General features: G+C 74.5%; 50 protein-coding genes and 1 tRNA gene (2 of these 51 running past the window's edge). 11 read left to right on the top strand and 40 right to left on the bottom strand.

What is annotated here, in order from left to right:
* Positions 1-634, bottom strand: partial view of a 6-phosphofructokinase gene (locus ACTJIY_RS00735; protein ID WP_253049693.1) — the 5' portion only. Its footprint begins 392 nt before the window's first position; the window shows 634 of its 1,026 coding nt (coding positions 1-634); its start codon is at positions 632-634; its stop codon lies off the left edge, out of view.
* Between the two features lie 228 nt (positions 635-862).
* On the opposite strand from ACTJIY_RS00735, the gene ACTJIY_RS00730 reads away from it, so the two are divergent.
* Entirely contained in the window at positions 863-1,723 is an 861-nt protein-coding gene (locus tag ACTJIY_RS00730) for a class I SAM-dependent methyltransferase (RefSeq protein WP_440673119.1), read from the top strand.
* A 10-nt stretch (positions 1,724-1,733) separates the two neighbouring features.
* Here ACTJIY_RS00730 and polA read toward each other — a convergent pair whose 3' ends face one another.
* On the bottom strand, positions 1,734-4,439 hold the full coding sequence (gene polA, locus ACTJIY_RS00725; RefSeq protein ID WP_440673120.1) for a DNA polymerase I: 2,706 nt from the start codon (positions 4,437-4,439) through the stop codon (positions 1,734-1,736).
* Positions 4,440-4,536: 97 nt separating this feature from the next.
* On the opposite strand from polA, the gene ACTJIY_RS00720 reads away from it, so the two are divergent.
* The gene (locus ACTJIY_RS00720) at positions 4,537-4,920 is read left to right on the top strand and encodes a hotdog fold thioesterase (protein ID WP_440673211.1); all 384 of its coding nucleotides are present in this window, start codon (positions 4,537-4,539) and stop codon (positions 4,918-4,920) included.
* Between the two features lie 57 nt (positions 4,921-4,977).
* Here the strand turns inward: ACTJIY_RS00720 and ACTJIY_RS00715 are convergent, their stop codons facing one another.
* Entirely contained in the window at positions 4,978-5,643 is a 666-nt protein-coding gene (locus ACTJIY_RS00715; protein ID WP_253049697.1) for a GNAT family N-acetyltransferase, read from the bottom strand.
* 236 nt (positions 5,644-5,879) lie between these two features.
* Complete coding sequence (locus tag ACTJIY_RS00710) at positions 5,880-6,500, bottom strand: ANTAR domain-containing response regulator (RefSeq protein ID WP_053370758.1); 621 nt, start codon at positions 6,498-6,500, stop codon at positions 5,880-5,882.
* A gap of 191 nt (positions 6,501-6,691) precedes the next feature.
* Between ACTJIY_RS00710 and ACTJIY_RS00705 the strand changes: the two genes are divergently transcribed.
* A tRNA-Leu gene (locus ACTJIY_RS00705) sits at positions 6,692-6,765 on the top strand.
* Between the two features lie 9 nt (positions 6,766-6,774).
* On the opposite strand, the gene ACTJIY_RS00700 is transcribed toward ACTJIY_RS00705, so the two are convergent.
* The 26 genes from ACTJIY_RS00700 to ACTJIY_RS00575 all read right to left on the bottom strand — a co-directional run bounded on the left by ACTJIY_RS00700 (position 6,775) and on the right by ACTJIY_RS00575 (position 39,333).
* Positions 6,775-7,632 carry a nucleotidyltransferase domain-containing protein gene (locus ACTJIY_RS00700; protein ID WP_440673121.1) on the bottom strand — a complete coding sequence of 286 codons (858 nt, stop codon included), beginning with the start codon at positions 7,630-7,632 and terminating at the stop codon, positions 6,775-6,777.
* A gap of 300 nt (positions 7,633-7,932) precedes the next feature.
* On the bottom strand, positions 7,933-9,363 hold the full coding sequence (gene pyk / locus ACTJIY_RS00695) for a pyruvate kinase (protein WP_253049701.1): 1,431 nt from the start codon (positions 9,361-9,363) through the stop codon (positions 7,933-7,935).
* Between the two features lie 112 nt (positions 9,364-9,475).
* Complete coding sequence (locus tag ACTJIY_RS00690) at positions 9,476-10,942, bottom strand: glutamate synthase subunit beta (RefSeq protein WP_253049703.1); 1,467 nt, start codon at positions 10,940-10,942, stop codon at positions 9,476-9,478.
* Positions 10,935-15,518: a glutamate synthase large subunit gene (gene gltB, locus ACTJIY_RS00685; protein ID WP_353709194.1), complete on the bottom strand. Its 4,584-nt coding sequence runs from the start codon at positions 15,516-15,518 to the stop codon at positions 10,935-10,937. The genes ACTJIY_RS00690 and gltB overlap by 8 nt, the downstream gene beginning before the upstream one ends.
* A 139-nt stretch (positions 15,519-15,657) precedes the next feature.
* A complete protein-coding gene (lgt, locus tag ACTJIY_RS00680) occupies positions 15,658-16,671 on the bottom strand; it encodes a prolipoprotein diacylglyceryl transferase (protein ID WP_253049707.1) in 1,014 nt (337 codons plus the stop codon).
* Positions 16,668-17,579: a tryptophan synthase subunit alpha gene (gene trpA / locus ACTJIY_RS00675; protein ID WP_439157641.1), complete on the bottom strand. Its 912-nt coding sequence runs from the start codon at positions 17,577-17,579 to the stop codon at positions 16,668-16,670. The genes lgt and trpA overlap by 4 nt, the downstream gene beginning before the upstream one ends.
* A complete protein-coding gene (trpB, locus tag ACTJIY_RS00670) occupies positions 17,576-18,844 on the bottom strand; it encodes a tryptophan synthase subunit beta (RefSeq protein ID WP_253049709.1) in 1,269 nt (422 codons plus the stop codon). The genes trpA and trpB overlap by 4 nt, the downstream gene beginning before the upstream one ends.
* A gap of 127 nt (positions 18,845-18,971) precedes the next feature.
* The gene (gene trpC / locus ACTJIY_RS00665) at positions 18,972-19,784 is read right to left on the bottom strand and encodes an indole-3-glycerol phosphate synthase TrpC (RefSeq protein ID WP_353709192.1); all 813 of its coding nucleotides are present in this window, start codon (positions 19,782-19,784) and stop codon (positions 18,972-18,974) included.
* Between the two features lie 176 nt (positions 19,785-19,960).
* The gene (locus ACTJIY_RS00660) at positions 19,961-20,377 is read right to left on the bottom strand and encodes a DUF2752 domain-containing protein (RefSeq protein WP_440673122.1); all 417 of its coding nucleotides are present in this window, start codon (positions 20,375-20,377) and stop codon (positions 19,961-19,963) included.
* Between the two features lie 26 nt (positions 20,378-20,403).
* Positions 20,404-20,916: a DUF4190 domain-containing protein gene (locus ACTJIY_RS00655; protein ID WP_440673123.1), complete on the bottom strand. Its 513-nt coding sequence runs from the start codon at positions 20,914-20,916 to the stop codon at positions 20,404-20,406.
* A complete protein-coding gene (locus tag ACTJIY_RS00650; protein WP_440673124.1) occupies positions 20,913-21,185 on the bottom strand; it encodes an HGxxPAAW family protein in 273 nt (90 codons plus the stop codon). The genes ACTJIY_RS00655 and ACTJIY_RS00650 overlap by 4 nt, the downstream gene beginning before the upstream one ends.
* Positions 21,186-21,272: 87 nt before the next feature.
* The gene (locus tag ACTJIY_RS00645) at positions 21,273-21,929 is read right to left on the bottom strand and encodes a Trp biosynthesis-associated membrane protein (RefSeq protein WP_440673125.1); all 657 of its coding nucleotides are present in this window, start codon (positions 21,927-21,929) and stop codon (positions 21,273-21,275) included.
* A complete protein-coding gene (locus tag ACTJIY_RS00640) occupies positions 21,926-23,503 on the bottom strand; it encodes an anthranilate synthase component I (RefSeq protein WP_253049720.1) in 1,578 nt (525 codons plus the stop codon). The genes ACTJIY_RS00645 and ACTJIY_RS00640 overlap by 4 nt, the downstream gene beginning before the upstream one ends.
* Positions 23,500-23,961, bottom strand: coding sequence for a phosphoribosyl-AMP cyclohydrolase (hisI, locus tag ACTJIY_RS00635; RefSeq protein WP_253049722.1), 462 nt, complete (start codon positions 23,959-23,961; stop codon positions 23,500-23,502). The genes ACTJIY_RS00640 and hisI overlap by 4 nt, the downstream gene beginning before the upstream one ends.
* An 86-nt stretch (positions 23,962-24,047) precedes the next feature.
* Complete coding sequence (locus ACTJIY_RS00630) at positions 24,048-25,928, bottom strand: ABC transporter ATP-binding protein (RefSeq protein ID WP_440673126.1); 1,881 nt, start codon at positions 25,926-25,928, stop codon at positions 24,048-24,050.
* Complete coding sequence (locus tag ACTJIY_RS00625; RefSeq protein WP_440673212.1) at positions 25,925-27,823, bottom strand: ABC transporter ATP-binding protein; 1,899 nt, start codon at positions 27,821-27,823, stop codon at positions 25,925-25,927. The genes ACTJIY_RS00630 and ACTJIY_RS00625 overlap by 4 nt, the downstream gene beginning before the upstream one ends.
* Before the next feature lie 293 nt (positions 27,824-28,116).
* Positions 28,117-28,887 carry an imidazole glycerol phosphate synthase subunit HisF gene (hisF, locus tag ACTJIY_RS00620; RefSeq protein WP_253049726.1) on the bottom strand — a complete coding sequence of 257 codons (771 nt, stop codon included), beginning with the start codon at positions 28,885-28,887 and terminating at the stop codon, positions 28,117-28,119.
* Positions 28,884-29,885: an FKBP-type peptidyl-prolyl cis-trans isomerase gene (locus ACTJIY_RS00615; protein WP_440673127.1), complete on the bottom strand. Its 1,002-nt coding sequence runs from the start codon at positions 29,883-29,885 to the stop codon at positions 28,884-28,886. The genes hisF and ACTJIY_RS00615 overlap by 4 nt, the downstream gene beginning before the upstream one ends.
* 46 nt (positions 29,886-29,931) lie before the next feature.
* Complete coding sequence (gene pafA / locus ACTJIY_RS00610) at positions 29,932-31,293, bottom strand: Pup--protein ligase (RefSeq protein ID WP_253049730.1); 1,362 nt, start codon at positions 31,291-31,293, stop codon at positions 29,932-29,934.
* A gap of 6 nt (positions 31,294-31,299) precedes the next feature.
* Positions 31,300-32,031, bottom strand: coding sequence for a proteasome subunit alpha (prcA, locus tag ACTJIY_RS00605; RefSeq protein WP_253049732.1), 732 nt, complete (start codon positions 32,029-32,031; stop codon positions 31,300-31,302).
* Positions 32,028-32,963 (bottom strand): proteasome subunit beta, encoded by a 936-nt coding sequence (gene prcB / locus ACTJIY_RS00600; protein ID WP_440673128.1) that lies wholly within the window; start codon positions 32,961-32,963, stop codon positions 32,028-32,030. Before prcB ends, prcA begins: the two co-directional genes overlap by 4 nt.
* 19 nt (positions 32,964-32,982) lie before the next feature.
* The gene (locus ACTJIY_RS00595; protein WP_047232853.1) at positions 32,983-33,183 is read right to left on the bottom strand and encodes a ubiquitin-like protein Pup; all 201 of its coding nucleotides are present in this window, start codon (positions 33,181-33,183) and stop codon (positions 32,983-32,985) included.
* Between the two features lie 152 nt (positions 33,184-33,335).
* Positions 33,336-34,973: a depupylase/deamidase Dop gene (dop, locus tag ACTJIY_RS00590; protein WP_440673213.1), complete on the bottom strand. Its 1,638-nt coding sequence runs from the start codon at positions 34,971-34,973 to the stop codon at positions 33,336-33,338.
* A gap of 169 nt (positions 34,974-35,142) precedes the next feature.
* Positions 35,143-36,801, bottom strand: a complete 1,659-nt coding sequence (gene arc / locus ACTJIY_RS00585; protein ID WP_253049738.1) for a proteasome ATPase — start codon at positions 36,799-36,801, stop codon at positions 35,143-35,145.
* Positions 36,802-36,983: 182 nt separating this feature from the next.
* Positions 36,984-38,126, bottom strand: coding sequence for a tRNA (adenine-N1)-methyltransferase (locus tag ACTJIY_RS00580; RefSeq protein ID WP_374613921.1), 1,143 nt, complete (start codon positions 38,124-38,126; stop codon positions 36,984-36,986).
* A 28-nt stretch (positions 38,127-38,154) separates the two neighbouring features.
* Positions 38,155-39,333, bottom strand: a complete 1,179-nt coding sequence (locus tag ACTJIY_RS00575; RefSeq protein ID WP_253049740.1) for a site-2 protease family protein — start codon at positions 39,331-39,333, stop codon at positions 38,155-38,157.
* A gap of 68 nt (positions 39,334-39,401) precedes the next feature.
* Here ACTJIY_RS00575 and ACTJIY_RS00570 point away from each other — a divergent pair, with 68 nt between their 5' ends.
* Entirely contained in the window at positions 39,402-40,148 is a 747-nt protein-coding gene (locus tag ACTJIY_RS00570; protein ID WP_440673129.1) for a phosphotransferase, read from the top strand.
* Here ACTJIY_RS00570 and ACTJIY_RS00565 read toward each other — a convergent pair.
* Positions 40,145-40,858, bottom strand: coding sequence for an HAD family hydrolase (locus ACTJIY_RS00565; protein ID WP_308202245.1), 714 nt, complete (start codon positions 40,856-40,858; stop codon positions 40,145-40,147). The two genes, ACTJIY_RS00570 and ACTJIY_RS00565, sit on opposite strands and share 4 nt — an antisense overlap.
* 137 nt (positions 40,859-40,995) lie before the next feature.
* Between ACTJIY_RS00565 and ACTJIY_RS00560 the strand changes: the two genes are divergently transcribed.
* Entirely contained in the window at positions 40,996-41,862 is an 867-nt protein-coding gene (locus ACTJIY_RS00560; protein WP_253049744.1) for a PAC2 family protein, read from the top strand.
* A gap of 34 nt (positions 41,863-41,896) precedes the next feature.
* Here ACTJIY_RS00560 and mshC read toward each other — a convergent pair whose 3' ends face one another.
* On the bottom strand, positions 41,897-43,171 hold the full coding sequence (mshC, locus tag ACTJIY_RS00555; protein ID WP_440673130.1) for a cysteine--1-D-myo-inosityl 2-amino-2-deoxy-alpha-D-glucopyranoside ligase: 1,275 nt from the start codon (positions 43,169-43,171) through the stop codon (positions 41,897-41,899).
* A 152-nt stretch (positions 43,172-43,323) separates the two neighbouring features.
* Here mshC and ACTJIY_RS00550 point away from each other — a divergent pair, with 152 nt between their 5' ends.
* Entirely contained in the window at positions 43,324-44,421 is a 1,098-nt protein-coding gene (locus tag ACTJIY_RS00550) for a magnesium and cobalt transport protein CorA (RefSeq protein WP_440673131.1), read from the top strand.
* 7 nt (positions 44,422-44,428) lie between these two features.
* On the opposite strand, the gene ACTJIY_RS00545 is transcribed toward ACTJIY_RS00550, so the two are convergent.
* Positions 44,429-45,304 carry an undecaprenyl-diphosphate phosphatase gene (locus tag ACTJIY_RS00545; protein WP_253049750.1) on the bottom strand — a complete coding sequence of 292 codons (876 nt, stop codon included), beginning with the start codon at positions 45,302-45,304 and terminating at the stop codon, positions 44,429-44,431.
* Positions 45,305-45,513: 209 nt separating this feature from the next.
* Between ACTJIY_RS00545 and ACTJIY_RS00540 the strand changes: the two genes are divergently transcribed.
* Positions 45,514-46,482 (top strand): aldo/keto reductase, encoded by a 969-nt coding sequence (locus ACTJIY_RS00540; RefSeq protein ID WP_253049752.1) that lies wholly within the window; start codon positions 45,514-45,516, stop codon positions 46,480-46,482.
* A gap of 10 nt (positions 46,483-46,492) precedes the next feature.
* Here ACTJIY_RS00540 and ACTJIY_RS00535 read toward each other — a convergent pair whose 3' ends face one another.
* The gene (locus tag ACTJIY_RS00535; protein WP_253049754.1) at positions 46,493-46,813 is read right to left on the bottom strand and encodes a primosomal protein; all 321 of its coding nucleotides are present in this window, start codon (positions 46,811-46,813) and stop codon (positions 46,493-46,495) included.
* Positions 46,814-46,915: 102 nt separating this feature from the next.
* Between ACTJIY_RS00535 and ACTJIY_RS00530 the strand changes: the two genes are divergently transcribed.
* Together ACTJIY_RS00530 and ACTJIY_RS00525 are read left to right on the top strand one after the other, a co-directional pair.
* Positions 46,916-47,149, top strand: coding sequence for a DUF5703 family protein (locus ACTJIY_RS00530; protein ID WP_009861400.1), 234 nt, complete (start codon positions 46,916-46,918; stop codon positions 47,147-47,149).
* A 10-nt stretch (positions 47,150-47,159) separates the two neighbouring features.
* On the top strand, positions 47,160-48,011 hold the full coding sequence (locus ACTJIY_RS00525) for a fructosamine kinase family protein (RefSeq protein WP_440673132.1): 852 nt from the start codon (positions 47,160-47,162) through the stop codon (positions 48,009-48,011).
* A gap of 19 nt (positions 48,012-48,030) precedes the next feature.
* Here the strand turns inward: ACTJIY_RS00525 and ACTJIY_RS00520 are convergent, their stop codons facing one another.
* From ACTJIY_RS00520 to ACTJIY_RS00510, 3 genes are all read right to left on the bottom strand, one after another.
* Positions 48,031-49,410, bottom strand: a complete 1,380-nt coding sequence (locus ACTJIY_RS00520) for a M20/M25/M40 family metallo-hydrolase (RefSeq protein ID WP_439157626.1) — start codon at positions 49,408-49,410, stop codon at positions 48,031-48,033.
* Positions 49,411-49,592: 182 nt separating this feature from the next.
* Positions 49,593-51,299: a multicopper oxidase family protein gene (locus tag ACTJIY_RS00515; protein ID WP_440673133.1), complete on the bottom strand. Its 1,707-nt coding sequence runs from the start codon at positions 51,297-51,299 to the stop codon at positions 49,593-49,595.
* Positions 51,300-51,542: 243 nt separating this feature from the next.
* On the bottom strand, positions 51,543-52,076 hold the full coding sequence (locus tag ACTJIY_RS00510) for a hypothetical protein (RefSeq protein ID WP_440673134.1): 534 nt from the start codon (positions 52,074-52,076) through the stop codon (positions 51,543-51,545).
* Positions 52,077-52,242: 166 nt separating this feature from the next.
* On the opposite strand from ACTJIY_RS00510, the gene ACTJIY_RS00505 reads away from it, so the two are divergent.
* Both ACTJIY_RS00505 and ACTJIY_RS00500 read left to right on the top strand, forming a co-directional pair.
* Positions 52,243-53,568, top strand: a complete 1,326-nt coding sequence (locus tag ACTJIY_RS00505; RefSeq protein WP_440673135.1) for a sensor histidine kinase — start codon at positions 52,243-52,245, stop codon at positions 53,566-53,568.
* A complete protein-coding gene (locus ACTJIY_RS00500; RefSeq protein WP_440673136.1) occupies positions 53,565-54,284 on the top strand; it encodes a response regulator in 720 nt (239 codons plus the stop codon). Before ACTJIY_RS00505 ends, ACTJIY_RS00500 begins: the two co-directional genes overlap by 4 nt.
* Positions 54,285-54,353: 69 nt before the next feature.
* Here the strand turns inward: ACTJIY_RS00500 and ACTJIY_RS00495 are convergent, their stop codons facing one another.
* The 3 genes from ACTJIY_RS00495 to ald all read right to left on the bottom strand — a co-directional run.
* Positions 54,354-56,516: a M3 family metallopeptidase gene (locus ACTJIY_RS00495; protein WP_440673137.1), complete on the bottom strand. Its 2,163-nt coding sequence runs from the start codon at positions 56,514-56,516 to the stop codon at positions 54,354-54,356.
* A 68-nt stretch (positions 56,517-56,584) separates the two neighbouring features.
* Positions 56,585-57,220, bottom strand: coding sequence for a GNAT family N-acetyltransferase (locus ACTJIY_RS00490; RefSeq protein ID WP_253049770.1), 636 nt, complete (start codon positions 57,218-57,220; stop codon positions 56,585-56,587).
* Between the two features lie 100 nt (positions 57,221-57,320).
* Positions 57,321-57,671 carry the final stretch of an alanine dehydrogenase gene (ald, locus tag ACTJIY_RS00485; protein WP_253049772.1) on the bottom strand. The gene runs 765 nt beyond the window's last position, so 351 of the gene's 1,116 nt are visible here — the last part of the coding sequence; its start codon lies off the right edge, out of view; its stop codon occupies positions 57,321-57,323.

Below are 57,671 nucleotides of genomic sequence, written 5' to 3'. Positions count from 1 at the left end.
GCGCCCGGTGCCGGTGCCGCAGGAACTTCACGAGCTGGTCGATGTCGAAGGGCTCCTCGGGGGCGAGGACGACCTCGGCACCGCCCGCGATGCCCGCGTTGACCGCGATCCAGCCGGCGTGGCGGCCCATGACCTCGACGACCATGACGCGGTTGTGGCTCTCCGCCGTCGTGTGCACCCGGTCGAGGGCCTCGGTCGCGATGTTCACCGCCGTGTGGAAGCCGATCGACAGGTCCGTCCCCTCGACGTCGTTGTCGATCGTCTTGGGGATCGCGACGATCTTGACGCCCGCCTCCGCGACGCGGCTCGCCGCGTGCAGCGTGCCGTCGCCGCCGATGCAGATCAGGGCGTCGAGGTGCTCGGCCTCGACCGTCGCGAGCACGGCGTCCATGCTGCCGTCCTCCTCGCGCGGGTGGAACCGCGCGGTGCCCAGCAGCGTCCCGCCGACCGGCAGCACGTTGCGGATGTCCTGGCGCCCCAGCGGGTGCACGTCGCCGTCGACCACACCGCGCCATCCGTTGCGGAAGCCGATGATGGTGTGCCCGTACTCCCCCGTCCCCTGCTTGACCACGGCCCGGATCGCCGCGTTCAGGCCGGGGCAGTCGCCTCCGCCGGTGAGAAGTCCGATGCGCACCTGTTCCTCCGTCTCGTCGTCCCGTCGCGCGTCCTCGCGCGCGTGCCCGGCGTCGACGGAGGTGCCGACCTCCGCGGCACCGCGTCACGCTCAACCCTAGTCAACCCCGCGGCCCGGGTCACGGCCCGTCCCGGTCCTCGGGCACGCCGACGACCAAGGTCCCGCGCGTCCGGGCCGTGCGGCGCCCTGCGGTGCCCGGGGCCGGTGGTGCCCGGGACAATGGGCCGCATGAGCCAGACCCCCGCCCCCGTGCCGCCGCAGGTCCCGGTCCCGGACGTCGCCCCGCCCGGCCCGACGGCGGACGCCGGCTACCGGGACGTGCCCGCCGCCGAGGGTGGCCGCGCCGGGCGCGGGTGGTGGGACGCGAACGCCGCCGAGTATCTCGACGAGCACGGGGCGTTCCTCGGCGCGGCGGACTTCTGCTGGTGCCCGGAGGGACTGCGGGAGCGCGACGCGCGCCTGCTCGGCGAGGTGACCGGTCTCCGCGTCCTCGAGGTCGGGGCCGGCGCGGCACAGTGCTCGCGCTGGCTCGTCGCCCAGGGCGCGCAGGCGGTCGCCACGGACGTCTCCCGGGGCATGCTCGCCGCGGGTGCGGCGCTCGACCGGGCGACGGGGATCCGCGTGCCCGCCGTCCAGGCCGACGCGCGCCGCCTGCCGTTCGCCGACGGGAGCTTCGACGCCGCGTTCACGTCGTTCGGCGCGATCCCGTTCGTCCCCGACGCCGACGCGATCCACCGCGAGGTCGCCCGGGTGCTCCGACCGGGCGGCACCTGGACGTTCTCCGTCACGCACCCCTCCCGCTGGGCGTTCCCCGACGACCCGAGCGCGCACGGGCTGACCGCGAACCGCTCGTACTTCGACCGCCGTCCCTACGTCGAGACGGACGCCGCCGGCCGTGTCGTCTACGCCGAGTACCACCGCACGCTGGGCGACCACGTGCGCGAGGTGGTCGCCGCCGGGCTGGAGCTGCGCGACGTCGTCGAGCCCGAGTGGCCCGCCGACAACACCGAGGTGTGGGGCGGCTGGGGACCGGTGCGCGGTGCCTACCTGCCCGGGACGGCGATCTTCCGCACGCGCCTCCCGGGCTGACCCGGCCGGGTCAGTGACCCGCCTCGTGCCACGTCGCGCCGACACCGACCGAGACGTCGAGCGGCACGTCGAGGTCCGCCGCCGCGCCCATCTGCGTGCGCAGCAGCTCCTCGACGGCGTCGCGCTCGCCCGGGGCGACCTCGACCACGAGCTCGTCGTGCACCTGCAGGAGCAGCCGTGAGCGCAGCCCGCGCTCGTCGATCGCGCGCTGGACGCCCAGCATCGCGACCTTGATGATGTCGGCCGCGCTCCCCTGGATGGGCGCGTTGAGGGCCATGCGCTCCGCCATCTGGCGCCGCTGCCGGTTGTCGCTCGTGAGGTCGGGCAGGTACCGACGGCGCCCGAGGATGGTCGCCGTGTACCCCGTCGCGCGCGCCTCGTCGACGACGCCCGTGAGGTAGTCGCGCACGCCGCCGAAGCGCTCGAAGTAGTCGTCCATGAGCTTCTGCGCCTCGCCCACCTCGATGGTGAGCTGCTGCGACAGCCCGAACGCCGACAGCCCGTACGCCAGGCCGTAGGACATCGCCTTGATCTTCGAGCGCATCGCGGGCGTGACCTCGGCCGCCGGGACCTCGAACACGCGCGACCCGACGTAGGAGTGCAGGTCCTCGCCGGACCGGAACGCCTCGATGAGCCCCTCGTCACCCGACAGGTGCGCCATGATGCGCATCTCGATCTGGCTGTAGTCGGCCGTCATGAGCGTCTCGTAGCCCTCCCCGACGACGAACGCGCGCCGGATGCGACGGCCCGCCTCCGTCCGGATCGGGATGTTCTGGAGGTTCGGGTCGGTCGAGCTGAGGCGCCCGGTCGCCGCGATGGTCTGCTGGAACGTCGTGTGGATCCGTCCGTCGTCCGCGACGGACTTGAGCAGGCCCTCCACGGTCTGGCGCAGGCGCGAGGCGTCACGGTGCGCGAGCAGGTGCTCGAGGAACGGGTGCTGCGTCTTGACGAAGAGGTCCGCGAGCGCCGACGCGTCGGTCGTGTAGCCCGTCTTGATCTTCTTCGTCTTGGGCATCCCGAGCTGGTCGAACAGCACCTCCTGCAGCTGCTTGGGCGAGCCGAGGTTCACCTCGCGCCCGATGACGGCGTACGCCTCCGACGCGGCGGTCGCGACGAGGTCGCCGAAGTGCTGCTCGAGCTCGCGCAGGTACTCGACGTCCGCGGCGATGCCGCGCTGCTCCATGCGCGCGAGCACCTGGGAGAGCGGCAGCTCGAGGTCGGTGAGGAGCGTCGTGGCCCCGCGGTCCTCGAGCTCGCCCGCGAGGGCGTCGCCGAGCTGGGCGACGGCGAGCGCGCGCACGGCGTCGCGCTCCTGCTCGCCGTTCCCGTCGAGCGAGAGGTCGAGCGCGCCCTGGACGTCGTTGCCCGCCTCGGTGTCGGGGCGCAGCTCGCGGTGCAGGTGGCGCACGACGAGGTCGCCGAGGTCGTAGCCGCGCTGGTCCGGATGGCACAGGTAGGCGGCGAGCTCGGTGTCGAACGTGACGCCCGCGAGGTCGTAGCCGCGCGCCGCGAGCTCGTGCCACGCGGACTTCGCGCCGTGCACGACCTTGGGCCGCGCCGGGTCGGCGAGCCACGCGGCCAGCGCCTCGTCGTCGGCCCCCGCGACGTCGGCGAGCTCGAGCGCCACGGCCGCCCCGGCGTCGTCGGACACCGCGACCGCCCAGGCGTCCCCGCCGCCGGGCACCGCCTTGCCGGCCACCTCGACCCCGAGGCGCCGGTCACCGTGCTCGGCGAGCCACGCGCCGAGCCCCCCGGGCAGGACGTCGGCGAGCTCGACGTCGAACCCCGCCTCCGTCTCGACCTCGCCCTCGGGCGCGATCGCGAAGAGCCGGTCGCGCAGGGCCCGGAACTCGAGCGCGTCGAGGACGCGGTGCGCGGCCTCGCGGTCCCAGGGACGCGTCACGAGGTCGTCGGGGCCGACGGGGAGCTCGAGGTCGCGCAGGAGCGCGTTGAGCCGTCGGTTGAGGCGGACCTGGTCGAGGTGCGCACGGAGGTTCTCCCCCGCCTTGCCCTTGATCTCGTCCGCGTGGTCGAGCAGGCCGTCGAGGTCGCCGTACGCCGTGATCCACTTGGCGGCCGTCTTGGGCCCGACGCCGGGGATGCCCGGCAGGTTGTCGGACGTCTCGCCCACGAGCGCGGCGAGGTCCGGGTAGCGCTCGGGCGGCACGCCGTACTTCTCGACGACGGCGGCGCTGTCCATGCGCGCGAGCTCCGAGACGCCCTTCTTCGGGTAGAGCACCGTGACGTCGGGGCCCACGAGCTGGAACGAGTCGCGGTCGCCCGAGCAGACGAGGACCTCCATCCCGGCGTCCGCGCCCTGCGTGGCGAGCGTCGCGAAGATGTCGTCCGCCTCGTAGCCCTCGCGCTCGAGCGTCGGGATGTGCAGCGTCTCGAGGATCTCCTTGATGAGCGGGACCTGGCCGCGGAACGGCTCGGGCGACGACTCGCGCGTGCCCTTGTAGCTCGGGAGGATCTCCGTGCGGAACGACTGGCGCCCCGCGTCGAACGCGACGGCGACGTGCGTCGGCTCCTCGTCCCGCAGGAGGTTGATGAGCATCGACGTGAAGCCGTACACCGCGTTCGTGTGCTGTCCCGTGGTCGTCGAGAAGTTCTCCGCCGGGAGCGCGAAGAACGCGCGGTAGGCCATGGAGTGTCCGTCGATGAGCAGGAGGCGAGGTCGCGCGGAGGTCGTCACGGGTGCCAACCTACAGTCCATGACCGACACGCACGGCCCCGACCGGACCACCGACCCCGCCGCGCCCGCGGCCGCCGCGACAGGCGCGCCCGCGGCCCCGCGCCACGCCTACGAGGCCATGGGCCTGCGCACCACGGGAACGCTCATCGAGCGCATGGGCATCGAGCTGGAGGTCGTGAGCGCCGACAGGGTGACCGCGCGCATGCCCGTCGCGGGCAACACCCAGCCCGCGGGCCTGCTGCACGGGGGCGCGTCGGTCGTGCTCGCCGAGACGCTCGGGTCGATCGCCGCGCAGCTCCATGGCGGGCCCGGGCGCGCCGCGGTGGGGATCGAGGTCAACGCCACCCACCACCGGGGGGTGCGCGACGGCTGGGTCCACGGGGAGGCCGTCGCGGTGCACCGGGGCCGCACGACGGCGAGCTACGAGATCGTGGTGTCCGACGACGAGGGCCGTCGTGTGTGCACGGCCCGCCTCACGTGCATGATCCTCAGCCGGGACTGACGGCGACGCCGCGGCGGCCCGTCCCGGGTGGGCTCTGCCCGCGGACGGCCGCCCGGCTCAGCCGGGCAGGGTCTCGCGGGCCTCGACCGGCGTCACGACACCGCTGCGGTTCCGGTACTCCGCCTGGAACTCGCGCAGGTCGACCGGTCCGGACATCGTCTCGGTCCGGGCACGACGACGGCGCGCGATGAGGTCCTCGAGGGAACGGGTGCCCCGGCGGGTGGGGGTGAGGTCGGCCGCGAGGCGACGCTGGAGCACCGCGGTCGACACGACGCGGTGGCCCGCGACCGGGCCGAAGCCGAGCCGCGCGAGGAAGCGCTGGACGCCGCGGGATCCGGGGATCGGAACCGAGTAGACGTGCGTCGCACCGGCGCCGGCAGCGAGGTCCGCCGTCGCGCTGAGCAGCGCGTGACCCACGCCGCGTCGGCGGGAGTCCTCGCCGACGTAGACGGCCTCGACGTACAGGCTCGGCTCGTCGGCGAACAGGTGCGGGTCGAGCACGCGCGCCAGCACGAACCCGACGGGGCGGCCGTCGTGCAGGGCGACGAGGACGTTGCCGCCCGGGAGCGTGAGCAGCACCGACAGGTGCCGGACCAGGCGGTCCTCGTCGGGCGCGCAGATCTGCGCCCCGGACGCCGACTCGCGCCGGGCCTCCGAGCACAGCACAGCGATCCCCGGCAGGTCGTCACCGACCGCGGGCCTGACCTCCACTGCTGGGCGCACCGCGCTCCTCCTCGTTCGCACCGTGGGACCGACGGCACCGAGGGACGTGGGGGGTGAGATGGTTCCACGTCGCTCGGACGGCGCCGTCGGCCGTCGACTGAGCACTACGTGGCGACCGCGTGTCCACCGCCCCGGGAACTACTGGACGCCAGTCCAAGACGATAGCCCGCCCGGGGCGCCGTGACAAAGGTCCTGCTCAGGACACCGGCCACGGCCGATCGGTCGCCGACGCGGGCTCAGGCGCCGCCGACCTGCTCGATGACGGCGTCCGCGACCTCGCGCATGGTGAGGCGCCGGTCCATCGACGTCTTCTGGATCCAGCGGAACGACTCCGGCTCCGAGAGACCCATCTTGGTCATGAGCAGACCCTTGGCACGGTCCACGCGCTTACGCGTCTCGAAGCGCTCCGCCAGGTCCGCGACCTCGGACTCGAGCGCTGTGATCTGCGAGTAGCGCGAGATCGCGATCTCGACCGCGGGCAGCAGGTCCGCCGGCGTGAACGGCTTGACGACGTAGGCCATGGCCCCCGCGTCGCGCGCCCGCTCGACGAGCTCCGCCTGCGAGAACGCCGTGAGCAGGACGACCGGCGCGGCGTGCGCCTTGCCGATCTGCTCCGCGGCGGAGATGCCGTCGAGCTCGGGCATCTTCACGTCCATGACGACGACGTCGGGCTTGAGCTCGAGAGCCAGCTTGACCGCCGTGGCGCCGTCGCCCGCCTCGCCGACGACGTCGAAACCGGCGTCGCGCAGCGTCTCGACCACGTCGAGACGGATCAGGGCCTCGTCCTCGGCGACGACCGCGCGGCGCGCGGGACGGCCCGACGGGGCGGGGGTCGCGGCGGGCTCGGGCTCGATCATCGGGGGCAGGTCGAGCGGCTGCTTGTCCTCGGGCTGCGCTGTCTGGTCACTCACGGGGTTCACTGTAGTGCGCCGCACCCCCTGCCGCCCCCGCGTTTCGCCCTCGGAGGAGTGTGATTCTCGTGAAGGCGCGCACGTGTGGTTCGATGGTGCACGCGCAACGGACCCGGCGACCGGCTCCGGCGCGCACCGCCCCGGTAGCCCAACCGGCAGAGGCGTTCGGCTCAAACCCGATCCAGTGTGGGTTCGAATCCCACCCGGGGCACCTCCCCTGTCACCGCGCCGCACCCGGCGCGAGCCGGCGGCCCGTCCCCCACGCCGACGGCTCCGGACCGTACCGGACGACCATCGAGCGGAACGCCTCCGCCGCGCGCGTCCGAGCACCCGCCCGTTCCGCGCCGGGCTCCACCGCCTCCGACGCGCGCGCCAGCTCGTCGTCGACGAACCACCCCAGTGGTCTCGGGACGGCGCCGGCACCCATCTCGCGCGACACCGCCTTGAGCGCGACGAGCTCCGCCGCGGCGCGCACCACGTCCCCCGAGGCCTCCCCCTCCGTGAGCAGCGTCACCAGATCCATGGGCGGTACGGCGTCGTCGGGGCGCACGCGCAGCCACCGCAGCGTCGCCGCCGGGCGCACGACGTAGAAGACCTTCTTGTACGGCACCGCGGGCACCGACCACCATCGGTCGCGCTGACCCAGCGCCACGTGCAGGTAGTGGCGCCGCAGCGCGTCGCGGTCGACGACGTGCTCCGCGAGCGCGAGCAGCTCCGCCCGGAACGCGTCGTCGGCGCGATAGACGATCGGCGAGCGCAGCCACTCCAGCAGGGTCGCGTTCCCCCGTACGAGCAGCCGGACCGCCTTGAGCAGGTCCCACCCGTTCACGTCGAGCACCGCGTCGAGCGGGGTCTCGACGACGTCGCGCCGCGGCCACGGGTCCAGGTAGTCCGCCTGCGACCGGACGTACACGAACCGGCAGTCGTAGTCCGAGTCCGGCGACGGGAACCCCCACGCCCGGCTCCCGCTCTCCACCGCGAGCGGGATCGCGACCCGCTCGTCGCGCACGACGGCGTCCAGCCGCGCGTCGACCTGACGCACGACCGCAGGGTCCAGGGAGTCCGGCACGGCACGCATCCCGCGAGGGTAGGGGTACCGAGAACCCCCTGTCGTGCACTTTCCGGCACGGTGCCGGGTCGGAAGGTGACGTCACCGGGGAGCGGGGCCGGAGAGGAGGAGGGCGCGGGTCGTGGCGGGGCTGGCGGGAGGCCGCGAGGCACGAGCGGCCGGATGGTAGACCCGCGCCCTCCTCCTCGGAGCGCCTCGCGAAGGCGACCGCACGAGCCGGCTCCGGAACGCCGGACGGCGGCGCCCCCACGAGAGGGGCGCCGCCGTGCGACGTCATGCGCGGTCTACGCCCTCATGGGCGCGACGGCGTCAGGCGCGCGTGTCGGAGTGGTCGCCGATCTTGTGCACGAGGATCGAGTTCGTCGTGCCCGGCTGGCCCACGGGGGCACCGGAGACGACGACCACGAGGTCGCCGACCTCGGCGAGGCCGTTGGCCTGGAGGGTCGTGTCGACCTGGTCGACCATCGCGTCGGTGTTCTCCACCTCGGGCACCTGGTAGGTCTGGGTGCCCCACGTGAGCGACAGGACGTTGCGCACGTGCTCGCGCGGCGTGAAGGCGAGCAGCGGGATCGACGAGCGCAGGCGCGACATGCGGCGTGCCGAGTCGCCCGACTGGGTGAACGTCGCGAGGTACTTCGCGCCGAGGATCTCACCGATCTCCGCGGCCGCGCGCGTGATGGCGCCACCGCGCGTGTGCGGGGTCGAGCCGAGCGGCGCGATGCGCTCGCGGCCGGCCTCCTCCGTCGCCTCGATGATGCGGGCCATGGTCTGCACCGTGAGGATCGGGTACTCGCCCACGCTGGTCTCGCCCGAGAGCATGACCGCGTCGGCGCCGTCGAGGACGGCGTTGGCGCAGTCGGACGCCTCGGCGCGCGTCGGGCGCGGCGAGTTCGTCATGGACTCGAGCACCTGCGTCGCGACGATGACGGGCTTGGCGTTGCGACGCGCGAGCTCGACGATGCGCTTCTGGACGAGCGGCACCTGCTCCAGCGGGAGCTCGACCGCGAGGTCGCCGCGGGCGACCATGACGCCGTCGAACGCGTCGACGATCTCGGCGAGGTTCTCGACGGCCTGCGGCTTCTCGATCTTCGCGACGACGGGGACCGTGCGGCCCTCCTCGTCCATGATCCGCTTGACGTCCTCGAAGTCCTTCGCGGACCGCACGAAGGACAGCGCGATGATGTCCGCGCCGAGCTTGAGGGCCCAGCGCAGGTCGTCCTGGTCCTTCTCGGACAGCGCCGGCACGGAGACCGCGACGCCCGGGAGGTTCAGGCCCTTGTTGTTCGACACCGGGCCGGCGACCTCGACGCGCGTCACGACGCGCGGGCCCTCGACGGCGGTGACGCGGACGAGCACCTTGCCGTCGTCGATGAGGATCGGGTCGCCGACGCGCGCGTCGCCCGGCAGGCCCTTGTGCGTCGTGGAGACGAGCTCCTTGGTACCGACGACGTCCTCGGTCGTGATCGTGAAGGTGTCACCCTCCTCGAGCCAGTGCTTCTCGTCGCCGCCGAAGCGGCCCAGGCGGATCTTCGGCCCCTGGAGGTCGACGAGCACCGCGACGGAGCGGCCCGACTCGGCGGCGGCCTCGCGCACGCCGTGGTAGACGGCCGCGTGCTCCTCGGCGCTGCCGTGGCTGCGGTTGATCCGCGCCACGTCCATCCCGGCGTCGACGAGCGCGCGGAGCTGCTCCTTCGACTCGGTCGCGGGTCCGATGGTGCAGACGATCTTTGCTCTGCGCATATCTCCAGCCTCTAGTCTTCCGACCGGCCGGGAGCCGGTCGTCGCGGGGTGCCCCTCCCTAGGATGCCCCGCTCATCGTCCCGGCGCCGGACACCCGGCGCCGGGGTGCACGTCAAGCGCGCAAGGACACGGTGTTCGCGCGCACGGGCGCGGGCAGCTCGGTCCCTCCCTGAAGGTAGGCGTCGACGGATGCCGCCGCCGCCCGTCCCTCGGCGATCGCCCACACGATCAGCGACTGCCCACGACCCGCGTCGCCGGCCACGAAGACCCCGGGCAGCGACGACGCGAAGTCGTCGCCGCGCGCCACGAGGCCGCGGCCCGTGAGGTCCGCGCCGGCCTGGGTCGTGATGGTCGCCGTCTCCGGCCCGGTGAAGCCCATCGCGACGAGCACGAGGTCCGCGGGGATCTCGCGCTCGGTGCCCGCCTTGGGCACGCGACGGCCGTCGGGCAGGTACTCGGTCTCCGCGACGCGCAGCGCGCGCACGGCTCCGTTCTCGTCGCCCAGGAACTCGACGGTGGACGCGAGGAACTCGCGCTCACCGCCCTCCTCGTGCGACGTGGACACCTCGAACACGATCGGGTCCGTCGGCCACGGCTGGGTCGCGGACCGCTCGAGCGGCGGCTGCTTGCCGATCGCGAGCGTCGTCACGCTCGCCGCGCCCTGGCGCAGCGAGGTGCCGAGGCAGTCCGACCCGGTGTCGCCGCCGCCGATGACGATGACGTGCTTGCCCGTGGCCGTGATCTGGTCGGCGACCTCGCGCCCGGCGACGACGGCGTTCGCCTGGTGCAGGAAGTCCATGGCGAAGTGGATGCCGTCGAGCTCTCGCCCGGGGACCGACAGGTCGCGCGGGACGGTCGCACCCGTGGCGACCACGACGGCGTCGTACCGGGCCCGCAGGTCGTCCCACGTGATGTCGACGCCGATCTCGACCCCGGGGCGGAACCGCGTGCCCTCGGCCTCCATCTGCGCCACGCGGCGGTCGATGTGGTGCTTCTCGAGCTTGAAGTCGGGGATGCCGTAGCGCAGCAGCCCGCCGATCGCGTCGTCCCGCTCGTAGACGGCGACCGTGTGGCCGGCGCGCGTGAGCTGCTGCGCGGCGGCGAGGCCGGCGGGCCCCGAGCCCACGACGGCGACCGTCGAGCCTGTGAGGCGCTGCGGCACCTGCGGCGTGACGTAGCCGCGCGCGAACGCCTCGTCGATGATCGAGACCTCGACGTTCTTGATCGTCACGGCCGGCTGGTTGATGCCGAGCACGCAGCTCGACTCGCACGGTGCCGGGCACACGCGACCGGTGAACTCCGGGAAGTTGTTGGTCTCGTGCAGGCGGTCGATCGCGTCGGCCCACTGGTCGCGGTAGACGAGGTCGTTCCACTCCGGGATGAGGTTCCCGAGCGGGCAGCCCTGGTGGCAGAACGGGATGCCGCAGTCCATGCAGCGTCCCGCCTGCTCCTTGAGGAACGGCTGGCCCTCCTCGAGGTGCGCGTGCACGTCCTTCCAGTCCCGCAGGCGCACGGCCACCGGGCGGTTGGGCGGGAGCTCGCGCTCCCGCACCTTCAGGAATCCGCGGGGGTCAGCCACGGGCCACCTCCAAGATCTGGTCCCACACGCCCGGGGCCGCGGGGTCGAGCCCTGCCGACTCCGCCTTCTCGAGCGCCGAGCGCATGCGGGCGAAGTCGGTCGGCAGCACGCGCGTGAAGCGCTGGACGGCCGCGGGGAAGTCCTCGAGGAGCTCGGCCGCGAGCGGCGACCCCGTCTCCTCGTGGTGACGACGGACGAGCTGCTCGACGAGCGCGACCTCGGCGTCCTCGAGCGGGCTCAGGCCGAGCTCGCCGGTGGCGAGCGCGCTCGTGTTGACGTTGCCCTCGCGCAGGTCGAGCACGTACGCGGTGCCGCCGGACATGCCGGCGCCGAAGTTGCGCCCGGTCGGGCCGAGCACGAGCACCGTGCCGCCCGTCATGTACTCGCAGCCGTGGTCGCCCACGCCCTCGACGACGAGCGTGGCGCCCGAGTTGCGCACGCCGAAGCGCTCGCCGACCCGGCCGCGCAGGAAGATCTCGCCCGACGTCGCGCCGTAGCCGATGACGTTGCCCGCGACGACGTTGCTCGACCCGGTGAGGACCGCGTTGCGGTCCGGGCGCACGACGATGCGTCCGCCCGACAGGCCCTTGCCGACGTAGTCGTTCGCGTCGCCGAACAGGCGCAGCGTGACGCCGCGCGGCAGGAACGCGCCGAGCGACTGGCCGGCGGACCCGGTGAGGGTCACGTCGATCGTGTCGTCGGGCAGGCCCTCGCCGCGGAACCGCTTGGTCACCTCGTGGCCGAGCATCGTGCCGACGGTGCGGTTGACGTTGCGCACCGGCAGGGAGATGCGGACCGGCTCACGCCGCTCGAGCGCGTCCTCGGCGAGCGCGACGAGCTGGTTGTCGAGCGCCTTCTCGAGGCCGTGGTCCTGCGTCGTGGTGTTGCGCAGCGAGGCGCCCTCCACCGGCACGGGACGCTCGAGCACGGGCCCGAGATCGAGGCCCTGGGCCTTCCAGTGGTCGATCGCCTTGCGCGTGTCGAGGAGCTCGACCCGGCCGATGGCCTCCTCGACGGTCCGGAAGCCGAGGCGCGCCAGGTACTCGCGCACCTCCTCGGCGATGAACTCGAAGAAGTTCACGACGAACTCCGGCTTGCCCGTGAACCGGGCGCGCAGCTCGGGGTTCTGCGTCGCGACGCCGACCGGGCACGTGTCCAGGTGGCACACGCGCATCATGACGCATCCCGAGACGACCATGGGGGCGGTCGCGAAGCCGAACTCCTCGGCCCCGAGCAGCGCCGCCACGACCACGTCGCGGCCGGTCTTCATCTGGCCGTCAACCTGGACGACGATGCGGTCGCGCAGGTTGTTGAGCACGAGCGTCTGCTGGGTCTCGGCGAGGCCGATCTCCCAGGGCGTGCCCGCGTGCTTGAGCGACGTCAGCGGGCTCGCACCCGTGCCGCCGTCGTGACCCGAGATGAGGACGACGTCCGCGTGCGCCTTGGACACGCCCGTCGCGACCGTCCCGACGCCGAACTCGGAGACGAGCTTGACGTGGATGCGCGCCGCCGGGTTCGCGTTCTTCGCGTCGTGGATGAGCTGGGCGAGGTCCTCGATCGAGTAGATGTCGTGGTGGGGCGGCGGCGAGATGAGCCCGACGCCCGGCGTCGAGTGCCGGGTCTTCGCGACCCACGGGTACACCTTGTGCCCAGGGAGCTGACCGCCCTCGCCGGGCTTGGCGCCCTGGGCGAGCTTGATCTGGATGTCGTCCGCGTTCGTCAGGTACTCGCTCGTGACGCCGAAGCGGCCCGACGCGATCTGCTTGACCTTGGAGCGGCGCTCCGGGTCGTACAGGCGCTCCGGGTCCTCGCCGCCCTCGCCGGTGTTCGACCGGCCACCCAGACGGTTCATCGCGATCGCGAGGGTCTCGTGCGCCTCCGCGGAGATCGACCCGTAGGACATGGCGCCCGTGTTGAAGCGCTTGACGATCTCGCTCACGGGCTCGACCTCGTCGAGCGGGACCGCGGGGCGCTCGCCCTCGCGCAGCGCGAGGAGGCCGCGCAGCGTCATGAGGCGCGAGGACTGCTCGTCCACGCGGTGCGTGTACTGGCGGAAGATGTCGAACCGGCGCTCGCGCGTGGCGTGCTGCAGGCGGAAGACCGTCTCCGGGTCGAACAGGTGCTCCTCGCTGTCGCGGCGCCACTGGTACTCGCCGCCCGTCGTGAGGCGCACGTGCGGGCGATGGTTGCCGGACTTGGGGTACGCGTCGACGTGGCGGGCCGCGACCTCGGCCGCGACGACGTCGAGCCCGATGCCGCTGAGGCGCGACGTCGTGCCCGTGAAGAACGCCTGCACGAGGTCGTGGGACAGGCCCACCGCCTCGAACACCTGGGCGCCGCGGTACGAGGAGATGGTCGAGATGCCCATCTTGCTCATGACCTTGAGCACGCCCTTGCCGAGCCCCTTGATGAGGTTCGCGACGGCCTTCGCCGGGTCGACCGTGAGGTAGCCGCGGCGCGCGAGGTCCTCGACCGTCTCCATGGCGAGGTACGGGTTGACCGCGGCCGCGCCGTAGCCGATGAGCAGCGCGACGTGGTGCACCTCGCGCACGTCGCCGGCCTCGACGACGAGCGACACCTGGGTGCGCGTGTGCCGCCGCAGCAGGTGGTGGTGCACCGCGCTCGACAGGAGCAGCGACGGGATCGGGGCGTGCTCGGCGTCCGAGTCGCGGTCCGACAGCACGATGAAGCTCGCGCCCGCGGCGACGTGCTCGTCGACCTCGGCGAAGATCTCCTCGAGGCGGGCGAGCAGGGACTCGCCGCCGCCCGCGACGCGGTACAGGCCCTTGATCGTCACCGCGCGGAAGATGCCGGAGAGCTTCGGGTCCTTGTCGACGCGGATGATCTTCGCGAGCTGGTCGTTGTCGAGCACGGGGAAGGGCAGCATGAGCTTGCGCGCGTGCTCGGGCGTGTCGACGAGGAGGTTCGGCTCCGGGCCGATCGCGCCGCCGATGGACGTGACGAGCTCCTCGCGGATCGCGTCCAGCGGCGGGTTCGTCACCTGCGCGAACATCTGCGTGAAGTAGTCGAACAGCAGGCGCGGACGCTTCGCGAGGACGGCGATGGGCGTGTCCGTGCCCATCGCGCCCAGCGGCTCCGCCCCCGTGTTGGCCATCGGGGTGAGGATGACCTTGAGCTCCTCCTGCGTGTACCCGAAGGCGCGCTGGCGGCGCTCGACGGACGCGGGGCTGTGCGCGACGTGCTCGCGCTCGGGGAGCTGGTCGAGGTAGACCGCGTTCTCGGCGACCCACTGCGCGTACGGGCGCTGGGCGGCGAGCTGGGACTTGATCTCCTCGTCCTCGATGATCCGGCCCTGGCCGGTGTCGACGAGGAACATGCGGCCGGGCTCGAGGCGGCCCTTGCGGACGATCGTCGCGGGGTCGAGGTCGAGCACGCCCGCCTCGCTCGCGAGCACCACGAGGCCGTCCTCGGTCACCCAGTAGCGCCCCGGGCGCAGGCCGTTGCGGTCCAGGACCGCGCCGATGAGCGTGCCGTCGGTGAAGTTGAGGCACGCGGGGCCGTCCCACGGCTCCATGAGCGTCGAGTGGTACTCGTAGAACGCGCGCAGGTCCGGGTCCATGTCGGCGTGGTTCTCCCACGCCTCCGGGATCATCATGAGCACCGCGTGCGGCAGCGAGCGGCCCGAGAGGTGCAGGAGCTCGAGCACCTCGTCGAAGCTCGCCGAGTCGCTGGAGCCCTCCGAGCACACCGGCAGGAGCGGGGCGAGGTCGCCGACGGCCTCGCTCGCGAGGGTGCCCTCACGCGCCGCCATCCAGTTCCGGTTGCCGCGCACCGTGTTGATCTCGCCGTTGTGCGCGATCATGCGGAACGGCTGCGCGAGCGGCCACGACGGGAACGTGTTCGTCGAGAACCGCGAGTGCACGAGCGCGATCTCGCTCGCGTACCGCGGGTCGGACAGGTCGGGGAAGAACGGCTCGAGCTGCGCTGTCGTGAGCATCCCCTTGTACGTGAGGGTGCGCGCCGAGAGCGACGCGAAGAACAGGCCGAGCTCGTTCTCCGCGCGCTTGCGCAGGCGGTACGTGCGACGGTCGAGCTCGACGCCGGACAGCTCGCGCGCGGGGTCCGCGACGACGACCTGACGGAACAGCGGCATGGACGCACGCGCGCTCGGGCCGACGAGGTCGGCCGTGACGGGCACGTCGCGCCAGGCGAGGACCTCGAGCTTCTCCTCCGCCGCGATCGCCTCGACGCCACGGGCCGCCTCGGCGGCGGCGTCGGCCTCCTGCGGGAGGAAGGCCATGCCGATGGCGTAGTGGCCCGCGGGCGGGAGCTCCGCGTCGACCACGTCGCGCACGAAGGCGTCGGGAATCTGCGTGAGGATCCCGGCGCCGTCGCCGCTGTTCTCCTCGGCACCGACGGCGCCGCGGTGGTCGAGGTTGAGCAGGGCCGTCAGCCCCGCGTCAACGATGTCGCGTCCGGGCGTGCCGCGGAGCGTCGCCACGAAGGCGACGCCGCACGCGTCGTGCTCGGCGGCGGGGTCGTACAGACCGGATGCCGTGGGAGGGGCGGACAGGGCGGGTGCCCGGTGCGCGTCCCGATACTGCGGCGTGGTCATCAACACCGTCCTCACAGGCGCCCGACCGAGACGGCCGGGCTGGTTCCAGCTGGGGGGGTTCGGGACGTCGTCGGCCCTATGGACATGACAGAACCCACCGGGCGGTCGCCCGGCGGATTCGCCTATGAATGACGGATGCTCAGCGACCGGGGTCTGGTCGCGCGGCATCTGCCTGCTCGGACTCCTCCGAGTCGTCGGAGTCCTCGGTCGTCGAGGGGTCCTCGTCGTCGGTCGACTCCTCGACCGGCTCCTCGGACCCCGTGGTGGACGCCTCGTCCGGAGCGTCGAGGGACACCGTCTCCTCGCGCCCGGGGTGGCGACGCCCGACAACGATAAACGCAATCAGCGCACCGACACCGACCAGGATCGAGGTCCAGACGTTCAGCCGGAGGCCGAGGACGAGCTCGGCCTCGTCGATGCGCAGCATCTCGATCCACACACGACCGAGCGTGTAGACGAAGACGTAGAGCCAGAATACCCGACCATGACCCAGCCGGAACCGACGGTCCAGGTAGATCAGGAGCAGGGCAGCGCCGATGTTCCAGACCATCTCGTAGAGGAACGTCGGGTGGAACAGGGTGCCCGGCGGGTACCCGGCCGCGGCGGCCACGGAGTCGTCGACGCGCAGCCCCCAGGGGAGGGTCGTCGGGGCGCCGAACAGCTCCTGGTTGAACCAGTTGCCGAGCCGGCCGACGGCCTGCGCGAGCAGCAGGCCGGGCGCCAGGGCGTCCGCGAACGCGGGGAAGCTCACGCGCTGGCGGCGGCACCCGATGTACGCGCCGACCGCGCCGAGCGCGACGGCGCCCCAGATGCCCAGGCCGCCCTCCCACACGTAGAGCGCGCGGACGGGGTCGCCGTTCGGGCCCCAGTACGGGTCCGGCGTCGAGAAGACGTGGTAGAGCCGGCCGCCCACGATGCCGAAGGGGACCGCCCAGAAGGCGATCTCCAGGACGTCGTCCGCCTCTCCCCCGCGCTCCACCCAGCGGCGCCGGGTGAGCCACAGGGCCACCGCGATGCCCGCGAGGATCGCGAGGGCGTACGCCCGGATCGGGAACGGCCCGACGTACCACGTGTGCTGCGGGGGGCTCGGGAGCGCGGCGGGCAGGGCGCCCGCGGCCTCCACGAGCTGCCCGACGGCGAGCGCGGCACTCATGCGACCACCTCTCCTGTCGTCGTCGTGCCGGCCGGGACGCCGTCGCCGGCCCCGTCCCGACCCGCGCGGACGCCCGCGACGAGGTCCGCCGCGACGGCCTTCAGGGCGGCGAGCCGCTCGTCCCACGGCGCGTCGCCCAGGAGCGGGCGGACGAACGCGGAGCCGACGATGACGCCGTCGGCGTAGCGGCCGACCTCGGCGGCCTGCTCGCCGGTGGACACGCCGAGGCCGACGCACACCAGGTCGGCGCCGGCGGCGCGCGTGTCGGCGACGAGCCGCGCGGCCTGCGGCCCGACGGCCGCCCGCACGCCCGTGACGCCCATCGTCGAGGCGGCGTAGACGAACCCGCGCGACGCGCGCGCCGTGAGCCGCAGCCGCTCGGCCGTCGAGCTCGGCGCGACGAGGAAGACGCGGTCCAGCCCGTGCGCCTCCGACGCGTCCAGCCACGCGCGGCCTTCGTCGGGGATGAGGTCGGGCGTGATGAGCCCGGCTCCCCCGGCGGCGGCGAGGTCGCGTGCGAACGCGTCGACGCCGTACCGCAGGACGGGGTTCCAGTACGTCATGACGAGCACCGGGACCCGGCCGCCGGTGCGTTCGGTGACGGCAGCGACGACGCGGAACACGTCGGCGACGCGCACGCCCGCGTCGAGCGCGGTCTGCGCGGCGGCCTGGATCACCGGACCGTCCATCACGGGGTCGGTGTACGGGATGCCGAGCTCCAGCACGTCCACGCCCGAGTCGACGAGCGCGAGCGCCGCCTCGATCGAGCGGTCCACGGTCGGGAAGCCGACGGGCAGGTAGGCCACGAGCGCGGCCCGACCCTCCGCGCGGAGCTCGAGCAGGCGGCGCGCGGTGCCTGACGCGCCTGCGGTCGTCCCGGGGGCGTCCTTGGTCCGTGCCGCGCTCACAGCTGTCCCTCCGTGCCCGTCGCCGTCTCGGCGATCGCGTCGTCGTCCACGAGGTCGAACCACCGGGCGGCGGTCGCGACGTCCTTGTCCCCGCGCCCCGAGAGGTTCACCAGGATCACGTGGTCGGTGCGGCCCGCGGCGGCCGCCGCGCGGCCGACCCGCAGCGCGCCGGCGAGCGCGTGCGCCGACTCGATCGCGGGGATGATGCCCTCCGTGCGGCACAGCAGCCGGAAGGCCTCCATGGCCTCGGAGTCGGTCACGGGCTCGTAGGTGGCCCGACCGAGGTCGTGGAGCCACGAGTGCGCCGGGCCGACGCTCGGGTAGTCGAGCCCCGCCGAGACCGAGTGGCTGGGCAGGGTCTGGCCGTCGTCGTCCTGCAGCAGGTACGAGCGCGCACCGTGCAGGACGCCAGGAGCGCCTCCGCTGAAGCGGGCCGCGTGGCGGCCGGTCTCCACGCCCTCGCCGCCGGCCTCGAAGCCGTAGAGCTCGACGCCCTCGTCGTCGAGGAACGCGTTGAACAGGCCGAGCGCGTTGGACCCTCCGCCGACGCACGCCGCGAGCGCGTCCGGCAGCCGCCCGATGCGGTCGAGGATCTGCGTGCGCGCCTCCTCGCCGATGACGCGGTGGAACTCGCGCACCATCTCGGGGAAGGGGTGCGGGCCGGTCACGGTGCCGAGGAGGTAGTGCGTCGTGTCGACGTTCGCGACCCAGTCGCGGAGCGCCTCGTTGATCGCGTCCTTGAGCGTGCGCTGCCCGATCGTCACGGGCACGACCTCGGCGCCGAGCAGGCGCATGCGGGCCACGTTGAGCGCCTGGCGCCGCGTGTCCTCCTCGCCCATGTACACGACGCACTCGAGGTCGAGCAGGGCCGCGGCCGTCGCCGTCGCGACGCCGTGCTGGCCCGCCCCGGTCTCGGCGATCACGCGCGTCTTGCCCATCCGCTTGACGAGCAGCGCCTGGCCGAGGACGTTGTTGATCTTGTGCGAGCCGGTGTGGTTGAGGTCCTCGCGCTTGAGGAAGACGCGCGAGCCGCCCGCGTGCTGCGCGAAGCGCGGCACCTCGGTGAGCGGGCTGGGACGCCCGGTGTACTCGCGCTGGAGGCGCGCGAGCTCGTTCACGAACGCCGGGTCGTCGAGCGCCTTGCGGTACTCGGTCTCCAGCTCGTCCAGGGCGGCGACGAGCGCCTCGGGGACGAACCGTCCGCCGAACTCGCCGAAGTAGGGACCCTCCTGGGTCGCGAGGGAGCGCGTCAGGTCGGCGCGCACGGAGTGCTCGGCACTCCGGGAGGTGGTCGAAGGTGTCGAGTCGGGCACGGGGCCGGTCCTCCTGCGTGGTGGGGTGTGCTGGGCCGGGGCGCGGCGCCTGCGGCGTGACGGACGGAGCCGTCGTGCCTCAGGGCCGCACGGACCACAGCGACGGGTGCGACCCGGCCGCGACGAGGTCCGCGACGGACGAGCGCGGGGCGTCGTCGGTCACGAGCGCCTCGCCGACGAGCACCGCGTGCGCACCGGAACGGGCATAGTCCATGACGTCGTGCGGCCCGCGCACGCCGGACTCGGCGACGCGGACGACCTCGTCCGGGATGGCGGGCGCGAGGCGCGCGAACGTGGTGCGGTCCACGTCGAGCGTCTTGAGGTTGCGCGAGTTGACGCCCACGACGCGGGCGCCCGCGTCGAGCGCGCGCGAGACCTCGTCCAGCGTGTGCACCTCGACGAGCGCCGTCATCCCGAGCGAGTGGACGCGCTCGACGAGCGACGTGAGGACCGTCTGCTCGAGCGCGGCGACGATGAGGAGGACGATGTCGGCACCGTGCGCGCGCGCCTCCCACACCTGGTACGGCGTCACGACGAAGTCCTTGCGGAGCACGGGGACGTCGACCCGGGCGCGCACGGCGTCGAGGTCGGCGAGGCTGCCGTTGAACCGCCGCTGCTCGGTGAGCACGGAGATCGCGGCCGCGCCGCCCTTCTCGTACTCCCCGGCGAGCTCGGCCGGGTCGGAGATCGCCGCGAGCGCACCCTTGCTGGGGCTCGAGCGCTTCACCTCGGCGATGACCGCGACCGCGTCGTCCGCCTTGAGGCGGCTCACGCACTCGAGCGCGCCGGGGAGGCGGGACGCACGTTCCTTCAGCTCGTCGAGCGAGGTCGCCGCCTGACGCACCGCGAGATCCTCGCGCACGCCCGCGACGATGTCGTCCAGAACCGTCATCGTCCCACCACTCCCCGTGTCGTCCCGCCCCCCGGCCGGGCCGGTCGGCCATCGTGCACCCACAGGTTCGGGCCGACCCGTTGACAGGGAGGTACCTGCCATCGTAGAGCCGCCCCCGAGTGACGATGACCACGGCCCAGCCCCCGAGACGGCCGTCGCGGCGCTGCCCGACCGTCTCACCCCGCTGCCGGGCCGAGCCACGGGACGAGCGCGGGCACGTTCCGCAGGACGCCGAAGAGCACGAGGACGCCGAGGGAAGCCCACGCGAGCCAGACGGGGAGGCGCAGCGCCGGGCGCCCCCGCCAGGCCCGGACGAGCCACGTGGCCCACAGCGCGACGAGCAGGGGCGCGACGACGACCCACAGGGGGTTCATGGACCAGGCCGCGGCGAGGTCGAGGTGCACGAGGTCGTGGGTGGCGCGCAGGCCGCCGCACCCCGGGCACGCGAGGCCGGTCAGGGCGAGCAGGGGGCACGTGACGTAGTGCCCTGGGCGGTTCGGGTCGACGGCACCGACGTAGACCACCGCCGCCGCGACGAGCGCGCCGACCGCGAGGGGTGCCTGCGCCGCGCGCGGGACCCGTCGACGTCGCACGGCCTCCGACGTCACGTGCGCACCCGTCAGTACTGGTCCGGGATCGTCCCGACCCAGGCGAGGATGCCCGGGACGAAGATCAGCAGGGAGAGCAGGCCGATCACCGACAGAGCGATCGCGACCCAGCCGAGGATGATCCCTGCCGTCGCCATGCCGTCGTTGTCCGCCTGCCCCTCCGCGACCGCTCGCTTCGCGGCGTTGCCGACGATTACCGCCGGGATGCCCGTGAAGAACCCACAGCTCAGCACGAACGAGGCGATCCCGAGCACCAGCGACCAGATGGCCAGGTTGTTCTTCGGGTAGTACGGGGGCGCCCCGTAGGCACCCGCCGGGTACTGCTGGCCCGGGTACTGCTGGCCCGGGTACTGCTGACCGGGGTACTGCCCGGCGGGGTACTGCGGCTGCGCCGCGTAGGGCGCCCCCGCGGGGTCGCCCGTCGGGGTGTGCGGGCCGCCGGGCGCCGGCGAGCCGTACGGCGCCTGCGACCCGTCGTGCGGGCCTGCGGGGTCGTACGGGCCGGGTCCCGGCGGCTGCGTCACCGCGTGGCCTGCTTCTGGCCGTAGCCCGCGTTCCGCAGGACGAGCCCGCCGATCAGCGCGACGCCCACGACGCCCATGCCGACCCAGAACAGCCAGACGGCGGCGACGACCACGCCGATCGCGGCCACGAGGGCCCCGACCATGATGCCGATCATCGTGAACCAGGCGGCGACGGTGTGGCCGTGGTTCGTGGGCGGAGCCGCGGGCGGCAGGTAGGCGATCTCGGTCGTCTGCTGGTTCTCGGCCATGAGGGTCGTGCCTTTCGTCAAGATGTGGTCAGAGCCTATCGGACCGGGCCGGTGCCCGTCCCCCGCGCGGTCCCCGGACGGGGCGACGGGAGCGGGTGTCCGCGCTGCTCAGCGGTCCGTGGGGTCCTCGCCGCGGGACAGCGCGTCCCACGCGTCGTGGTCGGAGAGGTCGTCGGGTGCGGGGCTCTCCGCGGTCCTCGCCGTGGCGTCCGGGCGGTCCTCGGGACCCGTCGCGGACGGCGCCGGGGGGCCCGGGGGCACCGGGCCCGCCGCGCGCTCGTGCCGGGTCGAGGCGCCCGCCCACGACCGCGAGCCGAGCGCGACCCACACCACCGCGAGCACGGTGAGGACGCCGAGTGCCGCGGCGAGCCAGGGCGCGGCGGTCAGCTCGACGGGCGCGGTGAGCTCCGTGACGCTGGTCGCGTCCGCGACGGCCGACCGGGCGCTGGGCTCCGGGTCGAGCGCGACGCCGAGCGCGGAGACGGTCGCGACGACTCCGCTCGCCGCGGCGACGGCGAGCACGACCCACCGGCCGACGCGGCCGACGAGCCCCAGCGCGAGCGCGGCGGCGACGAGCACGAGCGCCGACGCGCTCACCCCCGGCGCCGCCGACGTCCCGGCGACGGCGACCGCGACCTCCGGGTCGAGCGCCGTCGCGCCGGTCGTGCTCAGCCACGTCGGCACGGCCGTCGCGAGGGTCGCGCCGCCGAGCAGGAGCAGGACCCAGATCGCGGTGCGCCGGCTCGGCCCGGCCGGGCGGCTCACGCGAGCCCCCGCAGCCGCGCCGCGACCTGGACGGCCCGGACCGCGGCGGCGGCCTTGTTGCGCGACTCCGCGTACTCGAGCGCGGGCACCGAGTCCGCGACGATGCCGCCGCCCGCCTGGACGCTCGCGCGACCGTCGCGGATCAGCGCGGTCCGGATCGCGATGGCCATGTCCATGTTCCCGTCGAAGTCGAAGTACCCCGCGGTCCCACCGTAGATCCCGCGCGACGCCGGCTCGAGCTCGTCGATGAGGGCGATCGCGCGCGGCTTGGGCGCGCCGGAGAGCGTCCCGGCCGGGAACGTCGCCCGGAAGGCGTCCAGCGCGGTCGCGCCGTCGCGCAGCGTCCCGACGACCGTCGAGCACAGGTGCATGATGTGGCTGAACCGCTTGGTCGCCATGAACTCCACGACCTCGACGGACGTCGGCTCGCACACCTTGACGAGGTCGTTGCGCGACAGGTCCACGAGCATGATGTGCTCGGCGAGCTCCTTCGGGTCCTGCAGGAGCTCCTCGCCCAGCGCGACGTCCTCCTCGGGCGTCGCGCCGCGCGGCCGGGAGCCGGCGATCGGGAACGTCGTGACGCGCCCGTCCTCGACCTTCACGAGCGTCTCGGGGCTGGACCCGACGACCGCGAAGTCCCGCCCGTCCGCGTCCGTGAGCTGGAAGTAGTACATGTACGGGCTCGGGTTGATCGTCCGCAGCGCGCGGTAGACGTCGAGCGGGTCCGCCGGGCAGTCGAGGTCCAGGCGCTGGGACAGCACCACCTGGAACACCTCGCCCTCGCGGATCGCGTCCTTGCCCGCGACGACGGACGCCTCGAACTCCTCGCGCGTCGAGCGGAACTCGAGCGCGGGCTCCGCGGCGTCCGGGGCGAGGACCGACGCGACGTGCGCGCCTCCGGCCACGAGCCGGGCCTGCATCGCGTCCAGCCGCGCGACGGCGTCCGCGTAGGCCTCGTCGACGCGCTCGTCCGTGTCGTCGAAGTTGATCGCGTTGGCGACGAGCCACACGCTGCCCTCCGCGTGGTCGACGACCGCGAGGTCCGTCGCGAGGCACAGCGTGAGCTCGGGCACGCCCAGCTCGTCCGGCGCGTCCGCGGGCAGGGTCGGCTCCCAGTGCCGGATCACGTCCCAGCCGATCGCGCCCGCGAGGCCGCCCGTGAGCGGCGGCAGGCCCTCGACGGCAGGCGTCCGCAGCACGTCGAGCGTCGCCTCCAGCACCGCCACGACGTCGCCCTCGAGCGGGACGCCGGTCGGCACGTCACCGGACCAGACGGCCCGGCCCTCGCGCGCCGTGAGCGTCGCGCGGGACGCGACGCCGACGAACGAGTACCGGGCCCACCGCCCGTCCGACTCGGCGGACTCCAGGACGAACGTCCCCGGCCGGCCCTGCGCCAGCGTGCGGTACAGCCCGACGGGCGTGACGTCGTCGGCGAGCAGGCGCCGGACGACCGGGACCACCCGTCGCGACGTGGCCAGCGCGCGGAAGCCGTCGAGCACGGGCCACGTCGCGCCCCACGCGGGACCGCCCGCGGGGACGGTGGTGGTCTCGGCCGGGTCGACGGTCGCGCTCACTGGTTCTCCTCCTCAGGATCGGGGTCGGGCGTGGTCGAGGGGGCGACGGTGCCGGGCGGCAGGTCGCCGACGACGGCGCCGAGGTCTCCCCCGGCCTCGAAGCACGTGCGCGTGCCGGTGTGGCACGCGGCCCCGACCTGGTGGACGCGCACGAGCAGCGCGTCCCCGTCGCAGTCGAGGGCGACCGAGCGCACGACCTGCACGTGGCCCGACGTGTCGCCCTTGCGCCAGTACTCCTGGCGGGACCGGCTCCAGAACGTCACCCGCCCGGTCGTCAGCGTCCGGTGCAGCGCCTCGTCGTCCATCCAGCCGAGCATGAGCACGTCGCCCGTGTCGTGCTGCTGGACGATCGCGGCGACGAGGCCCGCGTCGTCGCGCTTGAGCCTCGCGGCGATCTCGGGGTCGAGCGCCGTGCGGGTCGGCGTGTCGGTCGTGGGTCCGGTCGTGGAATCGGGCACCCGAGAATCCTGCCAGACGCCGGGCCGCCGCCGGTCCCCCGTCTCGCCCGGCCGGCGTGACGTGGGTCGCCCGGCGGCGGCGCGGGTCAGCGGGTCTGGGAGACCCAGGCGTCGTGCATGCGGGCGTACACGCCGCCCGCTCGGGCGAGGTCGTCGTGGTGGCCGACCTCGACGACGTGGCCCGCGTCCACCACGACCACGAGGTCCGCCGCCTCGGCGGTGGAGAGGCGGTGCGCGATGGTCAGCGTCGAGCGGCCGGCGGTGAGCGAGGCGAGGGCGCGGGCGATGCGGACCTCGGTCGCGGGGTCGACGGCGGACGTCGCCTCGTCGAGGACGAGCAGGTCGGCCTCGGCGAGGTAGGCGCGCACCAGGGCGACGAGCTGCCGCTCCCCGGCGGAGAGCGACTCGCCCCGCTGGCCGACCGGGGAGTCGAGCCCGTCGGGCAGGTCCGCGACCCAGTCGGTGAGCCCGAGCCGTTCGACGGCCGCCTCGATCCGGGCGCGGCGTGCGACGTCGGGCTCGTGCTCGGCGTCGCCGCGCAACCCGTAGGCGACGTTGTCGGCGAGCGTGCCGTCGAAGAGGAAGCCCTCCTGCGGCACGAGCACGACGCGCTCGCGCAGGGACTCGACGGCGAGGTCGCGCAGGTCGGTGCCGTCGAGCAGCACGCGCCCCGCGGTCGGGTCCATGAGCCGGGTGACGAGCTTGGCGATCGTCGTCTTGCCGGACCCGGTGGCCCCGACGACGGCGACCGAGGCCCGGGCCGGGAGATCGAGGTCGACGCCGTGCAGCACCTCGGGCCCGTCCGGGTAGGCGAACCGGACGCCCTCGAGCCGCACGTGGGCGGGCCCGCGCGGGCTGCGCTCGCCGTCGGCGCCCCGGTCGACGACCTCGACCGGCGTCTCCAGCACCGCGAGCACGCGGCGCCACCCGGCGACCGCGTTCTGGAGCTCGTTGAGGATCTCGGTCGCCATCTGCACCGGGCCCGTGAAGAGCTGGACGAGGAAGAGGAACGCGAGGAGCTGCCCGACCGAGACGTCGCCGGCCACGCCGAGGTACGAGCCGACCACGACGACCACGGCCAGCACGAGGTTCGCGACGAGCACGCCGCTCGAGAAGACGACGGCGACGAGCTTCTGCGCCCGGACCATCGCTCGCCGGGTCGCGTCCACGGCGGCGTCGATGCGGCGCGCGGTGCGCGCGCCCGCACCGTACGCGCGGATCGTCTCGGCGCCGACGATCGACTCGGAGATCGCCCCGAGCATGCCGCCGACACGCGCACGCACCTGCGTGTACGCGTCGTTGACGCGGGCCTGCGCGGGGCGCAGGACCAGGAACAGCGGGACGAAGCACGCCCAGACGACGAGCGTGAGCTGCCACGAGTACACGGCCATGAGGACCGTCGCGACGCCGATCTGCAGCACCGAGACGAGCAGCATGATGCCGCCCCACTGCACGAACAGCGAGATGGTGTCGACGTCGCTCGTCACGCGCGAGACGAGCGAGCCGCGCCGTTCCGTGTTCTGCGTGAGGACGGACAGGTCGTGCACGTGCCGGAACGCGCGCACGCGCAGGCCGGCGAGCCCCGCCTCCGTCGACCGGAACAGCCGGACGTTGACGAAGGCCGAGCAGAGGCCCGCGAGGACGATGACGACCGCGGCGACGCCGACGAGCACGGCCACGCGCGTCGTGTCCGGACCGCCGTCGGCGAGCACGCCGGTGTCGACCGTCTGCTGGACGGTCACGGGGACCACGACGCGGCCCAGCGCGGCCGCGACCGCGAGGCCGAGCGTGACCCAGATGCCGTCGAGGATCTGCGGCGAGACCTGGACGCCGCGGCGCAGCGTGGCGAGGACGCCGAGCGAGCTCGCCGAGGCGATGCGGGCGTCGCCCGGGCGGCCCGGCGCGCCGTCGGGCGCGGATGCCGTGGCCGCGGTGTCGGAGCGCTCCGTGGTGGTCGACCGGCTCATTCCTCCAGCGCCCCCGTCTCGACGTGCTGCACGACGTCGTCCTCCTCGATCTCTTCCCGACGCGCGAGGTCGCCCCCGCGCGTCTCCTCGCCGTCCTCGGCCGCCGTCCGCGCGGTGTCGTCGGTGGCGTCCGCGCGCTCCTGCTCGCGCCGCTCCGCCTCGCGGGCGTAGGCCGTCGCGAGCTCGCGGTAGCCCCGGTCGCGCGCGAGGAGCTCGTCGTGCGTCCCGACGTCGACCACGCGGCCGGACTCGACGTGCACGACGACGTCCGCGAGCGCGACGCTCGACATGCGGTAGGCCACCATGACGACGGTCGGGCGGTCGGCCCCGTCGCGGGCGAGGCCCGCGAGGATCTGCTGCTCGACGCGCGGGTCGACCGCGGACGTCGCGTCGTCGAGGACGAGCAGGCGCGGACGACGCACGAGGGCGCGTGCGATGGCGAGCCGCTGGCGCTGGCCGCCGGACAGGTTCGCCCCGCGCTCCCCCAGCGGCGCGTCGAGGCCCTCCGGCAGTCGCGCGACGACGTCGTCGACGCGCGCCAGGCGCAGCGCCTCCCAGACCTGGTCGTCGTCCGGGCCTGCGTCGCCGTCGTCGGCGAGCGTGACGTTCGCCCGCACGGAGTCCTCGAAGACGAAGGCCTGCTGGGCCACGAGGGCGACCTGGGACGTCAGGTCGGCCTCGCGCACGTCCCGCACGTCCGTGGCGTCGAGCAGCACCCGGCCGCGCGTGGGGTCGGAGAGGCGGGCGAGCAGCGACACGAGCGTCGTCTTGCCCGCACCCGTCGGGCCGACGACCGCGACCGTCGTCCCGGGGTCGACCTCGAGGTCGATCCCGTCGAGCAGCGTGATCGCTCGACCGCCCGCGCGGACGTCCACGCCGACGCCCTCGAGGCGGACGCCCAGCCCGGAGCCCCCGCCGGGGAGCCCGCCGGTCCCAGGTCGCAGCACGCCGCCCGCGTCGACGACGCGGCTGATGCGCTCGTACCCGACGAGGGCGCGCGGGAGCTCACCGAGCACCCACCCGAACGCCCGGACGGGGACGGCCATGATCGTGAGGAGGTAGGCGGCGGTGACGATGTCGCCCGCCGCGACGCCGCCCGAGGTGAGCCGGACGGTCCCGACGGCCAGGACGAGGAGCGTGCCGAGCGACGGCAGCAGCTCGATGACCGGGTCGAAGAACGCCCGGACGACGCCGACGCGCACGTTCGCGGCGCGCAGCTCGTCGGTGCGCTCGGCGAAGCGCCGCTCCTCGCGGTCCGCGGTCCCGAGCGACGTGACGAGCAGCGCCGCCTCGAAGCTCTCGTGCGCGACGTCCGAGACCTCGGCCCGGAGCTGCTGCGCGCGCGTGATCGCGGGCGACATGTAGCGCTGGAAGACGATGTTCACGGCGATCGCGAGCGGGATGACGATCAGTGCCGCGCACGCGAGCCACACGTCCACGCGGAACAGCATCACGGCCGCGACGCCGATCATGACGACGACACCGAGCGCGAACGGGAGCGGGTTGAACACGCCCGTCGCCGCCTCGACGTCGGAGTTCGCGTTGGACAGGAGCTGCCCGGCGGGGTGCGAGCGGTGCCACGACATGGGCAGCCGCAGGTACTGGCGCGTCACCGCGGTGCGGTGCCGCGCCTGGAGCGCGGCGTACCCGTTGCCCGCGAAGATGCGGCGCGCGGCCACGCTCGCCGCGAGGGAGACCGCGATGCCGGCGAGGACGAGACCCGCGACCCAGATGCGGCCCCGCGCGGCCTCGTCGCCCGCGATCGCGGGGACGACGACCTCGTCGGTCGCGGTGCCGATCGCGCTGCTCACGGCGACGGTGAGCGCGCCGAAGAGCGCGGACGACCCGATCGCGAGGGCGTAGGTGCGCGGCTCGTCGCGGATGCCGCGGCCCATGAGGGCCAGCGACCGGCGCACCCGCGACCCGGTCAGGGCGTGCGGGCGCCGGACGCTCGGCTCGTCGGGGAGCAGGTCCCGGGGCGGGTCGGGCCGGTCCGTCGGGGCCGGCAGGTCGGTCGGGGCGGGCGGGGCGTCGGCGCCGGTGGGGCGCGTCCTGCTGCCGGGCACGGGACGGTCCTCGTCTTTCGTTCAGGGGTTGCACGATCTTCTCATGCGCCCCTGACACGCCCCGACGGAGCTCTGCCGACGGGCGACGACGGAGCCGGACCTCCGCCCTGCCCGAGGGTGGCTCAGCGCACCTCGACGCCCTGCGCGCGCATCGCGTCCTTGACCTGGGCGACCGTCAGGGCACCGAAGTGGAAGACGCTCGCGGCCAGCACCGCGTCGGCCCCGGCGCGCGCGGCGGCCACGAAGTGCTCGGGCGTCCCCGCCCCGCCGCTCGCGACGAGCGGGACCCGGACCTCGGAGCGCACCGCCGCGAGCATCTCGAGGTCGAAGCCCGCGGTCGTCCCGTCGGCGTCCATCGAGTTGAGGAGGATCTCGCCCGCCCCGAGCCCCGCAGCGCGCGCGGCCCACTCCACGGCGTCGATCCCGGTCCCCCGACGCCCGCCGTGGGTCGTGACCTCGTAGCCGGAGTCGGTGCGCACGTCGCCCGTCGTGCGCCGCGCGTCGACGGACAGGACCAGCACCTGGCTGCCGAAGCGGTCCGCGATCTCGGCGATGAGCTCCGGGCGGGCGATCGCGGCCGTGTTCACGCCGACCTTGTCCGCTCCCGCGCGCAGGAGGCGGTCCACGTCCTCCGCCGAGCGCACGCCGCCGCCGACGGTGAGCGGCACGAAGACCTGCTCCGCGGTGCGCCGCACGACGTCGTACGTCGTCTCGCGGTTCCCCGACGACGCCGAGACGTCGAGGAACGTCAGCTCGTCCGCGCCCTCGGCGTCGTACCGCGAGGCGAGCTCCACGGGGTCGCCCGCGTCCCGCAGGTTCTCGAAGTTGACGCCCTTGACGACGCGCCCCGCGTCGACGTCGAGGCACGGGATCACGCGGATCGCGACGGTCATGAGGACTCTCCTTGGTCGGCCGGCGCGTCGCCGGTCGTGTCGGTACCGGCGCCGTCGGTGCCGCCCTCGGCGGCCTCCTCGGCGGTCACCGGGAACTGGGCGTCGAGGATGTCCACGACGTAGACGAGCGTCTCGCCCGCGAGCGGGTTGGCCGTCTCGCCGTAGGCGAGGTCCGGCGGCACGACGAGCAGCACCTGGCTCCCCACGGACTGCTCCAGGAGGCCCTGCTCCCACCCCTCGATCACCTCGCCGATCCCGATCATGATCGACAGGGGCGCGGTGTCGTCGGTCCAGGTCGTGTCGAAGACCCCGCCGTCGGACCAGCGCACGCCCGTGTAGCGGACCGTGACGACCTGGCCGACCTCGACCTGGCGGCCGTCGCCGCGGATCAGCGGCTGCACGACGAGCCCGCCCGGCGCGGCCGTGTCGGGCGGGATCGCGACGCTCGGCGCGCCGTCCTCGGCGAGCGTGACGGTCGGCAGGCCCTCGACCGGCGCGACCGCCTCGCCCGACGCCCGGGTCGGGAGCACGTCCACGACCAGCGCGACGGGGACGCCGTCGTCCTCCTCGAGCCGCAGGAGGCGCGCGCCCACCCTCTGGCCGCGTAGGAGGTCGCGCAGGTCCCGCCCGACCGACTCGTCCGTCAGCGTGCGCCAGCGCGGCGCGTCGGTGTAGGTGTTCTGGAGCACCGTTCCGTCGCTGACGTCCTGCGCGTACAGGTTGAGCAGGAGCGGACCGCCGTCGACGAGCTCGGCGCCGGCGCCCGGCCACACCACCTCCGAGGACGCCTCCGGCACGTCGAGCGGGGCGCGGTACTGCAGCTCCGGGGGCGCGCCGGAGGACCCGACGACCGTGAGGTCGGTGTTCAGCGGGGTCGGCGTCGCGTCCTCGGGCTCGGTGCAGGCGGCGAGGGCGAGCGACGCGACGAGCCCCACGAGCAGTGCGAGCGCCCCCCGGGCTCCGGGCGCACGACGACGAGCGGACCGGAGGCCCGGCACGGGGCGCCCGGTCGGAGGAACCAGGTTCGTCACATCACGTCCCGCATCACATCGACTCGATGAGGCGCTCCACGCGCTCGTCGACGTTCCGGAACGGGTCCTTGCACAGGACCGTGCGCTGCGCCTGGTCGTTGAGCTTGAGGTGCACCCAGTCGACCGTGTAGTCCCGGCGTGCCTCCTGGGCGGCGCGCACGAAGTCGCCGCGCAGCTTGGCGCGCGTCGTCTGCGGCGGGACCGCCGTCGACTCGAAGACCTCGAGGTCCGTCGTGACGCGCTCGACCATCCCGCGCGCGGCCAGGAGGTTGTACAGCCCCTCGGTCCGCGAGATGTCGTGGTACGCGAGGTCCAGGCGCGCGATCCGCGGGTCGTCGAGCTCGAGCCCGTGCTTGGCCTGGTACCGCTGGATCAGCCGGTACTTGATGACCCAGTCGAGCTCGCGGTCGACCAGCGAGAGGTCGCCCGTCTCCAGGGCGCGCAGCCCTCGCTCCCACAGGTCGAGGACCTGCTTGACGACCGGCGTGGGCGAGACGTCCTGCTCGACGAACTCCTTCACCCGCTGCAGGTACTCGCCCTGCAGGTCGATCGCGGTGACGGTCCGTCCGCTCGCGAGCTGGACCGGCTGCTTGCCGGTCATGTCGTGGCTGATCTCGCGGATCGACCGGATCGGGTTCTCGAGCGCGAGGTCGCGCATGGGCACGCCCGCCTCGACCATGCGCAGGATGAGGTCGGTCGTGCCGACCTTGAGCATCGTCGTCGTCTCCGCCATGGACGAGTCGCCGACGATGACGTGCAGCCGCCGGTAGCTCTCGGCGTCGGCGTGCGGCTCGTCGCGCGTGTTGATGATCGGGCGGGACCGGGTCGTCGCGCTGGAGACCGCCTCCCAGATGTGGTCGGCGCGCTGCGACAGGCAGTACACCGCGCCGCGCGGCGTCGTGAGGACCTTGCCCGCGCCCGTGAGCACCTGGCGGGTGATGAGGAACGGGACGAGCACGTCCGACAGGCGCGAGAAGTCGCCCTGGCGCCGCACGAGGTAGTTCTCGTGGCACCCGTACGAGTTCCCCGCGGAGTCGGTGTTGTTCTTGAACAGGTGGATGCGGCCCGGCAGGCCCTCGTGCTCGAGGCGCTGCTGCGCGTCCGCGACGAGACCCTCCAGGATCCGCTCCCCGCCGCGGTCGTACGCGACGAGCTGGTGCACGTCGTCGCACTCCGCCGTCGCGTACTCGGGGTGCGAGCCGACGTCGAGGTACAGGCGCGACCCGTTGCGCAGGAAGACGTTCGACGACCGGCCCCACGCCACCACCTTGCGGAACAGGTAGCGTGCCACCTCGTCCGCCGACAGCCCGCGGCCGTCGTCGGACGCGCACGTCACGCCGTACTCCGTCTCCAGCCCGAAGATCCTGCGGTCCATGCGGTCCTACCCCTCGTCCGTCGCGGCACCGGTGTCGGTCGCGTCGTCCGCGAGCAGGTCCTCGAGGGCCTGCCCGGACAGCCGCCGGAAGGCGCGTCGCGGGCGCGTGCGGTCCAGGACGGCCACCTCGAGCTGGGCGGCCGGGATGGTCCGCACCTCCTCGCCGTCGCCGCCCGACCCGAGCGCGCGCACGGCGAGGCGCAGGACCTCGGCCAGCCCCAGACCCGGCTGCCACGCGTCCTGGAGCACGCGGCCGAGCTGGTCGGCCTGCCCGCCCATGACGACGACGCCCTGCTCGTCCGCGACCGACCCGTCGTAGGAGATCCGGTAGAGCTGGTCCTGCGCCGCGGTCCGGCCGACCTCCGCGACGACGAGCTCGACCTCGAGCGGCTTGGACTCCGTGGTGAACACCGTGCCCAGGGTCTGGGCGTAGGCGTTCGCGAGACCGCGGGCGTTGACGTCGGTGCGGTCGTACGAGTAGCCGCGCAGGTCCGCGTAGCGCACCCCCGCGACCCGCAGGTTCTCGAACTCGTTGTACTTGCCCACCGCGGCGAACGCGATGCGGTCGTAGATCTCCGAGATCTTGTGCAGCGCGCGCGACGGGTTCTCCGTGGCGAACGCGATCCCGTCCTCGTAGGCGAGGACCACGACGGACCGGCCGCGCGCGATGCCCTTGCGCGCGAAGTCCGCCCGGTCCTTCATGAGCTGCTCGGGCGAGACGTAGAAGGGCATGTTCACTCGGCGTCACCTCCCGACGCGGGGCCCTGCGACAGGTCGTGCGGCTGGTCGTGCGGGACGGACTCGGCGTTCGTCGCCGCGGGGCCGCGGCGCGGCACGCCCGTGCCCGACCGCTCGGCCACGATCTGCTCGACGACGGCGGCGAGCTCGTCGTCCGGGACGCGCTCGTAGCCGTCCCGGGTCACGACCGCGACGACGGGCCAGATCCGGCGCACCGGGTCGGGACCGCCCGTGGCGGAGTCGTCGTCCGCCGCGTCGTACAGGGCCTCGACCGCCACGCGCACGGACGCGTCCCGGTCGAGCTCGGTGCGCCAGAGCTTCTTCAGCGAGCTCCGCGCGAACACCGAACCGGAGCCCACCGAGTGGTAGGCGCGCTCCTCGTACCGGCCGCCGGTCACGTCGTAGGAGAAGATGCGGCCCGTGGCCCGGTCGAGGTCGAACCCGGCGAACAGCGGGACCACGGCGAGGCCCTGCATCGCGAGGCCGAGGTTCTGCCGGATCATCGTGGACAGCCGGTTCGCCTTGCCGTCCAGCGAGAGCAGGGTGCCCTCGATCTTCTCGTAGTGCTCGAGCTCGAGCTGGAACAGGCGCACGAGCTCGACCGCGATGCCCGCCGTCCCCGCGATCCCGACCGCCGAGAACTCGTCCGCGGGGAAGACCTTCTCGATCTCACGGTTCGCGATCATCGAACCCATCGTCGCGCGACGGTCGCCCGCCATCACGACGCCGCCCGCGACGCCCTCCGCGCCGAACGTGAGCGCCACGATCGTCGTCGCGTGCGGCGCGTCGGGCGCCGCGCCCCCGGACGTGTGCCCGGCGGTGCGGTGCGACGGCAGCAGGTCGGGGGCGTGCCCGGACAGGAAGTCCAGGAAGGACGACGACCCGGGGGTCGTGAAGGCGTCGGGCAGGCGCCCTGGCTGGTCCGTGCTCATCGGGTTGCCGTCACCCTTCCTACTCGCCGCCCTTCTGGACGAAGCCCCGGACGAAGGACTCCGCGTTCGTCTCCAGCACCTCGTCGATCTCCTCGAGGAGCGCGTCGACCTCCGCGTCGCGCGACTGCGCCTGCGGCGCGACCGGGACCTCGGGGCCCTCGGGCTCGTCGTCGGGACGCCGGTCCTCGTGCGACGCGTGGGTGCGTTCGGTACCCGCCATGGCTGCCTCCTCGTCCGTCGGCCCGGTGCCGCGCCGACGCTCTGTCCGTTCCAACCCGGTCGGGGCTCGCGCCCTTCCCGGCCCTGCTCGCACGCGGCGCCCGTTCCGCGAGGGGCGGGGCGCCGTCGTACGTCCAGCCTAGTCGCCGCCGCTCACGACGGGCCTGCCAGACCCGCCAGGAGCGCCGCCGCGTCCGGGCTCGCGTCGAGCAGCGCGCCGATGTGCGCGCGCGTCCCTCGCAGCGGGTCCATCATCGGGACCCGCTGGAGCGACGGTGCCCCCTGGACGTCGAAGATCACCGAGTCCCAGCTCGCGGCCGAGACCTGGTCGCCGTAGCGGGCCATCACCTCGCCGCGGAAGTACGCGCGCGTGTCCTCCGGGGCGTGGTGCACGGCGGCGCCGACCTCGCGCTCGGTGACGACCCGGTCGACCGCGCCCGCCGCGAGGAGCCGGTGGTAGATGCCGCGCTCCGGGCGCACGTCCGACCACTGGAGGTCCATCGCCGCGAGCCGCGGGTGGCCCCAGTCGATCCCGTCGCGTTCCCGCAGCCGGTCGAGGAGCCGCAGCTTGGCGACCCACTCGACGTCGCGCGCGCACGCGGCACGGTCCGTCCTCAGGCGCTCGAGCACGGAGGCCCACCGCGCGAGCACGTCGCGCGTGGGCGCGTCGACGCCGTCGGTGCCGGCGAGCAGCTCCGCCGCCTGCGTCGCCACGTCGAGGTACTCGCGCTGGACCTCCAGCGCCGTCAGCTCGCGCCCGTCGGCGAGGGTGAGCCGACGCGTGAGGTCCAGGTCGCGGCTGACCCGCTGCACGTCGGCCACCGGGTCCGCCAGCCGCAGGCCCGCGAGCCGCGACCGCACCTGCGGCCCCAGCTCCTCCAGGTGCTCGACGACGAACAGCACGAGCGACGTCGTCCCCGTCTTGAGGTAGGTCGCGGTCTCGAGCATGTTCGCGTCGCCGATGATGAGGTGCAGCCGGCGCCAGCGCTGCCGGTCGGCGTGCGGCTCGTCGCGCGTGTTGACGATCGGGCGGCGCAGCGTCGTCTCCAGCCCGACCTCGGCCTCGACGTAGTCCGCGCGCTGGGAGATCTGGAACCCGTGCTCCTCGCCCGTGGGGCCGAGGCCGACGCGTCCCGAGCCGGCGAACACCTGCCGGGTCACGAGGAACGGCGTGAGCATCTCCACGAGCACCCCGAACGGGACGTCGCGGTCCACGAGGAAGTTCTCGTGCGTGCCGTAGCTCGCACCCTTGCCGTCGACGTTGTTCTTGTAGAGCACGACGGACCCGCCGGGCACCTGGTCCAGCTCGCGCGACGCCGCGAGCATGACGCGCTCCCCCGCCACGTCCCAGCACACGACGTCGTGCGGCACCGTGACCTCGGGCGAGGAGTACTCCGGGTGCGCGTGGTCGACGTACAGCCGGGCACCGTTCGTGAGGATGACGTTCGCGGCGCTCGGGTCGTCGTACTCCTCCGTCGTCGGCCGTGCGACCTCCTGGAGCGAGCCCTCGGCCGCCCCGCCCCCGGCGGGCTCCGCCACGGGCCCCGAGGGCGCGGGCCGGGTCGGGTCGTCGGTGAGCAGCGACGGGTGCGCCGACGCGCGCGGCACGTGGAACCCCCGTGCGTCCTGCAGCGGGTCCTCGTCGTCGTAGTCCCACCGGGCCCGGCCGCGGGCGCCGTCGCTCCGCGCGGCGAGCGCCCGGTAGGTCGTGACGACCTGGCTCGACAGGAGCATCGGGTTCGCCATCGGCTTCCCCGGCTGCAGGACGCCGTACTCGGTCTCGATCCCCATGACCCGTCGCACGCTCACGCGCTCACCCTATGTCGGTCCTCCGACGGCGCGCGGACCGTGTCCACCGACGACGGCCCCCTCCCACGCAGCGGCGAGACCCCGCCGGTGCGACGGCCCGCGCGAGCAGGTCGCCGACCCGACGGGGTCTCGGGGTGTCGGTCGGGCGGTCCTACAGGTACTGGCCGGTGTTGGTGACCGTGTCGATGGTGCGCGGGGAGCCGCCCTCGCCCTTCTTCTGGACGATCGTGCGGATGAAGACGATGCGCTCGCCCTTCTTGCCGCTGATGCGCGCCCAGTCGTCGGGGTTGGTCGTGTTGGGCAGGTCCTCGTTCTCCTTGAACTCGTCCACGCACGCGGCGAGCAGGTGGTCGACGCGGATGCCGCGCTGGCCCGTGGCGAGGAAGTCCTTGATCGCGGACTTCTTGGCCCGGTCGACGACGTTCTGGATCATCGCGCCCGAGTTGAAGTCCTTGAAGTAGAGGACCTCCTTGTCGCCGCTCGCGTAGGTGACCTCGAGGAACTGGTTCTCGTCCTCCTCGGAGTACATCCGCTCGACCACCGACCGGATCATCGCGTCGAGCGCCTCGCGCTGGTTGCCGCCGTGCTCGGCGAGGTCCGCGGCGTGGATCGGCAGGTCCTCGGTGAGGTACTTGGCGAAGATCTCCTTGGCGCCCTCGGCGTCCGGCCGCTCGATCTTGATCTTCACGTCGAGGCGACCGGGCCGCAGGATCGCGGGGTCGATCATGTCCTCGCGGTTCGACGCGCCGATGACGATGACGTTGTCGAGCCGCTCGACGCCGTCGATCTCGGCGAGGAGCTGGGGCACGATCGTCGTCTCGACGTCGGACGACAGACCGGTGCCGCGCGTGCGGAACAGCGACTCCATCTCGTCGAAGAACACGACGACCGGGGTGCCCTGGGACGCCTTCTCCCGGGCGCGGGCGAAGATCAGGCGGATGTGCCGCTCGGTCTCGCCCACGTACTTGTTGAGGAGCTCGGGACCCTTGACGTTGAGGAAGTAGCTGCGCGCCGCGCCCGACCCGGCCTCGACCTGCTCCCCTCGCGCCCGCGCGACGGTGTGCGCGAGCGAGTTCGCGACGGCCTTGGCGATGAGCGTCTTGCCGCACCCGGGCGGGCCGTACAGGAGGACGCCCTTGGGCGGGTGCAGCCCGTGCTCACGGAACAGGTCGGGGTGCGTGAACGGCAGCTCGACGGCGTCGCGGATCTGCTCGATCTGCGGGCCGAGGCCGCCGATGTCCTCGTACTCGATGTCCGGGACCTCCTCGAGGACGAGCTCCTCGACCTCGGACTTGGGGATCACCTCGAACACGAACCCGCTGCGCGTGTCGATGGTCAGCGAGTCGCCGACGCGGAGCGACGCGTGCGCGACCGAGCCCGCGAGGCGCACGACGCGCTCCTCGTCGGCGCGCCCCACGACGAGCACGCGGTCGGCGTCGAGGATCTCCTTGGCGGTGACGATCTCGCCCGTGCGCTCGTACCCGCCGGCCGCGACGACGGTCATCGCCTCGTTGAGCTTGACCTCCTGGCCGGGGCGCAGCCGCTCCACGTCGAGGCTCGGGCTCGCCCCGACGTGCATCTTGCGCCCGGCGGCGGACACGTCGACCGACCCGTCCGGGTGCGCGGCGAGGAACACCGCGTACGTGCCGGGGGGCTTGGCGAGGTCGTCGATCTGCCGCTTGAGGTCGAGGATCTGGTCGCGCGCGGCCCGGAGGGCCTCGGCGAGCCTCTCGTTCTTCGCGGACAGCAGCGCGAGCTCGCGCGCGCTGCTCTGCGGGGCCTCGTCGCTACGGCCGAATGTCTCGCTCATGGGGTGTCCCCTCTCGCCGGCGGCTCGCCCGACCGCGTGGTGGACGGCGGACGACGGACCCGCGGGAGGACCCGTGCCGACCACCGTCCGGCGGTCGGGTGACGACCTTAGGCACAATTCTCGCCCGAGCACACCGACGACACCCAGGGTGAGACGACCGGGTCCCGATCGTTACCGGACCGTCACGGCCCCGACACCTCGGCCGGGTGCTCGCCCTGCTCGGCGTCGTGGCCGGGGACCCGATCCGCGCCGCGGGCCTCGGGCTGCTCCGGCCCCTGTCCGACGTCGCGACGCACGCGGCGGATCTTCTTCTCCGACACCGGACGCTCACCGAGCTCCTCGGGCGACCACTGCTCGGCGTCGGTCGGGTAGGCGCCCTTGGCCGGGCGGCGCTTGCGCTCCGGCGGCGCGACGCCGTCGGCCAGACGGCGCGCGGTGAGCAGGAAGCCCGTGTGCCCGATCATCCGGTGCTGCGGGCGCACCGCGAGGCCCTCCAGGTGCCAGCCCCGCACCATGGACTCCCACGCGACCGGCTCGGCGTAGCGCCCGTCGGCGCGCAGGTCCTCCGCGAGGCGCGAGAGCTGGGTCGTCGTGGCGACGTAGCACACCAGCACGCCGCCGGGGACGAGCGCACGGGCGACGACGTCGAGGTTCTCCCACGGCGCGAGCATGTCGAGGACGACGCGGTCGACCGTGCCGTCCTCGGTGACGGTCGGCAGCACGTCGGCGAGGTCGCCCACGGAGAGCGTCCAGGCGGGGTGCGCGCCGCCGAAGAAGGTCTCGACGTTGCCGCGCGCGATGGCCGCGAAGTCCTCGCGACGCTCGATCGAGTGCAGCTCGCCCGCGTCGCCGACCGCACGCAGGAGCGACATCGTCAGCGCGCCCGATCCGACGCCCGCCTCGACGACGCGCGCGCCGGGGAAGATGTCCGCCATCGCGACGATCTGCCCCGCGTCCTTGGGGTAGACGACCGCGGCACCGCGCGGCATGGACAGCACGTAGTCCGCGAGCAGCGGGCGCAGCGCGAGGTACTCGATCTCGGCCGTGTTGCGGACGACGCTCCCCTCGGGCTGCCCGATGAGGTCGTCGTGCCGCAGGTAGCCCTTGTGCGTGTGGAACGTCGCGCCCGGCGCGAGGGTGATGGTGTGCAGGCGCCCGCGCGGGTCGGTGAGCTGGACCTTGTCCCCCACGCGCAGGGGACCGCGGCGCTCGTCGGCGCCCGTCGCGCCGGGGCGGTCCGGTGCGTCCGCCGCGGGCGCGGCGGTGTCCTCCGGTCCGGAGGGCGTCGTCTGGGGGCCGGGCGTGGCGGCGGGCTCGGAGGTCACGGGCGACCATCCTACGGGCCGGACGCGGTCAGCGACCGCGCTGCGCGTCCCGCAGCGCCGCCACGACCCGCGCGACCTCGAGCGCCCCGACGACGCGGCCGCCGTCGGTCACGACGACGACGGCGGCCTCGCGCCCGACGCGCGCCAGGGCGGCGAGCATGTCCTGGCCCTGGAGGTGCGCGTCGATCGTCGCCCCCGGGGGCAGCGGCACGGCGACGGCCCCCACGGGCGTGGTCTCGGCGGCGTCCGGCGGCACGGCGGCGGCGGCCGTGGGGTCTGCGTACCCCACGGGCAGCCCCGCCCCGTCGACGAGCACCGCGAGGACGTGCGGCCCGCCCGCGAGCGCCACCGACCGCCCCACCGCCCCGACCGTCGCCGTGGAGGGCACGGCGACCGCGGGCCGTGCGAGGCCGCGCACGGAGAGCCCCGAGACCGCCTCGCGCGCACGTCCCGCGGCGATCGCCTGCCCGGCACCGCTCCAGAGGAACGCACCGATGAGCGCCGCCCACGCGACGGTCCAGAGGTCGGGCTGGCGGCCGAGCGTCAGCGGCCAGACGAGGGCCCACGCGACGACGCCGACGGCGACCGCGCGCCCGACCCAGCCCGCCGCGACCGTGCCGCGGGTGCGCGAGCCCGTCGCGGCCCACACGGCCGACTCGAGGATCTGCCCGCCGTCGAGCGGCAGCCCCGGCAGGAGGTTGAAGAACCCGACGAACGCGTTGGAGAACGCCCCGGCGTAGAGGAGCAGCGCGGGCACGGAGAACGTCGGCTGCGCCTGGAACGTCACCCAGAACACGACCGCGAGCGCCAGGTTGGTCAGCGGCCCGACCACGGAGATGAGGAAGCCGTCGAGCGGGCGGGCGGACGTCCCCGAGTACGCGGTGTGCCCGCCCCACAGCGTGACGGCGAGCTCGGTGACGTGCTGCCCGCGGGCCCGCGCGACGAGCGCGTGCGCCACCTCGTGCAGGAACACGGAGGCGAACAGCAGGAGCACGAACGCGAACGACACGAGGTACACCTCGTTGCCCAGGTGCGGCGCGAGCCGGCGCACCGTGGGGACGAACAGCACGGTGAGGATCGCGGCGGCGAGGAACCACGACGGCGTGAGGATGACCGGTGCGCCGACGATGCGGCCGATGACCCAGCCCTTCGTGCGCGGGCCGACCGGTGCGGGCGTGCGGGGGGCGCTGGGCTGGGGTCCGTCCACCCGGAGAGCCTATGCGTTCCGCGCGCCGACCCGGACGTCGGGCGAGCGGCGGGTGCGATGATCGGGCCGTGCACGCTCACGACGACGACCAGGTCGAGGTCCCGCTGACCGGAGGGAACGTCAACGCCGTGGTGCGCGTCGGCGACACCGTGCGGCGGACGGCCGGTCCGTGGACGCCGACGGTCCACGCGCTCCTCGCCTGGGTCCGCGCCCAGGGGATCTCCGTGGCCCCCGCGCCGCTCGGCCGCGACGCGGCCGGGCGCGAGGTGCTGACCTGGACCGAGGGCGAGGTCGGCGGCTGGCCGCTCCCGGACTGGCTCTGGGACCGCGCGACGCTCCGCCAGTCGGGCGCGATGCTGCGGGCGTGGCACGACGCGACCGTCGGCTTCGCGCTCGCCGGGGCGGTGTGGCGCTCACCCGTGCGCGAGCCGGCGGAGGTCGTGTGCCTCAACGACGCCGCGCCGTACAACATGGTCCGCGCGGGGGGCGCCCTCGTCGGGTTCATCGACGTCGACATGGCGTCGCCAGGGCCCCGGGTCTGGGACGTCGCCTATCTCGCCTACCGGTTGTGCGGCTGGTGCGAGGACATGCCGGCCCCGCCCGGGCTCGCGCCCGAGGAGCGGCTCGCCGAGCTGCTCGTCGGCTACGGCCACGACCGCGCGCCTCGTCCCGACGACGTGCTGTCGACGATGCACGACCGTCTCCTCGACCTCGCCGGCTGGACGGACGCGCACGCCCGGGACACCGCTCGGCCGGACCTCCACGACCACGCGGCGCTGTACCGCCGGGACGCGGCACGCCTCGCGCGAGGCTAGGCGGCGTCGTCGTCCATGAGGTCGACGACCTCGCCGGAGACGAGCCGGGCGAGCAGGCCGAGGTCGACGAGCTCGAGCGACGGCGTCCGGCTCAGGCCGGGCGCGGGCAGGACGGGGACCACGGCTTCCACGCCGAGCGTCGCCGCGCCGGCCGCGCGGGCCGAGGCGATGCCGGCAGGCGAGTCCTCGATCGCGACGCAGCGCGCGACGTCGACGCCGAGGCGCTCGGCCGCGAGCAGGTACGGCTCGGGGTCGGGCTTGCCGCGCTCGACCTCGTCCCCGCACACGAGCACCTGGAACGCGTCGTCCGGCGCGAGCTCCGCGACGGGCGCGGCGAGCTCGCGGTAGGACATCGTGACGAGCGCGCACGGCACGCCGGCCTCGCGCAGCGCCGTGAGCAGCTCGCGCGCGCCGGGCTGCCACGGGACCTCGGCCCGCACCTGCTCGATGACCCGGCCCAGGAGGAACGCGACGATCTCGTCGACCGGCAGGTCGACGCCCCCGCGGTCCCGGATGATCCGCGCGGACTCGCGCAGCGGGTTCCCCACGAGCGACATGGCGTCCTCGTGCGTCCACGTGCCCCCGTGCGCCTCGACGAGCTCGTGCTCCGCCGCGATCCAGTACGGCTCGGTGTCGACGAGCGTCCCGTCCATGTCCCACAGGACGGCCTGCGGCAGGACGGGATCGGTGGACGGGCGCGGGGACGTCACGGCATGGCTCCAAGGACGAGGGGTGGGGGTCCGGGCGGGGCACGACGCGGTGCACCCGGTCCCTCCACCCTACGTGCGGCTACGCCACGCGCGAACCCGCTCCGCCGTCGTCGGGCCCGGCCGCATAGGCTGGGGCGATGACCGAGAACGCGACCGAGGGCACCCGGCAGACCGTGATGATCGCGGCGTTCGAGGGCTGGAACGACGCGGGGAGCGCCGCCACGGCCGCGCTCCAGCACCTGCACGAGGTGTGGGGCGCCGAGGACGTCGACGAGCTCGACCCGGAGGAGTACCACGACTTCCAGGTGAACCGCCCCGTCGTGACGACCGACGACGACGGGCTCCGGGAGATCACGTGGCCGACGACGACGATCGCGTCCGCGACCCTGTCGCCCGGCGGGCGGCGGGTCGTGCTCGTGCACGGCATCGAGCCGTCCATGCGGTGGCGCCGGTACTGCCGCGAGCTGCTCGACATCGCGGAGGAGCACGACGTGCGCACGGTCGTCACGCTCGGCGCGCTGCTCGCCGACGTCCCGCACACGCGGCCCATCCCCATGACGGCGACGTCGGAGAGCGTCGGGCTCCAGGCGGTGCTCGACGTCGAGCCGAGCACGTACGAGGGGCCGACGGGCATCGTCGGGGTGCTCCAGCACGCCGCCGCCGAGCGGGGCCTGCAGTCGGTGTCGCTGTGGGCGGCCGTGCCGCACTACGTGGCGCACCCGCCGTCGCCCAAGGCGACGCTCGCGATCCTCGCGCGCATCGAGGAGCTCCTCTCGGAGCCGATCCCCCTCGGGGACCTGCCCGAGGACGCCGAGGCCTGGCAGCACGGCGTCGACGAGCTCGCCGCGGAGGACGCCGAGATCGCGGAGTACGTCCAGCAGCTCGAGGAGGCGAAGGACACCGCTGAGCTGCCCGAGGCGAGCGGCGAGGCGATCGCGCGCGAGTTCGAGCGCTACCTGCGCCGTCGCGACCGCGGCAACCCGGGCAAGGGACCGACGGTCTGACGCCTCCCCGCCGCCGCGGGCGTGCGGCGGCGCGTCAGAGGCGCACGCCGAGCAGCGCGTTGACCGCGCGGGCGACCACGCCGGGCGCGCCCTCGTCGTCGCCGGACGTGTCGCGCCCGGGACGCAGCGACTCCGCGGCCCACGCGTCGACGGCCGCGAGCGCCGCGGGCGCGTCCAGGTCGTCGGCGAGCGCGGCGCGCACGGCGCCGAGCGTCGCGGTGGCGTCGGGACCGCCGTTGCCGGAGACGGCGTCGCGCCACGTCTCCAGGCGGCGCACCCCCGCGGGCAGGTCGTCGTCGGTCCACTCCCACTCGCCGCGGTAGTGGTGCGCGAGCAGCGCGAGGCGGATCGCCATGGGGTCGACGCCCGTGGCCCGCAGCTTCGAGACGAGCACGAGGTTGCCGCGCGACTTGCTCATCTTCTCGCCCTCGTACGCGACGAGGCCGGCGTGGACGTGGGCGCGGGGCGCGCCGCCGCCCGAGAGCATGCGGTCGTGCGAGGACGACATCTCGTGGTGCGGGAACAGCAGGTCCGCTCCCCCGCCCTGCACGTCGAACGGCAGGCCGAGGCCGTCGCGCGAGATGACGGCGCACTCGACGTGCCAGCCGGGCCGCCCGGTGCCGAGCGCGCCACCGTCCCATGCGGGCTCGCCCGGGCGCTCGCGGCGCCACAGGAGCGGGTCGAGCGCGTCCTTCTTGCCCTCGCGGTCGGGGTCGCCCCCGCGCTCGGCGAAGAGGTGCTGCATGACGTCGCGCGCGAGGCGCGAGACGGAGCCGAACGCAGGGTCGGCCGAGAGGTCGGCGTAGACGTCACCGAGGCCCGGGTCGGTCCCGCCCGCCCCGGGCTCGACCGGCACGCGGTAGGCGAGCCCGGCGTCGAGGAGCTGCGTGACCGCCTCGACGACGGCGGGGATCGTCTCGACCGCGCCCTCGTAGACGTCCGGCGGGACGACGCCGAGCGCCGTCATGTCCTCGGCGAAGAGCGCCGTCTGGTCGACGGCGAGCGCGCGCCAGTCGACGCCCGTCGCGGCGGCGCGCTCGAGGAGCGGGTCGTCGACGTCGGTGACGTTCGACGCGTACCGCACGCGCTGGCCGGCGTCCGTCCACGCCCGCACGAGCAGGTCGAACGCGACGTAGGTGGCCGCGTGGCCGATGTGGGTCGCGTCGTACGGCGTGATGCCGCACACGTAGAGGGTCGCGTCCTCGCCCGAGGCCGCGACGACGAGCTCGCGGGTCGTCGAGTCGTGCACCCGGACCGGGAGGCCTCGTCCGGGGAGCTCGGGGATCTGCGGGGCGGGCCAGCTGTGCACGCGTCAACCTTAGCCGTCGGGACGTCGGCGCCGGACCGTCGTCCGGAAGGCGGGCGCCGCGCGCACGGGACACGGACGGCACGCCGCTGCCCGCACCGACGGCGAACCCGCGCGACCGGGCAGGGCCACGCCGGGCGCGGGACAATGCGGACGTGACGAAGCCCACCGACCCGCGCGTCGACGCCGCGCGAGGCCCCCTGCTCCCCGGCGCCACCGTCCTGGCGGCGTGGACCGTGGACCCGGGTGCGGCCGGGGTGCGCGAGGTCGACCCCGGCACGCTCGGGGACGCGCGCGCCGGGGACGACCCGGCCCGCGACCACGAGGGCGGTGACCATGACGGGGGCGAAGGCCGGACCCCGCGTGGCCCGGCGACGTGGGCGCGGGTCGCCGACCTCGACGCCGTGCTCGACGCCGCGGCCCGCGTCTCCACGAGCCCGGGACCGACGCGCCACGAGCTGTCCCGGCACGCGCACCACCCGCTGGCGCACGTGCGCCGCCTCGCGCCCGACTGGCTCCTGCTCGTCACGCCGACGGCGTGGTTCACCGAGGCGGACCGCCAGGTGCGCACCGGCCAGTTCGCCGCGCTGCTCGGACCGGGCACCGTCGTCACCGCCGAGGAGGGGGACGCCGGCGTGCACGCGACCATGCTCGACAAGCTCGCCGCCCCGGGGGACCCGCGGGGCACGCCCGTCCAGCGGATCGTGTCGGCCGCCGTCCTGGCGATCGTGGGCGGGGCGTCGCAGGTCGAGCTCGGCCTGGGGGACGCGGTCGCGGACACGGAGCGGGTCGTGTTCGACCAGCAGCGCGAGGACCCGGTCGAGCGCATCTACGACCTCAAGCGCGAGATCACCGAGGCGCGGCGCGCGCTCATGCCCGTCTCGGCGGAGCTGCCCGAGCTGCTCGACCCCGACGTCCCGGACCACCTCGCGGTGAACCGGCGCATGCTCGAGCGCGTGGTGACGACCGTCGAGCGGATCGACCGCCACCTCGACGCGCACGACGACCTGCTCTCGGACATGCTGCAGGTCCACATGTCCCAGGTGTCGGTGCGCCAGAACGAGGACATGCGCAAGATCTCGGCCTGGGCCGCGATCCTCGTCTACCCGACCATCGTCGCGGGGGTCTACGGCATGAACTTCCGGAACATGCCCGAGCTGCACTGGGCGTTCGGCTACCCGTTCGCGCTCGCGCTCATGGCGGTCGGCTGCCTCGTGCTCTACCGGGTGTTCAAGCGGGTCGGCTGGCTCTGACCGCGGGTCACGGGGTGGACGCGGCGGTCCCGCCGGGCTCGAGCACGCCGGTGAGCAGGAGCAGCACGACGAGCGCGGCGAGCACCAGGCGGTAGACCACGAACGGCGTGTAGCTGAAGGTCGAGACGATCTTGAGGAACGCGATGATGACGAAGTAGCCGACGACGAACGCGACGAGCGTGGCGATGAGGGTCGCACCCGCGCCGGGCGCGCCGGGGGCCGGCTCGTCCGCGGACTTGACGAGCTGGTAGAACCCCGAGCCCATGACCGCGGGGATCGCGAGCAGGAACGAGTAGCGCGCCGCGGCCTCGCGCGTGAAGCCCATGAGGAGGCCCGCCGTGATCGTGCCGCCGGACCGGGAGACGCCCGGGACGAGCGCGAGCGCCTGCGCGAAGCCGAACGCGACGGCCTGGCCGGGCGAGAGCTCGCGCAGCGTGCGCCGCTTGGCGCCGATCCGGTCCGCCCAGCCGAGCAGGAGCGCGAAGACGGCGAGCATGAGCGCGGTGAGGTAGAGGTTGCGGAACGTGTTCTCGATCGCGTCCTGGAAGAGCAGGCCGAGCACGACGATCGGGACGGAGCCGAGGGCGATGTACCAGGCCATCGCGGCGTCGTGGTCGTGCCGACCGAGGCGCGACCTCCAGTCCGTACCGTGGTCGCCGCGCACCGAGCGCCACCACGCCGCGCAGATCCGCGCGATGTCGCGACGGAAGTACAGGAGGACCGCCGTCTCGGTCCCGATCTGGGTGATCGCCGTGAAGGCGGCCCCCGGGTCCTGCGAGCCGATGAGCTCGCCCACGATGCGCAGGTGCGCGCTCGAGGAGATCGGGAGGAACTCGGTCAGGCCCTGGACGAGGCCGAGGAGGACGGCTTCCCACGCGTTCACGAGCGGCCACGATACCCGCTCGGGCAGGCCCTCCCGGCACCTCGTCGGCGGGTCGGCGCCCCCGGACGAACGCCGGGCGACGGGCGCGTGAACACCGTCCCGCGGACCCGGCCCGCAGGCTTGGAGGGACGGGTGAACCTCGCCGCTCCCGGGGTCCGTCGCGCGCCCCGACGGTCGCGCGGCGGGGTCCGCCGGTACCCTCGGCTCCCATGGAACACCGCCACCTCGGCAGCACCGGCCTGCGCGTGTCCGAGCTCGGCCTCGGCACCATGACGTGGGCCCGGGACACGGACGAGCTCGACGCCGCCGAGCAGCTGCGCGACTTCGTCGACGCGGGCGGGACCCTCGTCGACACCGCCGCCTCGTACGCCGACGGGGACGCCGAGTCCCTGCTCGGGTCGATCCTGGGGACGAAGGTCGACCGGCGCGACGTGCTCCTGTGCACCAAGGCGGGCGTGCGCCGCACGGCGCAGGGACCGGTCGTCGACGCGTCCCGCGGGGCGCTCCTCGACTCGCTGGACGACTCGCTGTCGCGCCTGGGCACCGACCACGTCGACCTGTTCCTCGTGCACGCGCCCGACCCGCGCACGCCGTTCACCGAGACGCTCTCCGCGCTGCGCCACGCCGTGACGTCCGGCCGGGCACGGTACGTCGGGCTGTCCAACCACCCCGCGTGGGCGACGGCGCGCGCCGCGACGCTGCTCGGCGGTGCCGACGACGTGGGCCTCGCCGCGGTCGAGCTCGAGTACTCGCTGCTCCAGCGCGGCGCGGAACGGGAGGTCGTGCCGGCCGCCGAGGCGCTCGGGCTCGGCCTGCTCGCCTGGTCGCCGCTGGGCCGGGGCGTGCTCACGGGCAAGTACCGCCGCTCGCTCCCCGCGGACTCGCGCGGCGCGTCCCCGCACCTGTCCGGGTTCGTCGAGCCCTACCTGGACCAGTCCTCCTCGGGGATCGTCGAGGCCGTCGTCACCGCGGCCGACGGTCTCGGCCGCGCCCCGCTCGACGTCGCGCTGTCGTGGCTCCTGGGCCGCCCCACGGTGGCGAGCGCGATCGTCGGCGCCCGGACTCCGGCCCAGCTGCGCACGTCGCTCGCCGCGACCGACCTCGAGCTCCCCGACGCCGTCCGCGCGGCGCTCGACGACGTGAGCGACCTGGAGGTCGGCTACCCCGAGCGGTGGTGACGACGGCGCGTCAGCGCGCGCCGTCGGTCTCCAGCTCGCCGGTCAGGACGTCGTCGTCGAGGGTGTCGTCGAGGTCGTCGAGCGCGTCCTCGTCCTCCTCGTCGTCGTCCTCGTCCTCGTCCTCGTCGTCCTCCTCCGCGAGGTAGAACGGCGTCGCCTCCCCGTGGACCTGGCCGAGGGCCTCGTCGTAGACCTCGAAGGCGTCCGCGAGCACGTAGTAGGCGTCGTCGACGGCGGGGTCGTCCTCCCCGCGGCGTGCGGCGACGGCGTTGTAGTGGGCCTCGAGCGCGGCGATGAACCGGTCGAGCGCGGCACGCGGGTCAGCGGTCATACCCTGACGGTAGCGCCGAGAGGGGCACAATGGCACTCGTTAGTCGAGCGGGTTCTCCCCGCCCGGCCGACGACCGAGTCAGGCGAGAGAGGACGGTGGCACGTGGAGGAGAGGCCGACGTCACGTCGGCGGTCCGGATGGGCCGCGCACGGCGGGCAGTACGAGTACCGCGTCCTGACGATCGACCGCTCCACGAGCCGGTCGGACGCGAGCAGGCTGCTCACCGACGAGGCCGAGTACGGGCGCTGGGAGCTCGCCCGGACGCGGCTCTACGTCGGGGGCGAGCGCCGCGTGTGGCTGCGCCGCAAGATCATCCGGGTCAGCTCGACCCTGTGAGCCCCGCCCCGTGAGCGGTCCCGGCCGCGGGGACGGCTCCGCGGGCTCCCCGCCGGACGTCTTCACGAAGTCGCGCGCGGACGCGCCCGCGGGCTTCTTCGACTGCGAGGCCGCGGGGCTCGCGTGGCTCCGCGTCCCGGGCGGGCCGCGCGTCGCGACGGTGCGGGGGGTCGGCCCGACCCGGCTCGACCTCGAACGCGTCCTGCCCGCCGCGCCGACGCCCGAGGCGGCGCACGCGTTCGGACGGGCGCTCGCCGTCGTGCACGACGCGGGAGCGCCGGCGTGGGGCGCGCCGCCGCCCGGCTGGTCGGGCGACGCGTTCTTCGGTCCGCTCGCCGACCCGCTGCCGATGCCGACGGGCTCGTGGCCCGACTGGCCGACCTTCTACGCCGAGGCGCGGCTGCTCCCGGTCGCGCGCCAGGGCCACGACCGCGGGGCGCTCGACGCCGACGACGCGCGCCTCCTCGAACGCCTGGGAGAACGCCTCGCGGACCTCGCGCGCCCCGCGCTCGACGACTCCCCGGCGCGCGTGCACGGCGACCTGTGGTCGGGCAACGTGCTGTGGTCCCCGCTCGACCCCGGCCCGGGCGGACCACCGGGCGACGTCGAGGCGGTGCTCGTCGACCCCGCGGCGCACGGCGGGCACCGCGAGGCCGACCTGGCGATGCTCGCGCTGTTCGGCGCCCCCTTCCTCGAGGAGATCCTCGCCGGGTACGACGCCGCGCACCCGCTCGCGCGCGGGTGGCGCCACCGAGTCGCGCTGCACCAGGTGTACCCGGTCGCGGTGCACGCGGTGCTGTTCGGCGGCGGCTACCGCGCGCAGCTCCGCTCGTCGGTCCGGGCGCTGCTGGGCGACGCCTGAGCGGTCGACCCGGACGGCGTCAGCAGGTGCGCAGCAGGCGGTCGAGCACGCGCACGCCGAAGCGCAGCGAATCGACCGGGACCCGCTCGTCGACCCCGTGGAACATCCCGGAGAAGTCGAGGTCGCCGGGCAGGCGCAGCGGCGCGAAGCCGTAGCCCGTGATGCCGAGGCGCGCGAGCGACTTGTTGTCCGTGCCGCCCGAGAGCGTGTACGGCAGGACGGTCGCCTCGGGGTCCTCCGCGAGCAGCGAGTCGACCATCGCGTCGACCAGGTCGCCCTCGAACGGCACCTCGAGCGCGATGTCCCGGTGGATCTCCTCGACCCGCACGTGCTCGCCCGCGAGCGCCCGCAGCGTCGCGAACCCCTCCTCCTCGTGCCCGGGCAGCAGGCGCGCGTCGATCGCCGCCTCCGCCCGGCCCGGGATGACGTTCGCCTTGTACCCGGCGGAGAGCTGCGTCGGGTTGGACGTGTGGCGCACCGTCGCCCCGACGAACCGCGACGCGGGGCCGAGCGCGGCGACGAGCGCCGCGACCGACGACGGGTCCTCCGGGTCGTACCGGAGCCCGGTGAGGTCCGCGACGCCGCGCAGCAGCCTGTCGACGGTCGGGGTGAGCGTGTTGGGCCAGTGGTGGGCCCCGATGCGCGCGACCGCCTCCGCGAGCCGCGTCACCGCGTTGTCCTCGTTCACCTGCGACCCGTGACCCGCGCGGCCCTCCGCGACGAGGCGCAGCCACGCGATGCCCTTCTCCGCCGTCTGGAGCAGGTACGCGCGCCGGCCCCCGACCTCGACCGAGAACCCGCCGACCTCGCTGATCGCCTCGGTCGCGCCCTCGAACAGCTCGGGCCGGTGGTCGACGGCGTAGCGCGCCCCGTACACGCCGCCCGCCTCCTCGTCGGCGAAGAACGCCACGACGACGTCGCGCGCGGGCTTGCGCCCCTCGCGCGCCATCTGCCGCACGACCGCGAGGATCATCGCGTCCATGTCCTTCATGTCGACCGCGCCGCGGCCCCACAGCAGGCCGTCGATCTCCTCGCCCGCGAACGGGTCGACGGACCAGTCCGCGGCCTGCGCCGGCACGACGTCGAGGTGCCCGTGGAGCACGAGCGCCGGCCGCGTCGGGTCCGCGCCCTCCAGACGCACGACGACGCTCGCCCGGCCGGGCTCCGACTCGAACAGCTCGGGCTCGAGCCCGACCTCGTGCAGCAGCCCCATGACGTACTCCGCCGCGCGCCGCTCCCCCGGACCGGTCCCGTCGCCGAAGTTCGACGTGTCGATCCGCAGCAGCTCCCGGCAGATCCGCACCACCTCGTCCTCCGCCCGCGGCACCGTGCCGGAGGGGACGTCGACGGTCGCCGGGGTGCCGGCGCTGGCCTGGGATTCCGGGTACGGAGCGGTCATGGCCACACGCTACCCGTCGCGATCGCCCCGCCCGCCTGTCCCCGCCGCCCCTCCCACATCCCGGACGCTCCCCCACCATGCCAGCCGCCGCGTCGAGCAGGTCGTCCAGGCGCGTCCGGGTCGCGTGACGCGCCCCCATCGCCTGCTCGACCCGGCAGGATGGGCTGGTCGGGTCCTCGGGGTCAGTGGGTGGTGCCGTGGGGGCCCGGGGCGAGGTGGCGGGGGCCGGTGCCGTCGCCCGGGAGCGTGTCCGCGTGGTCGGGGTGGGTGGCGCCGTCGGGCACGTCGATGCGGGACGGCGCCCGCTCCCCCGGCGCGACGACGACGAGCTGGCCCATCATGCCCTGGTCCTCGTGCGTGAGCAGGTGGCAGTGGAACATGTACGGGGTGCTCGGGTCGGTCGCGCCCTCGGCCGCCTCGAACCGGACGAGCAGGCGCGTGACGCGGCCGGGCTGGACGTAGACGGTGTCCTGCCAGCCGTCGAGGTCGGGCGTGGGCGGCTGCCCGCCGACGTCGAGGACGCGGAACTGGACGTCGTGGACGTGGAAGTTGTGCGGGGTGTCGTCGAGCCCGGTGACCTCCCAGACCTCGGTCTCCCCGACGGTCACGGCCTCGTCGACGCGGGACATGTCCATCGACCGCCCGTTGATGGACCGGCCGGAGAGCTGGAACGTCCGCGTCCGGACGGCGTCGGCCTCGTCGAGCACGTCCGCCGGGTCGGTGCCGAGGGTGTCGGGGACGGCGGGGCTCGGCGCGAGCGTGGGAGCGGCGCGCAGCTCCAGGAGGTCGAAGGTGTCGTCGCCGCCGGAGAAGCGCTCGAACAGCGGGTTGACGCCGAGCTCGGGCGGGAAGCTGCGCAGGACGGCGCGCTGCCCTGGGGCCATGGTCACGACGACCTCCGCCCGGTCGCCCGGGGAGAGGCGCACGCGCTCGACCGTGCGCGGGGCGGGGAGCAGCCCGCCGTCGGTCCCGACGAGCTGGACCGTGCCGCCGTCGGCGAGGCCGACGTCGTAGACCCGCGAGTCGGAGCCGTTGAGCAGGCGCAGGCGGACTCGCTCGGTCGTGACGTCGAGGTAGGGCCCGGGCGTGCCGTTGACGAGCACCGTGTCGCCCAGCGTGCCGACCGGTGAGAGGAACGAGGCGGCGTCGTCGAGCCGCCCGTCGGGGTGGAAGCTCTTGTCCTGGAGGATGACCGGGACGTCGTCGACGCCGTACTCGTGCGGAAGGTCGGCAGCGGGGCCGTCGGCGGCGGCCGGGTCGTCGAGGAGGAACATCCCCGCGAGCCCCCGGTACACCTGGCTCGCGGTCCGCCCGTGCAGGTGCGGGTGGTACCAGAGCGTCGCGGCGGGCTGGTCGATCGTCCACGTGGGCGACCACGTCTCGCCGGGCTCGACCATCTGGTGCGGGCCGCCGTCCATCGCGGGCGGGAGGTGCATGCCGTGCCAGTGGAGCGTCGTCGTCTCGTCGAGCGCGTTCGTCACGTCGACGCGCACGCGCTCGCCGCGCGCGGCCCGCAGGGTGGGGCCGAGGTAGTCGCCGTTCAGGCCGATCGTCGGGGTCGGTGCGGACGTGCCGAGGTCCGCGACGCCCGCGCGCGCCTCGAGCTCGAAGACGCGCACGCCGTCCTCGACCCGGGACTCCGCGAGCGGCGGGACGGCGAGCGGCCGCGTGAACTCCACGGCACCCGCCGTGCTCGTCGCGGCGCGCGCCCAGGCGACGCCCACGACCGCGACGACCGCCCCGACGAACAGGACGACGACGAGCCCGAGCACCACGAGGACGCGGGCGAGCGGGCCGCGTCGCCGTCGCGGACGACCTCCGGGTGGTCCGGCGGGCGCACCGGGCGCCGGCGGGACGGCAGGCGGCGGGGTGGTGTACGTGGTCGTCATCAGGTCTTCTCCAGGGTGGACGACGGCGGTCGGCGGGTGCGGGTCGACGGCGGCCCGGCCGTGCGGGCGACGCCGTCGACGCTAGGGACCGGGCGGTGCCGGGCGCGTCCGCTCGGAAGCGTACGCGGGCCCGGAACCGACCCCGAGCGCACGGGGGCGCGGCTCGGGGTGGTGCCGGGTCGGGCGGTGCGGGTCGGGTGCGCGGGTCAGGGGTTGCGGGTCGGGCGGGATCGGCAGCCGGCCTCAGCGGCGTCGGGCCGCGAGGAGACCGAGCGCCACGGCCCCCGCGAGCGCGCCCCAGACCGCGTTGGTGAGCAGCATCGGGATGATCGCGACGGGGTGGGCGACGGGTCCCTGCAGCTCCCCGGTGAGGATCGGCGACAGCACCGCGCTGAGCACCAGCGCGAGCACGCCGTAGGCGAGCCCGACGGCCACGCCGGTCGCGAGCGGGTGCGCGGGGCGGGCGACGACGATCGCGACGATCCACACGACCGTGAGCACGAGGGTCGTGAGCAGGGGTGCGGCGGGTCGGCCGATCGCGTCGTCGAGGCCGGTGACGCTCAGGAGCGGTCGGACGAGCGCGAGCGCACCGAGCCCCAGGACGAGGGGCCAGCTCAGCGAGCGGACGGTCTCGCCGAGCGTGGGGCGGGCCGCAGGAGCCGGCGCCCCCGACCGTCCGGGAGGGACGGCGGGGCCGGGCGGGACCGGGCCGTCAGGTGGGACGGACGAGGCGGGCGGGGTCGGGCGGTCCGGTGCGGGGCCGGGGGTCGGGTTCATGCCGTCGACGCTAGAGATCGGCATCGCCCCGCTGCGTCCGCCCCGGCGCGCGGCGCGATGCGTCGTCCCGCGCCCCGCGCCTACGCGTCTCGACGTAGTCGACCCTGACGCGGACCCGCCCCGCGACGGACGCGCGTCGGGGTGCGTCTTCCTAGACTCGATGGTCGTGACGTCCCCCGACCTCCCGCACGAGCGGCCCGCCGGGTCGCCGCCCGCGACCCGGGCGGCGCGCCCGTCGCCGCCGCCGTGGCTCATCGACGCCCTGCTGGGGTTCGCGGTGTTCGACGTCGTCGCGTTCGCCATCGCGGCCGACGTCGGCGGCACGCGCGCCGACCCGTGGGTCGCGTACCCGCTCGCCCTCGTGCTGGGCCTGCTCGTCCTCGGCCGGCGCCGCTTACCCGTGGGGGTGCTCGTCGCGACGGCGCTCGTGATCTGCGCCTACTACACGCTCGACCTGCCCGCGATCGGCCTCGCCCTGCCCGTCTCGGTCGCGCTGTACTCGGCGGCGGTCGCGGGCCGGCTCGGGTGGGCCGTGGGGGTCGCGGCGGCGCTCGTGGTCGCCTCGACGTACTTCCGGCTCGCCGAGGGCGACGACGTCCGGTACGTCGTCGGGTACGAGCTCGCGACCACGGTCGCGCTGATGGCCGCCGCGATCGCGCTCGGTCACGGCGCGTTCGCCCGCCGGCAGCGCGACGAGCAGCGGCGGCACGCGGACGCGCTGCTGGAGCAGACCCACGAGCTCGAGGCGGCCGACCGGCTCGCGCGCGACCGGGAGGCCGTCGCGCGCGACCTGCACGACGTCGTCGGGCACCACCTCGCCGTCGTGTCCCTGCACGCGGGCGTCGCGCGCGAGGCGCTCGACGACGTGGGACGCGCCGACGGCGCCGGGCGGGAGGACGCGCTCGCGGCGGCGCGCGCCGAGCTCGACCTCGTGCGCACGTCGGCGACGGCCGCGCTGGCGGACCTGCGCGCGACCGTGCGCTCGCTGCGGGGTCCGTCCGGGCCGGCGGGCGTCGCGGAGCAGGCCCGCCTCGACCGGCTCGGCGACCTCGCCCGCACGGCGCGGGCGGCAGGCCTCGAGGTCACGCTGGACGTCGACCTGCCCGCGGGCACGCCGGACGGCAGCGCGGCGGGTGCGGCGGTGTTCCGCGTCGTGCAGGAGGGACTGACCAACGTCCTGCGGCACGCCGGGGCGCGCGCCGCCGTCGTGCGCGTGACGCTCGAGCCCGAGACCGGGACGCCCGGCGACGTGCTCGCGGTCGAGGTGCGCGACGACGGTCGCGGCGCACCGGGCGGCACCCCGGACCGGGAGGGGTTCGGCCTGCGCGGGCTGCGCGAGCGGGTCGCCGTGCTGGGCGGCACCGTCACGACCGACGCGCCCGACGGCGGCGGCTTCCGCCTGCGCGCCCGGGTCCCGGTCGGCGCGGCCGGCCCCGCACCGGCGCCGGCCGGGGCACCGGGGAGCGAGGCCCCGGGCGGAGGCCCCGCGTGATCCGCGTCGTGCTGGTCGACGACCAGCCCCTCGTGCGAACGGGCATCCGCGCGCTGCTCGAGCGTGCGGACGACGTCGAGGTCGTCGGCGAGGCCGCCGACGGTCGCGAGGGCGTGGCGCTCGTGCGCCGGGCGCGGCCCGACGTCGTGCTCATGGACCTGCAGATGCCCGTCCTCGACGGGGTCGAGGCGACGCGGCAGATCGTCGCGGGCGCCACCGGCACCGAAACGCCGGTCGCGGGCGACAGGACGACCGGCCACCGCCCGGACGGTCCCCGCGTCGTCGTGCTCACGACGTTCGACGACGACGCGAACCTCTTCGCGTCGCTGCGGGCCGGGGCGTCGGGCTTCCTGCTCAAGGACGCGAGCCCGGACGAGCTGCGTGCCGCCGTGCGCACCGCAGCCGCGGGCGACGCGCTGCTCTCCCCCGCGGTGACGGCGCGCGTCGTCGCGCAGGCGGTCGACGCCGGGCGGCGGGACGACGCGCTCGTCGCCGCCGTCGCGGACCGGCTCACGGACCGCGAGCGCGAGGTGCTCGCGCACGTCGGGCGCGGCCTGACCAACGACGAGATCGGGTCGGCGCTGTTCATGAGCCCGGCGACGGCGCGCACGCACGTGGGCCGCCTCCTCGCCAAGCTGGGCGTGCGGGACCGGGCCGGCCTCGTCGTCGTCGCGTACGAGACCGGCCTGGTCCGCCCGGGCACCCCGCCGAGGTAGAGGCGTGGTCATGACCACGCCTCTACCTCGCGGTACCGGGGCTCTACCTCGGCGGGTCGGGTCGTCGGGTCAGGCGTCGAGGCCGCGGCGCGCGAGGAGCGGCGCGATGTCGGCGTCGCGGCCGCGGAGCTCCCGGAACGACTGCAGCGGGTCCTGCGAGCCGCCACGCGCGAGCAGGACGCGACGGAAGCGCTCGCCGTTCTCGCGCGACAGGCCGCCGTTCTCGCGGTACCACTCGACCGTGTCCGCGTCGAGCACCTCGGACCAGATGTAGGAGTAGTACCCGGCCGCGTACCCGCCGCCGAACACGTGGTTGTAGTACGTGGTCCGGTAGCGCGGCGGGACGGGCGCGAACGCCACGCCGGCCGCCTCCAGCGCCGCGGCCTCGAACGGCACGACGTCGGACTCGGACGACGGGACGCCGTCGGGCCCGACCTGGTGCCACGCCTGGTCGAGCAGCGCCGCCGCGAGGTACTCGGTCGTCCCGAAGCCCTCGTTGAACTGGCGCGAGGCCAGCATGGTGTCGACCCACTCGGCGGGCATCGGCTCGCCCGTCACGTGGTGCACCGCGTAGGAGCGCAGGATCGACGGCTCCCACGCCCACATCTCGTTGACCTGCGACGGGTACTCGACGAAGTCCCGCGGCACCTCCGTGCCGGACTGCGACGGGTAGCGCACGTCGGAGAACAGCCCGTGCAGCGCGTGCCCGAACTCGTGGAAGAGCGTGATGACCTCGTCCCACACGAGCAGCGTGGGCTGTCCGGCCGGCGGCTTGACGATGTTGAGGTTGTTGACGACGACCGGCTTCTGGCCGAGCAGGTGGTTCTGGTCGACGAGGTTGTTCATCCAGGCACCGCCCCGCTTGGACTCGCGCGTGTACCAGTCGGCGAGGAACAGGCCGAGCCCCTGACCCGGCTCCCCGGGCGTCTCGCTGTCGAAGACCTCGAAGACGCGCACGTCCGGGTGGTAGCCGACGAGGTCGTGCCGCTCGGCGAAGGAGACGCCGAACAGGCGGTTCGCGGCCAGGAACACGCCGTCGTGCACGACGCGCTCGAGCTCGAGGTAGGGGCGCAGCAGCGCGTCGTCGAGCGCGTAGCGGTCCTTGCGCACGCGCTCGGCGTAGAACGACCAGTCGGAGGCGCGCAGCGTCGCGCCCGGCTCGTCGGCCCGCAGCGCCGTCTCGAGGTCGGCCGCCTCGCGGCGCGCGTTCGCGACGGCGGCGGGGGCGAGCCGGTCGAGCATCGCGTTCACGGCCTCGGTCGTCTTCGCGGTCGCGTCCTCGGCGACGTACGCGGCGTGGTGCTCGTACCCGAGGAGGCGCGCGCGCTCTGCGCGCAGGCGCACGGTCTCCAGCACGATCTCGCGCGTGTCGTGGTCGTCGCCGGTCGCACCGCGCGACTCCGACGCCTGCTGGACGCGCTCGCGGACGTCGCGGCGCGCGAGCGACGCGAGGACGCCCTGCTGGGTGGGGAGCTGCATCTCCAGCAGCCACGCCCCCTCGTGCCCGCGCGAGGCGGCGGCGGCAGCCGCGCCCGCGACCGCGTCCTCGGCGAGGCCGTCGAGCTCGGCGCGGTCCGTGACGAGCACGCTCGCCGCGTTGGCCCCCGCGAGCAGCTTGCGGCCGAACGCGGCCTCGAGCGTGGTGAGGCGGCCGTTGAGCTCGCGCAGGCGCGCCTGCTGCTCCGCGTCGAGCTCGACGCCGGAGCGGCGGAACCGGACGAGCAGCGTGTGCAGCAGCCACGCGGCGTCGGGGTCGAGGATCTGCTCGCCGACGTCGACGGCGTCCTGCAGGGCGCGGGCACGCGCGTAGAGGCGCGCGTCCATGTAGATCGCGTCGTGGTGCGCGGCGAGCTCGGGCGCGAACTCCTCCTCGATCTGCTCCAGTCCCGGCGTCGCGTCGGCGGAGAGCTGGTTGTAGAACGCGTTGAGCACGCGCGCGAGGTCGCGGCCCGACCGCTCGAGCGCCGCGAGCACGGTGGCCTCGGTCGGGGGTGCGTCGTCGGTCGCGACCGCCTCGATCGCGGCGCGCTGGGCCGCGGTCGCGGCGCGCAGCGCGGGGAGGTAGTGCTCCTCGCGGATCGCGTCGTAGTCGGGCAGCTCGTACGGCAGCGCGGAGGGCGCGGCGAACGGGTTGGCGGGATCGAGGTCGATCAGGGCGGAGGCGACTGCGGGCGCGGAGGTGGGCGCGGGCGCGTCGGTGCGCGTCGTGGGCTCGGAGGTCATGGTGCCCATCTTGACCCCGCGGGCGGGCACGACGGAAACGCATTCGCGGACGCCCCTTGGCGACCGGGGCGAGTGCGTCAGGCGGCGCGGCCCGACGACGGCGCGTCCGCGGGCCACGGCTCGTTCGGCGCGCGCGGGTCGTCGGGCAGGAGCGTGCCGAGCCACGCGTCGCGGCGCTCGCCGCGCTGGAGCGCGAACCCGCGCACCGTGCCCTCGACCCGGAAGCCGAGCCGCCAGGCGGTGCGGCGCGAGGGCCAGTTGCCGACGTACGCCTGCCAGAAGAGCCGCGCGAGCCCCCCGCCCTCCGGGTCGAAGGCCCAGTCGACGACGAGCCGGCACGCCGCGGTCATGAGGCCGCGGCCCCGGGCCTCGGGAGCGGTCCAGTAGCCGATCTCGGCCGACCGTCGCCCCTCGGGCGCGTCGTCGAGGCTCAGCCCGACCATCCCGAGGAGGGCACCGACGCCGTCGGGGCCGGGGATGCCCGAAGGGCCGGCGCTGTCGCGCACGCCCCAGGTGAGGACGTCGCCGCGCTCCCAGCCCGGTCCCACGTAGTCCGACACGAACTGCACCGCGTCCTCGCGCGCGTACGGGGACGGGACGACCGTCCACGCAGCGGTCTCCGCGTCCTGGCACGCGGCCGTGATCGCGTCGACGTCGTCGAGGGTCGGGGTGGACAGGTGGACGCGGCCGTCGTCGAGGGCGAAGGGGTGCACCCGCACGAGCCTGGCACGTCCCCCGCACGTCGTCACCCGGATTCCCGAGCGTGGTCACCCCGCGGGGCCACCGACCCGGCGTCCCCGTGCCGCGGGTGCGTCACGGGCGCAGGGCGTCCTCCGCGGGCGTCCACGGCAGGCCGTGCGCGGCGGCGACCGCCTCGTTGAGGAGCGCGCCGCGGTGGGTGGACGCCCCCGACCGCAGGAGCGGGACGTCCCGCACCGCGTCGACCCCGCCCTCCGCGAGCGCCGCGAGGTACGGCAGCGTCGCGCTGGTCAGCGCGAGCGTGCTCGTCACGGGGACCGCGCCGGGCATGTTCGCGACGCAGTAGAACGTCGTGCCGTGCACGGCGAACGTCGGGTCGTCGTGCGTGGTGGGCCGCGACCCCTCGAAGCAGCCGCCCTGGTCGACGGCGACGTCGACGAGCACGGCGCCGGGGCGCATGCGTGC

Source organism: Cellulosimicrobium sp. 22598 (assembly GCF_052044445.1).
Lineage (GTDB): Bacteria > Actinomycetota > Actinomycetes > Actinomycetales > Cellulomonadaceae > Cellulosimicrobium > Cellulosimicrobium cellulans_G.
Note: the sequence above shows the minus strand (reverse complement) of the source record. Positions and strands in the feature narration are given on the sequence as shown.

Coding starts and splice junctions, on each gene's coding strand:
- ACTJIY_RS00730 (WP_440673119.1), top strand. CDS start 863: ATGAGCCAGACCCCCGCCCCCGTGCCGCCGCAGGTCCCGGTCCCGGAC.
- polA (WP_440673120.1), bottom strand. CDS start 4,439: ATGGACTGTAGGTTGGCACCCGTGACGACCTCCGCGCGACCTCGCCTC.
- ACTJIY_RS00720 (WP_440673211.1), top strand. CDS start 4,537: ATGGGCCTGCGCACCACGGGAACGCTCATCGAGCGCATGGGCATCGAG.
- ACTJIY_RS00710 (WP_053370758.1), bottom strand. CDS start 6,500: ATGATCGAGCCCGAGCCCGCCGCGACCCCCGCCCCGTCGGGCCGTCCC.
- ACTJIY_RS00700 (WP_440673121.1), bottom strand. CDS start 7,632: ATGCGTGCCGTGCCGGACTCCCTGGACCCTGCGGTCGTGCGTCAGGTC.
- pyk (WP_253049701.1), bottom strand. CDS start 9,363: ATGCGCAGAGCAAAGATCGTCTGCACCATCGGACCCGCGACCGAGTCG.
- gltB (WP_353709194.1), bottom strand. CDS start 15,518: ATGACCACGCCGCAGTATCGGGACGCGCACCGGGCACCCGCCCTGTCC.
- lgt (WP_253049707.1), bottom strand. CDS start 16,671: ATGAGTGCCGCGCTCGCCGTCGGGCAGCTCGTGGAGGCCGCGGGCGCC.
- trpC (WP_353709192.1), bottom strand. CDS start 19,784: ATGACGGTTCTGGACGACATCGTCGCGGGCGTGCGCGAGGATCTCGCG.
- ACTJIY_RS00630 (WP_440673126.1), bottom strand. CDS start 25,928: ATGAGCCGGTCGACCACCACGGAGCGCTCCGACACCGCGGCCACGGCA.
- ACTJIY_RS00625 (WP_440673212.1), bottom strand. CDS start 27,823: ATGGGCCGCGGCATCCGCGACGAGCCGCGCACCTACGCCCTCGCGATC.
- hisF (WP_253049726.1), bottom strand. CDS start 28,887: ATGACCGTCGCGATCCGCGTGATCCCGTGCCTCGACGTCGACGCGGGG.
- pafA (WP_253049730.1), bottom strand. CDS start 31,293: ATGGACCGCAGGATCTTCGGGCTGGAGACGGAGTACGGCGTGACGTGC.
- prcB (WP_440673128.1), bottom strand. CDS start 32,963: ATGAGCACGGACCAGCCAGGGCGCCTGCCCGACGCCTTCACGACCCCC.
- ACTJIY_RS00595 (WP_047232853.1), bottom strand. CDS start 33,183: ATGGCGGGTACCGAACGCACCCACGCGTCGCACGAGGACCGGCGTCCC.
- dop (WP_440673213.1), bottom strand. CDS start 34,973: ATGGGGATCGAGACCGAGTACGGCGTCCTGCAGCCGGGGAAGCCGATG.
- arc (WP_253049738.1), bottom strand. CDS start 36,801: ATGAGCGAGACATTCGGCCGTAGCGACGAGGCCCCGCAGAGCAGCGCG.
- ACTJIY_RS00560 (WP_253049744.1), top strand. CDS start 40,996: ATGACCGAGAACGCGACCGAGGGCACCCGGCAGACCGTGATGATCGCG.
- ACTJIY_RS00540 (WP_253049752.1), top strand. CDS start 45,514: ATGGAACACCGCCACCTCGGCAGCACCGGCCTGCGCGTGTCCGAGCTC.
- ACTJIY_RS00535 (WP_253049754.1), bottom strand. CDS start 46,813: ATGACCGCTGACCCGCGTGCCGCGCTCGACCGGTTCATCGCCGCGCTC.
- ACTJIY_RS00520 (WP_439157626.1), bottom strand. CDS start 49,410: ATGACCGCTCCGTACCCGGAATCCCAGGCCAGCGCCGGCACCCCGGCG.
- ACTJIY_RS00515 (WP_440673133.1), bottom strand. CDS start 51,299: ATGACGACCACGTACACCACCCCGCCGCCTGCCGTCCCGCCGGCGCCC.
- ACTJIY_RS00510 (WP_440673134.1), bottom strand. CDS start 52,076: ATGAACCCGACCCCCGGCCCCGCACCGGACCGCCCGACCCCGCCCGCC.
- ACTJIY_RS00495 (WP_440673137.1), bottom strand. CDS start 56,516: ATGGGCACCATGACCTCCGAGCCCACGACGCGCACCGACGCGCCCGCG.